Origin of the sequence: Nocardia vaccinii NBRC 15922 (genome assembly GCF_001613305.1) — a bacterium.
GTDB classification, from domain to species: domain Bacteria; phylum Actinomycetota; class Actinomycetes; order Mycobacteriales; family Mycobacteriaceae; genus Nocardia; species Nocardia vaccinii.
The window spans coordinates 287,919-345,589 of record NZ_BDCC01000005.1 but is presented as its reverse complement, the minus strand read 5'-3'; the positions used below and the strand labels follow the sequence as shown (position 1 = coordinate 345,589).

Annotated in this window: 49 protein-coding genes and 1 tRNA gene (2 of these 50 cut by a window edge); 31 read left to right on the top strand and 19 right to left on the bottom strand. The window is 67.4% G+C overall.

Translation table 11 applies throughout. The features are described 5' to 3' along the window. A protein-coding gene (locus tag NV1_RS02515; protein ID WP_084524989.1) for an LCP family protein crosses the window boundary here: on the top strand, positions 1-64 show its final stretch. The gene continues 1,223 nt to the left of window position 1, outside the view; 64 of the gene's 1,287 nt are visible here — the last part of the coding sequence; its start codon lies off the left edge, out of view; the stop codon is at positions 62-64. Between the two features lie 272 nt (positions 65-336). On the opposite strand, the gene NV1_RS02510 is transcribed toward NV1_RS02515, so the two are convergent. From NV1_RS02510 to NV1_RS02495, 4 genes are all read right to left on the bottom strand, one after another. Further along, entirely contained in the window at positions 337-1,254 is a 918-nt protein-coding gene (locus NV1_RS02510; protein WP_067884945.1) for a DUF5926 family protein, read from the bottom strand. 103 nt (positions 1,255-1,357) lie between these two features. Beyond that, on the bottom strand, positions 1,358-2,155 hold the full coding sequence (locus NV1_RS02505) for a glycerophosphodiester phosphodiesterase (protein ID WP_067884943.1): 798 nt from the start codon (positions 2,153-2,155) through the stop codon (positions 1,358-1,360). After that, positions 2,152-3,282, bottom strand: coding sequence for a DUF4328 domain-containing protein (locus tag NV1_RS02500; RefSeq protein WP_084524988.1), 1,131 nt, complete (start codon positions 3,280-3,282; stop codon positions 2,152-2,154). Before NV1_RS02500 ends, NV1_RS02505 begins: the two co-directional genes overlap by 4 nt. A gap of 16 nt (positions 3,283-3,298) precedes the next feature. Then, positions 3,299-3,655 carry a rhodanese-like domain-containing protein gene (locus NV1_RS02495; protein ID WP_157116430.1) on the bottom strand — a complete coding sequence of 119 codons (357 nt, stop codon included), beginning with the start codon at positions 3,653-3,655 and terminating at the stop codon, positions 3,299-3,301. A gap of 379 nt (positions 3,656-4,034) precedes the next feature. On the opposite strand from NV1_RS02495, the gene NV1_RS02490 reads away from it, so the two are divergent. From NV1_RS02490 to NV1_RS02475, 4 genes are all read left to right on the top strand, one after another. Next, positions 4,035-4,646, top strand: coding sequence for a hypothetical protein (locus tag NV1_RS02490; RefSeq protein ID WP_067884939.1), 612 nt, complete (start codon positions 4,035-4,037; stop codon positions 4,644-4,646). A 154-nt stretch (positions 4,647-4,800) separates the two neighbouring features. Beyond that, a complete protein-coding gene (locus NV1_RS02485; protein WP_067884937.1) occupies positions 4,801-5,424 on the top strand; it encodes a superoxide dismutase in 624 nt (207 codons plus the stop codon). 211 nt (positions 5,425-5,635) lie between these two features. After that, on the top strand, positions 5,636-6,163 hold the full coding sequence (locus NV1_RS02480) for a peptidase (protein WP_067884935.1): 528 nt from the start codon (positions 5,636-5,638) through the stop codon (positions 6,161-6,163). 531 nt (positions 6,164-6,694) lie between these two features. After that, positions 6,695-7,465 (top strand): TMEM165/GDT1 family protein, encoded by a 771-nt coding sequence (locus tag NV1_RS02475; protein ID WP_067884933.1) that lies wholly within the window; start codon positions 6,695-6,697, stop codon positions 7,463-7,465. Positions 7,466-7,535: 70 nt separating this feature from the next. Here NV1_RS02475 and NV1_RS02470 read toward each other — a convergent pair whose 3' ends face one another. Continuing rightward, positions 7,536-8,189: a TetR/AcrR family transcriptional regulator gene (locus NV1_RS02470; protein ID WP_067885120.1), complete on the bottom strand. Its 654-nt coding sequence runs from the start codon at positions 8,187-8,189 to the stop codon at positions 7,536-7,538. 257 nt (positions 8,190-8,446) lie between these two features. Between NV1_RS02470 and NV1_RS02465 the strand changes: the two genes are divergently transcribed. Then, on the top strand, positions 8,447-9,214 hold the full coding sequence (locus NV1_RS02465; RefSeq protein WP_067884931.1) for an SDR family NAD(P)-dependent oxidoreductase: 768 nt from the start codon (positions 8,447-8,449) through the stop codon (positions 9,212-9,214). A 106-nt stretch (positions 9,215-9,320) separates the two neighbouring features. Here the strand turns inward: NV1_RS02465 and NV1_RS02460 are convergent, their stop codons facing one another. From NV1_RS02460 to NV1_RS02450, 3 genes are all read right to left on the bottom strand, one after another. Continuing rightward, positions 9,321-9,521 (bottom strand): cold-shock protein, encoded by a 201-nt coding sequence (locus tag NV1_RS02460; protein WP_067884929.1) that lies wholly within the window; start codon positions 9,519-9,521, stop codon positions 9,321-9,323. Between the two features lie 276 nt (positions 9,522-9,797). Then, on the bottom strand, positions 9,798-11,771 hold the full coding sequence (htpG, locus tag NV1_RS02455) for a molecular chaperone HtpG (RefSeq protein ID WP_067884927.1): 1,974 nt from the start codon (positions 11,769-11,771) through the stop codon (positions 9,798-9,800). Beyond that, positions 11,768-13,444 carry a TM0106 family RecB-like putative nuclease gene (locus tag NV1_RS02450; RefSeq protein WP_157116428.1) on the bottom strand — a complete coding sequence of 559 codons (1,677 nt, stop codon included), beginning with the start codon at positions 13,442-13,444 and terminating at the stop codon, positions 11,768-11,770. Before NV1_RS02450 ends, htpG begins: the two co-directional genes overlap by 4 nt. 608 nt (positions 13,445-14,052) lie before the next feature. On the opposite strand from NV1_RS02450, the gene NV1_RS02445 reads away from it, so the two are divergent. From NV1_RS02445 to rraA, 6 genes are all read left to right on the top strand, one after another. After that, complete coding sequence (locus tag NV1_RS02445; RefSeq protein WP_067884923.1) at positions 14,053-14,694, top strand: DUF6474 family protein; 642 nt, start codon at positions 14,053-14,055, stop codon at positions 14,692-14,694. Between the two features lie 86 nt (positions 14,695-14,780). Further along, on the top strand, positions 14,781-15,317 hold the full coding sequence (locus tag NV1_RS02440; protein ID WP_067884921.1) for a hypothetical protein: 537 nt from the start codon (positions 14,781-14,783) through the stop codon (positions 15,315-15,317). A 53-nt stretch (positions 15,318-15,370) separates the two neighbouring features. Then, a complete protein-coding gene (locus tag NV1_RS02435) occupies positions 15,371-16,024 on the top strand; it encodes a YcnI family copper-binding membrane protein (protein ID WP_067884919.1) in 654 nt (217 codons plus the stop codon). Next, on the top strand, positions 16,021-16,632 hold the full coding sequence (locus NV1_RS02430; protein WP_067884917.1) for a copper resistance CopC family protein: 612 nt from the start codon (positions 16,021-16,023) through the stop codon (positions 16,630-16,632). The genes NV1_RS02435 and NV1_RS02430 overlap by 4 nt, the downstream gene beginning before the upstream one ends. Continuing rightward, the gene (locus tag NV1_RS02425; protein WP_084524986.1) at positions 16,629-17,570 is read left to right on the top strand and encodes a CopD family protein; all 942 of its coding nucleotides are present in this window, start codon (positions 16,629-16,631) and stop codon (positions 17,568-17,570) included. The genes NV1_RS02430 and NV1_RS02425 overlap by 4 nt, the downstream gene beginning before the upstream one ends. A 297-nt stretch (positions 17,571-17,867) precedes the next feature. Next, a complete protein-coding gene (gene rraA / locus NV1_RS02420) occupies positions 17,868-18,353 on the top strand; it encodes a ribonuclease E activity regulator RraA (RefSeq protein WP_067884915.1) in 486 nt (161 codons plus the stop codon). A 15-nt stretch (positions 18,354-18,368) separates the two neighbouring features. Here the strand turns inward: rraA and NV1_RS02415 are convergent, their stop codons facing one another. Then, positions 18,369-18,593: an RNA-binding S4 domain-containing protein gene (locus NV1_RS02415; protein WP_067884913.1), complete on the bottom strand. Its 225-nt coding sequence runs from the start codon at positions 18,591-18,593 to the stop codon at positions 18,369-18,371. Between NV1_RS02415 and lysX the strand changes: the two genes are divergently transcribed. Together lysX and NV1_RS02405 are read left to right on the top strand one after the other, a co-directional pair. Then, on the top strand, positions 18,592-22,116 hold the full coding sequence (lysX, locus tag NV1_RS02410) for a bifunctional lysylphosphatidylglycerol synthetase/lysine--tRNA ligase LysX (RefSeq protein ID WP_245713517.1): 3,525 nt from the start codon (positions 18,592-18,594) through the stop codon (positions 22,114-22,116). The genes NV1_RS02415 and lysX overlap by 2 nt on opposite strands. Before the next feature lie 48 nt (positions 22,117-22,164). Next, on the top strand, positions 22,165-22,860 hold the full coding sequence (locus NV1_RS02405) for a histidine phosphatase family protein (RefSeq protein ID WP_444980806.1): 696 nt from the start codon (positions 22,165-22,167) through the stop codon (positions 22,858-22,860). A gap of 9 nt (positions 22,861-22,869) precedes the next feature. On the opposite strand, the gene NV1_RS02400 is transcribed toward NV1_RS02405, so the two are convergent. Continuing rightward, positions 22,870-23,523, bottom strand: coding sequence for a hypothetical protein (locus NV1_RS02400; protein ID WP_067884911.1), 654 nt, complete (start codon positions 23,521-23,523; stop codon positions 22,870-22,872). A 442-nt stretch (positions 23,524-23,965) separates the two neighbouring features. On the opposite strand from NV1_RS02400, the gene NV1_RS43145 reads away from it, so the two are divergent. Together NV1_RS43145 and NV1_RS02385 are read left to right on the top strand one after the other, a co-directional pair. After that, positions 23,966-24,262 (top strand): hypothetical protein, encoded by a 297-nt coding sequence (locus NV1_RS43145; protein WP_157116425.1) that lies wholly within the window; start codon positions 23,966-23,968, stop codon positions 24,260-24,262. Between the two features lie 278 nt (positions 24,263-24,540). Continuing rightward, entirely contained in the window at positions 24,541-24,807 is a 267-nt protein-coding gene (locus NV1_RS02385) for a hypothetical protein (protein ID WP_067884904.1), read from the top strand. A gap of 76 nt (positions 24,808-24,883) precedes the next feature. Here the strand turns inward: NV1_RS02385 and NV1_RS02380 are convergent, their stop codons facing one another. The 4 genes from NV1_RS02380 to aroQ form a co-directional block, all read right to left on the bottom strand. Continuing rightward, a complete protein-coding gene (locus NV1_RS02380; RefSeq protein WP_084524983.1) occupies positions 24,884-25,795 on the bottom strand; it encodes a cutinase family protein in 912 nt (303 codons plus the stop codon). Between the two features lie 315 nt (positions 25,796-26,110). Further along, entirely contained in the window at positions 26,111-27,595 is a 1,485-nt protein-coding gene (locus NV1_RS02375; RefSeq protein ID WP_067884902.1) for a glutamate synthase subunit beta, read from the bottom strand. A 191-nt stretch (positions 27,596-27,786) separates the two neighbouring features. Next, complete coding sequence (gltB, locus tag NV1_RS02370; protein WP_067884901.1) at positions 27,787-32,481, bottom strand: glutamate synthase large subunit; 4,695 nt, start codon at positions 32,479-32,481, stop codon at positions 27,787-27,789. 760 nt (positions 32,482-33,241) lie between these two features. After that, positions 33,242-33,859 carry a gamma subclass chorismate mutase AroQ gene (aroQ, locus tag NV1_RS02365; RefSeq protein ID WP_084524981.1) on the bottom strand — a complete coding sequence of 206 codons (618 nt, stop codon included), beginning with the start codon at positions 33,857-33,859 and terminating at the stop codon, positions 33,242-33,244. A 351-nt stretch (positions 33,860-34,210) separates the two neighbouring features. On the opposite strand from aroQ, the gene NV1_RS02360 reads away from it, so the two are divergent. The 3 genes from NV1_RS02360 (at position 34,211) to NV1_RS02350 (ending at position 38,057) form a co-directional block, all read left to right on the top strand. Beyond that, on the top strand, positions 34,211-35,935 hold the full coding sequence (locus NV1_RS02360; RefSeq protein WP_245713516.1) for a DUF4407 domain-containing protein: 1,725 nt from the start codon (positions 34,211-34,213) through the stop codon (positions 35,933-35,935). Positions 35,936-36,475: 540 nt separating this feature from the next. Further along, on the top strand, positions 36,476-37,246 hold the full coding sequence (locus tag NV1_RS02355; RefSeq protein ID WP_067885105.1) for an SDR family oxidoreductase: 771 nt from the start codon (positions 36,476-36,478) through the stop codon (positions 37,244-37,246). 52 nt (positions 37,247-37,298) lie between these two features. Continuing rightward, positions 37,299-38,057, top strand: coding sequence for an SDR family oxidoreductase (locus NV1_RS02350; RefSeq protein ID WP_307627845.1), 759 nt, complete (start codon positions 37,299-37,301; stop codon positions 38,055-38,057). 247 nt (positions 38,058-38,304) lie between these two features. Here the strand turns inward: NV1_RS02350 and NV1_RS02345 are convergent, their stop codons facing one another. Together NV1_RS02345 and NV1_RS02340 are read right to left on the bottom strand one after the other, a co-directional pair. Beyond that, complete coding sequence (locus NV1_RS02345; RefSeq protein ID WP_067885103.1) at positions 38,305-39,261, bottom strand: LysR family transcriptional regulator; 957 nt, start codon at positions 39,259-39,261, stop codon at positions 38,305-38,307. Between the two features lie 288 nt (positions 39,262-39,549). Then, positions 39,550-40,257, bottom strand: coding sequence for a winged helix-turn-helix transcriptional regulator (locus NV1_RS02340; RefSeq protein WP_067884896.1), 708 nt, complete (start codon positions 40,255-40,257; stop codon positions 39,550-39,552). Between the two features lie 127 nt (positions 40,258-40,384). On the opposite strand from NV1_RS02340, the gene NV1_RS41745 reads away from it, so the two are divergent. The 5 genes from NV1_RS41745 to NV1_RS02315 all read left to right on the top strand — a co-directional run bounded on the left by NV1_RS41745 (position 40,385) and on the right by NV1_RS02315 (position 46,198). Continuing rightward, positions 40,385-41,272: a nuclear transport factor 2 family protein gene (locus tag NV1_RS41745; RefSeq protein ID WP_169813271.1), complete on the top strand. Its 888-nt coding sequence runs from the start codon at positions 40,385-40,387 to the stop codon at positions 41,270-41,272. Between the two features lie 634 nt (positions 41,273-41,906). Then, positions 41,907-42,830: a hypothetical protein gene (locus NV1_RS02330; RefSeq protein WP_245713514.1), complete on the top strand. Its 924-nt coding sequence runs from the start codon at positions 41,907-41,909 to the stop codon at positions 42,828-42,830. Then, the gene (locus NV1_RS02325; protein ID WP_245713513.1) at positions 42,827-43,897 is read left to right on the top strand and encodes a DUF4129 domain-containing protein; all 1,071 of its coding nucleotides are present in this window, start codon (positions 42,827-42,829) and stop codon (positions 43,895-43,897) included. The genes NV1_RS02330 and NV1_RS02325 overlap by 4 nt, the downstream gene beginning before the upstream one ends. Further along, positions 43,894-44,877 (top strand): AAA family ATPase, encoded by a 984-nt coding sequence (locus NV1_RS02320; protein ID WP_067884895.1) that lies wholly within the window; start codon positions 43,894-43,896, stop codon positions 44,875-44,877. Before NV1_RS02325 ends, NV1_RS02320 begins: the two co-directional genes overlap by 4 nt. 4 nt (positions 44,878-44,881) lie before the next feature. Then, on the top strand, positions 44,882-46,198 hold the full coding sequence (locus tag NV1_RS02315) for a DUF58 domain-containing protein (protein WP_067884893.1): 1,317 nt from the start codon (positions 44,882-44,884) through the stop codon (positions 46,196-46,198). Between the two features lie 399 nt (positions 46,199-46,597). On the opposite strand, the gene NV1_RS02305 is transcribed toward NV1_RS02315, so the two are convergent. After that, positions 46,598-47,443: an RDD family protein gene (locus NV1_RS02305; RefSeq protein ID WP_067884889.1), complete on the bottom strand. Its 846-nt coding sequence runs from the start codon at positions 47,441-47,443 to the stop codon at positions 46,598-46,600. Between the two features lie 121 nt (positions 47,444-47,564). Between NV1_RS02305 and NV1_RS02300 the strand changes: the two genes are divergently transcribed. Next, on the top strand, positions 47,565-48,539 hold the full coding sequence (locus tag NV1_RS02300) for a stage II sporulation protein M (RefSeq protein WP_067884887.1): 975 nt from the start codon (positions 47,565-47,567) through the stop codon (positions 48,537-48,539). A gap of 610 nt (positions 48,540-49,149) precedes the next feature. On the opposite strand, the gene NV1_RS43135 is transcribed toward NV1_RS02300, so the two are convergent. Together NV1_RS43135 and NV1_RS02290 are read right to left on the bottom strand one after the other, a co-directional pair. Continuing rightward, entirely contained in the window at positions 49,150-49,332 is a 183-nt protein-coding gene (locus NV1_RS43135; RefSeq protein WP_157116423.1) for a hypothetical protein, read from the bottom strand. Between the two features lie 367 nt (positions 49,333-49,699). Beyond that, positions 49,700-49,785 (bottom strand) — tRNA-Leu (locus NV1_RS02290). A gap of 228 nt (positions 49,786-50,013) precedes the next feature. Between NV1_RS02290 and NV1_RS02285 the strand changes: the two genes are divergently transcribed. The 6 genes from NV1_RS02285 to NV1_RS02260 form a co-directional block, all read left to right on the top strand. Continuing rightward, complete coding sequence (locus NV1_RS02285; RefSeq protein ID WP_067884883.1) at positions 50,014-51,393, top strand: FHA domain-containing protein; 1,380 nt, start codon at positions 50,014-50,016, stop codon at positions 51,391-51,393. A 185-nt stretch (positions 51,394-51,578) separates the two neighbouring features. Next, complete coding sequence (locus tag NV1_RS02280; RefSeq protein WP_040817010.1) at positions 51,579-52,046, top strand: FHA domain-containing protein FhaB/FipA; 468 nt, start codon at positions 51,579-51,581, stop codon at positions 52,044-52,046. Continuing rightward, positions 52,043-53,509: a PP2C family protein-serine/threonine phosphatase gene (locus tag NV1_RS02275; protein ID WP_067884881.1), complete on the top strand. Its 1,467-nt coding sequence runs from the start codon at positions 52,043-52,045 to the stop codon at positions 53,507-53,509. Before NV1_RS02280 ends, NV1_RS02275 begins: the two co-directional genes overlap by 4 nt. Further along, positions 53,509-54,993 carry an FtsW/RodA/SpoVE family cell cycle protein gene (locus NV1_RS02270; RefSeq protein ID WP_067884879.1) on the top strand — a complete coding sequence of 495 codons (1,485 nt, stop codon included), beginning with the start codon at positions 53,509-53,511 and terminating at the stop codon, positions 54,991-54,993. The genes NV1_RS02275 and NV1_RS02270 overlap by 1 nt, the downstream gene beginning before the upstream one ends. Continuing rightward, on the top strand, positions 54,990-56,453 hold the full coding sequence (locus NV1_RS02265) for a peptidoglycan D,D-transpeptidase FtsI family protein (RefSeq protein WP_067884877.1): 1,464 nt from the start codon (positions 54,990-54,992) through the stop codon (positions 56,451-56,453). The genes NV1_RS02270 and NV1_RS02265 overlap by 4 nt, the downstream gene beginning before the upstream one ends. A 113-nt stretch (positions 56,454-56,566) precedes the next feature. After that, positions 56,567-57,671 carry the 5' portion of a protein kinase domain-containing protein gene (locus tag NV1_RS02260; protein ID WP_067884875.1) on the top strand. 452 nt of this gene lie beyond the right edge of the window, so only the first 1,105 of its 1,557 coding nucleotides appear in the window; its start codon is at positions 56,567-56,569; its stop codon lies off the right edge, out of view.

Sequence of the window (57,671 nt, the reverse complement as noted above, 5' to 3'; positions counted from 1 at the left end):
CGGCCAGTTCTTCGCCGACCTCGCCGCCGACAAGCCGATCCCGGACGATCTACTCACCAAATGAGTTGGCCCGGTAGACATCCGGCTGCCGACGAGCCGAGTCCGTGGTGGACGGACGCGGCTCACCTGCCCAGCCGGCCCCGTGGCCCGACCTCGCTCGTCCGAAGCAGTAGCCCGCCGGAGACGAACGGCCCCACCTGAGCAAGCCGATATCCCTTGCGGGCCAACATCATCGACGACCGTCCCAGCAAGCGCGACCCAACCTGACCCGGACGCACTCAGCCGAGTACCGAGACCCCACGCAAGTCGCAGCATTCGGCCGCCGAGTGCACCGGATCAGCGCAAAGTGATCTGACGCGAGCGCAACCCGTCACGGGAGCGTCGCTCGTCCGGGGTCAGGGGGGCGTCGGAGGCGAGGGCCTCGACGAGGCGGGCGCCGAATTCCGTTGCGGGCTTCACCCATTCGGTGGCATGCCGTTCGCGGTCCAGATCGAAGACCGGGACCAGCAGGCCGTGGGTGCGGAACGAACCGGCGAAGCGGGAACCCTCACCGAGGTGCAGGCCACCGGAGGCGTGCAGGCGCGCGAGCGCCAGCATCAGCGCGTCCTCGTCCTCCGGGCGGACCCAGCGCAGATGCGCCTTCTCCCCCGCGTCGACCCACCAGGCCGCACCGATGGCGTCGGCGTCCAAGTGCAGGCGATCCGAGGGCATGATCGCGTGATTCGCCTGTTCGATGGTGGCGGCCACCTGCGGATCGGGCTGCACACCCTCGGGCACCCACCAGTTGAAGTCCTGATGCACGGTCAGGTCCAGGGCCGCGTTCGGATCGATCACCTCGGTCAGCGGCGCGGCCGTCGCGTCGGCGTCGGCCGCGCTGTTCAGCGATTCGCCGGGCTCGGTGGTCTGCGTCCAGGCGATAGCGGTGGCCAGATCGGCGGCCGGATTCTCGGACTGGAACTGCACCTGCGCGGCTACGAAGCCGATCGGTTCGGCGGCGGCGCGCACCAGCGCGGCCACCGCGCCGGGCAGGACCGTGGCCAGGGTCACCGGACGTTTCGCGGCGAATCCGGGTGCGGTCGGCAACGTCGCGGTCGCCGACGGTACGAACTCCCGTAGCGCCACCAGATCGCATTCGGCGGCCAGACCCGCGAACGGACGCGTCACGCCGCGGTTGGCTTGCTCGGCTCGCCGCTCGGCGAGACGCTGGGCCCGGTTGCTGTCGGGCTTGGGACTGTTCCGCTTACTCTTACCCACGAACGCAGAACCTACAGCGCGATACGGCCTGATCGCGATTCACCGTGCCGTCGAGCGCCGGGAAGTTGCCTGCCGCCCACGCCGTGACCCAGCTATCGGCCTCTCACTGGCCCGGTTGCGAATCGGGCAGGGGGCCGAGCGCATCCAGCAACGCCTTCGTGCGGCCGGGATGGTTGGTGGCGACCCAGTTGACGCCGAGTTCGGCGCACAGCTTCACATCGTCCGAATCGTCGACCGTCCAGCAGTACGTCGCACGTCCGGCGGCGGCGGCCTTGTCGACCAGGTCGGGATGTTCGCGCAGGGTTTTCACCGACGGTCCGACCGCCGTCGCGCCGACCGTGGTCGCCGCACTGCCGCCGAGGTAGCGGGACGACTCACCGAGCAGCACCGTCGGCAGCAGCGGCGCGGCGCGGCGAATTCGCCAGACCGCCGTCGCGGCGAAGGACATCACGACCGCCCGCGAATGCGCCGCCGAGGCGGGCGTCGCGATACCGAACCGCTGCAGTTCGGCCAGGACCTTGTTCTCCACCAGCGCGCCATACCGCACCGGATGTTTGGTCTCGATGAACAGCTTGGTCGGCCGACTGCGCCAATCCAGCACCAGCGAGATCAACTCGCTCAGGGTCAGCACCGCGGAAGACGCACCGTCGGCGCCGAAGTCCAGGGCCCGCAACTCCTCCAGGCTCATCTCGCTGACCAGCCCGGACCCCGAGGAGGTGCGATCCACCGTGCGGTCGTGCACACAGACCAGATGGCCGTCGCGAGTCAGCCGCACATCACATTCGACGCCGTCTGCGCCTTCCTGCAGGGCCAGCTCATATGCGGCGAGAGTGTGTTCCGGACGTGCCGCCGAGGCGCCCCGATGCGCGACGACGAACGGCGCACGACTGTCCTGGTTCACTTCGCCATGACCTCCTCCTGCGGCTCGGATTCCGCAATCGACACGGCCTCCGCACGCACATCCTGCACGACCTCCGGATCCACCGCGCGCCGGGCCGCCGCCGCCCCGCTCGGACCATCCGCGGCCGAGGCGGAATCCGCGTCCGCCGATCCGGCCTCCGCAGTCGCCGGATGCACCGGTTCGATGACCGGAACGACCGGACCGCCGGTGGCCACCCAGCGCCGCGCCGACCGGCGACGACCGCGCAGATCCTGCCCCTCGCACGAGCGCACCACCCAGAGCGACAGGACCGTGACGGCCGTTGCCACCAGATCGGTGTAGACGGTGAAAATCACCCCGTTGGCCTGGGCCTGCAAGGTATCGGCGCTCCGAAAGCCCAACGCGACCACGGCCATCACGCCGTTGATCACCCAGACCGACCACCAGATCCGCACGGTCTGCAGCACGCGCGGATCGTCGTGCCGGCGGGCCAGCTCGATCAGGAATACACCGGGCCACAGCAGATTCACCACGGGGACCACACAGCCCAGCAGCAGCGCCCACATCCCGCGCGGATCGCGCTGCCCGTCGGCGGCGTAGGCCCGACGCCGGGCCTCGATCAGCCAGCCCACCAGCGCGACAGCGGTCACCAGCGCGAACACCAGGGCCAGCACGGCGAAGACCCGCACCGACCAGTCGGACAGGTAGACCACGATCGGTTCGATCAATCGCGTCCGGTTCCGCATGAGCAGCAGATATCGCGCGAATTCGGCGGCCGCGGCTAAGGCGAACAGCACCGCCGTGGTCGTCAGCAGCCGCACGACCCGATCACTCAGCCGAGCCAACCGTGACCGGGTGGCCGACGCCGGCTGGTACGGCCGGTCGTGCAGTCCCCAGCGCGGAATCTCGGTGTAGCGCGGTGTCGGAGCGGGTGCGAGATTCGTGGACGACGGGCGGGTATCGCGCGGTCGGCGACGTCCCGGGGGCCGGGCGACCCAGCGGTAGTTACGCCGCTGCGGCGGGGCGTCCACCGGAGCCGGGGACAGCAGGACACCGCGGCAGCGCGGGCACCAGTGCATGGGTCTGCCCTGTACCGCCCACCGCGCACCGCAGCGGGCACAGGGCTGTACCACCGTACTCACCGCCATGCCGGTCCCCCTCTCATCAGTAGATCGTCGCCTCGTGATCGCCCTCGGTGGTCAGCGGGCGACCGGCCTTCTGCCAGGCCACCATGCCGCCGGAGATATTCACCGCATCGAATCCGATATGCATCAGATACCGCACGACCTGCAGGGATCGCCCGCCTTGACGGCAGACGACGTAGATCTCCCGCTCGTAGTCCAACTCGTCGGCGCGCGCGGGGATAGCGGCCATGGGGATGTGCACGGCGCCGGGTGCGTGCCCGAGCTGCCACTCATCGTCCTCCCGGACGTCGAGCAGTAGGGCCGGCGTGGTCCCGGCATCATCGAATTCGGCAGGTACGGCATCCACCGGCACCGATGGAATTTCGGGGCTCGTCACGTGTTCGATCCTGCCACGGGACCCGGACCGGTGGAGAGTGTGGATAACTTGGGCCGAGTTATCCACATATCCACAGCCTCATCCACAGGTCGAGAGTGTCGTGCGGACCGATTCGATCCGAACCCCCTGACCAGTAAGAAGCGCATGTGGGCGACCGATCCGAAACTCCCCTCCTCATGCCGGAGCGGTCGCCCACCGCCTTCTACGGGATCCGCCGCGGCACGCAGAACCGGCGGGCGGGACCGCGGCCGGGAGATCCCGACAACTACTTGGACGGAGCGCACCGGCGTTCGGTTCCCTCGGTTTCGAAAAATCCCGGCAACACCTGTGACGAGCCGAAATCCCCGACATGTCCCCGGGTATCGGTAGCCTTGATCATATGGACGCGACCCGCGGGTTACTCGACGGATTGGATACGGCCGGACTCAACACAGCACTCGCCGAAGGCACCTGTCTGGGCCTCGTGCCCGACGCCGAGGCCGGGCGGGTTCGACTCGAACTCGAGGTGCTGACCCTCCCCACCGATGGGCCACCGCCCACGGATCACCGGGTGTACCTGACACTCACCGGCGTCAGCCGAATCGCCGCCTCGCTGCGCATGCAGCGCTGGGACGATGCCGAACCGCAGGTCTTCCCACTCACCTTGGAAACCCTCGGCGAGGCCATCGCCGGATTCGGCGGCGGCGCCCTGCACGGCTGGGATTTCGTCGATGCCGACGACAGCGGCTGGGCGCTGTGGCGCGAGCTGCTGAGCTTCGACAGCACCATCAGCGCCGAGCCGGGCAGCCATCTGCTGGAGTTCTCCCAGCAGGAGGGTATCGACCCGCGCGAGCTGGATGTGCGGATCTGGTTCGAGGGCGTCTCGATCGCCACCTCCGACGGCCGCGAGATTCCGCTCGCGGAGTTCATCGCCGGTGGTGCGCGCTGGTGGAAGGCGCACGACGCTTGCGATCCACGCACCATGCTGCCGGACGTCGCACCGCCGATGTAGCGCCGCAAGCGATTCCGATCGCCGGGAATCTTCCGTTCATCAGGAATTCCGGGGGCACGGCCGCCGGTTGCACAGAAGCGGGTGTACGAATGATGGTTGGGTGCGCTCGGCAAGTCCGGGTGCAGACGGCCTGACATACGACGGAAGGGACATCGTGGCTGAGTACACGCTGCCAGATCTGGATTACGACTACGGCGCTCTGGAGCCGCACATCTCCGGGCAGATCAACGAACTCCACCATTCCAAGCACCACGCCGCATATGTCGCCGGCGCCAACGCCGCACTCGAGAAGCTGGAGGCGGCCCGCGAGTCCGGTGACCACGGCGCGATCTTCCTGAACGAGAAGAACCTGGCCTTCCACCTGGGCGGTCACGTCAACCACACCATCTGGTGGAAGAACCTGTCCCCGAACGGCGGCGACAAGCCGGTCGGCGACTTGGCCGCGGCCATCGACGACCAGTTCGGCTCGTTCGACAAGTTCCGCGCGCAGTTCACCGCCGCGGCCAACGGCCTGCAGGGTTCGGGCTGGGCCGTGCTGGGCTACGACCAGCTGGGCCAGAAGCTGCTGACCTTCCAGCTGTACGACCAGCAGGCCAACGTGCCGCTGGGCATCATCCCGCTGCTGCAGGTCGACATGTGGGAGCACGCGTTCTACCTGCAGTACAAGAACGTGAAGGCCGACTACGTGAAGGCGTTCTGGAACGTGGTCAACTGGGCCGACGTGCAGGAGCGTTTCGCTCGGGCGACCGCCCAGGCCAAGGGTCTGGTCTTCGGCTGATCGGGCTGCCGGAACTCCGGCGCACACCTCACGTACGGGCCCGCGAACCATTCGGTTCGCGGGCCCGTTTCATGTTTCAGCGCTGTTACCTGCGCCTTAGCACTCTCTGGTACTTGTGTGCCAGACATTGTTCGGTCCATTCTCGGGTACTCACAACTTCAGGACGGCTCGCTATTCCGGCAGCCATCCCGGACAGATTCGGGAGGCCACGATGCACACGAACGATCAGGTTCGAGTCACGCCATTCCAGGCGCACGGATCACTGCGGGGATTTCTCATCGGGGGCCGCTGGCCGGATACCACCAAGGAGTGGGCGCAACTGCTGGTGCTGGCCGTACGGGTGGCGACGTTGCCGGGCATTCTCACCACCACTACCGTTTTCGGTGCTCGCGAGGATCTTCCCGACGATCCCGAACCCGGCACGGTCGGCTTGGTCCTGGCCGAGGGCCCGGTGCTGGGCGAGCAGGCGCTCGAGCCCGGTCGATTCGCCCGGCACGTGCCGCCCGCGCTGATGATGTTGCATCCCCCCTCGGAAACCAGCCCGTCCCTGCCCGAATGCAGTGGGGCGGCATCGGGTTGCGTACTGCTGCCCGGGGTGCCGCATCTGGGGCTGCAGCATCGCGCGGCCTGGGTGGAGGCCGAGTCGGACGGCACGGTGACCTCGATGGTCAGCCGGGTCGGCGTGGACCCGATCAGCGACCCCGATACCGCGGTTCTGGCCATGTTGATCGCGGCATGAGCGGTCAGGCGCGGAGGCGGCAGCGCGCGTAACCACGTAGCGCCCCGGGAATGCCGACGTCGGACACAGCATGAGCGGTCAGGCGCGGAGGCGGCAGCGCGCGTAACCACAGAGCGCCCCGGGAATGCCGACGTCGGACACAGCATGAGCGGTCAGGCGCGGAGGCGGCAGCGCGCGTGACCACAGGAGCGGTCAGGCCACCCTGGATACCGCGTGAGGGTAACCGAAAAATTCGGACAGGATCGCCAAACTTATTGCGCCCATTGCGATTTCGATTACAGGAGGTTGGCAGCCAGGGCAGATTAGGATAGGCTTGCTCACAGCGAAGGGGAGTAGCCCCCAATCGCGTGGTCGACATACTGATCCAACCGGGTCCGGCCACGTGAACCGGCGTCGCGGCGGTGCAGGGAATCCGCCCGCCCGGTGGGCGAGACCTTCGGCCGATAACCAACCAACCGAAATTTCGGGTGCGTTGCCGGCCGGAGACGTCCCGTCTGCGGCCGGCAGGCCGGAGACCTGGGAGCACAGAGAATGATCGCCACGATATTGCTGAGTTTCGGCATCTTGTTCCTCGCCGAACTGGGCGACAAATCGCAGCTCATGGCCCTGACTTTCGCGTTGCGCCATCAGTGGTGGGTCGTGCTCGCCGGAATCACCGCGGCCAGCATCGCGGTCAACCTGATCGCCGTGGGCGTCGGACATTTCCTGGGTGCGGCACTGCCGACCAATGCCATCGCCGTGATCACCGCGGTCGTTCTGCTCGCCGTCGGCCTGTGGACCCTGCGCGAAACAATTCAGGCCGACGCCGACGAGGCCGCCGAGTTCGCCGAGAAGGATTCCGGCGCACGCTCCCCGGTGCGGGTGTTCTTCATGGTCCTGTCCGCATTCCTGCTGGCCGAGCTGGGCGACCGCACCATGTTCGCCATCATCGCCCTGGCCTCGAACCACAACTGGGTCGCGGTGTGGATCGGCTCGGTCGTGGGCATGGTGGCCGCGGGCGGCGGTGCCATCGCGCTGGGCATTCTGCTCGGCAAGCACGTCCCCGAACGCGCCATCGCGATCGGCTCGGGCCTGCTGTTCCTCTATATCGCCGCGGCCACCCTGCTCTCGACCTTCGCCCCCGACCTGGGTCGGCTGACCGAATACGCGATCTCCCTGCTGGCCCCCGCGCTGGCGGGCGCGGTGCTGTGGATGCTGAGCTCCTCCGCCTCTCCGCGCCTTCAGCGCGCCGTCGAGTGCGTGGAGACCGACACTTCGGGCCGACGGTCGAATACGGAGGAGCCTTCTGGGCGTACTCGGTGAGATGCTCCCCCGCCTCTCCGCGACTTCAGCTACCCAGGTACTGCTGAAATCAGTTGTCCGGATTTGTCTTCTAGCGGGAGGTCTCCGGGGACCCGAACAGATCTCCGCTGCGGCGCAGAAGTTCGAGCAGCGGCCCGTGCAACGCCTGCAAACCGTCCAGATCATCGGCCGCGACTCGGGCGGTAACCATCGCGCTGACCGCTGCGACCAGGGTCTGGCAGGCGAAATACTGTTCCGCGGTGTGAGCGTCGAGAATGTCGGCGACCATGGCGGTGAACGATTCCTGTAGTTCGCCCCGTCGAGCGATGGCCGCGGGGCCGACGGCGTAGACCTCGATGAGGAACAGGCGTGCGTCGGCGGGATCGGCGGCCAGCCCGCTCAAATAGGCGCCGAGCATCGCCTCGATTCGCTGTTCGCGGGTGACCGGTACGTCCCGCAGCGTTCCGGTCGCCTCGACGATCCGTTCGAGCAGAAGTTGGGCGGCTCGCTCGTAGGCGGCCTCGAAACAGTCCTCCTTGGAACGGAACTGCTCGTAGAACGTCTCCCGCGATACGCCGGCCCGTTTGATGATCGTCGCGACAGACGTTCCCACATAACCGTTTTCGGTCATCGCATGTGCCATCGCGCTCAGAATCCGGTCGCGCTGGGAGGCGATCACCGTCTCCCTCGGCAGGCCGTGACGGCCCCGGGGCAGCTGTCGGCTGGTCACGGCCGGGTCTGACATCGATGCGACTCCGTTGCTCACGAGCGGTTTTCCTACAGTATCTTCTGCCTTCGCTTCGCTCCGGCGGGCCGCGGCCAAGGGGCGGCGTCATCCGGGGTGAGCGGAACCGGTCGACGATTGATGTTCGTGTTCTGGCACGCCGGGCAGCTCCGCACCGACGAAGCGGAGGCCGAAAGTAGACCGGTAGGTAGGGCGGTTACTGTGCCTATTGACGAAAGGCCAGCGAAGGGCCGTCACCAACGAGAGGACCAAACACCGTGGAGATTTCGGGCTCTGCCGCAATCATCACCGGCGCTGCGTCCGGCCTGGGTGCCGCGACCGCCAAGCGGTTCGCCGACCAGGGCGCGACCGTATTCGGATTCGATCTGCAGCAGTCGATCGAACGGGCAGGTGACAGCGTGCCCGCCGGTGTCATCCTGCTTCCCACCGATGTGACCAGCGGCGAGGATGTCACCGCCTCGGTCACGACGGTCGTCGAATCCGGCGTCCCGCTGCGCATCGTGGTCAACTGCGCCGGGGTCGGTTGGGCGGGCCGGATCCTGTCCAAGAACGGCCCGCACGACCTGGAGCTGTTCCGCACGGTGATCACGGTGAACCTGCTCGGTACGTTCAACGTGATGCGCGTGGCCGCCGACGCGATCTCCAAGACCGAGCCGGTCGACGAGTACGGCCAACGCGGTGTGGTGATCAACACCGCGTCGGTGGCGGCCTTCGAGGGCCAGATCGGCCAGATCGCCTACTCCGCGTCCAAGGGCGGCGTCGCGGGGATGACCGTCCCGGCCGCGCGTGACCTGGCACAATTCGGCATCCGGGTGAACACCATCGCCCCCGGCATCATCGACACTCCGATGCTGGCCGGTGTCACCGAGGAGTACCGCAAGGGCCTCGAGGCCGGTGTGCCCTTCCCCTCGCGGCTGGGTCGACCGGACGAGTACGCGCAGCTGGCGCAGTACATCACCGAGCACGACTACCTCAACGGCGAGACCTTCCGCATGGACGGCGCACTACGCATGGCGCCACGGTAATCATGCCGAAAACGTCAGGCCCGCACCGGAAATCCGGTGCGGGCCTGATGTCGTTCGACCGCGCGACACGCAGTCGGATCCCGGGCCGGACGTCCGGGATCGACGACTACTGGGCGCGGACGCCGGAAGCCTGCGGGCCCTTCTTGCCCTGGGTGATCTCGAAGGTGACGTTCTGTCCCTCCTCGAGCGCACGGTATCCGTTGCCCTCGATCTCCGAGTAGTGCACGAAAACGTCGGCGCCGCCGTCGTGGGAGATGAAGCCGTAGCCCTTCTCCGCGTTGAACCACTTCACGGTTCCCTGAACCATTATTTCTCCTGACGAGGTGTTGTCCGATCGCCGCGGACCGCGATGACCGGGTGGTCGCATCGAGACGGCGACTACTACTTGCCCGGCAAGGAGAAGCGACGCCCGCACAATGTTCCGCGCGAGCATGTTGAAACACGAGCACACAAAAACTGCGACCAATATGTACAACCCCCTGGTCGCGGGCCGAGTTCCCGAGATCACCAAGACAGTGATCTGGATCACATATTCGGCGCACGGGCCCCGCCGTCGAGACGGGAGCCCGTGCGTACGGAATATCTACAGTGTGCGAGTCAGCCGGTCGGTGAGGATTCCGGCGAAACGCGCCGGATCCTTCAATTCCCCGCCCTCGGCGAGAACCGCTGTGCCATAGAGCAATTCGGCGGTCTCGGCGAGTTCGGCGGAGTCGCCGGCATCAGCGGACTCCTTGTCCTTCACATAGGCCTCGCGCAGTCCGGTGACCAGCGGATGGGTCGGGTTCAGCTCCAGGATCCGCTTGGATTCCGGAAGCGCCTGCCCCGACGCGCGATACATCCGCTCGAGCTGCGGGGTGAAATCGAAGACGTCCCCGACCAGGCAGGCGGGCGAGGTGGTCAGCCGCGAGCTGAGCCGGACCTGCTTGACGCTGTCGTCCAAGGTCTTCCGCAACCAGTCGCAGACCTCACCGAAATCCTTGTCCTGCTGCTCGCGCAGCTGCTCGGAGGCCTTCTTCTCCTCCTCGGACTCCAGATCCACCTCACCCTTGGCGATGGACTGGAACGCCTTACCGTCGAATTCGGGGACCTGACCGACCCACATCTCGTCGACCGGATCGGTGAGCACCAGTACCTCGAGGCCCTTGGCCTTGAACGCCTCCATATGCGGCGAGGATTCGATCTGCCGACGCGATTCGCCGGTCATGTAGTAGATCTTGTCCTGGCCCTCGGCCATGCGCGAGACGTAGTCCGCGAGCGTGGTGGGCTTGTCCTCCGCATGCGTGGAGGCGAAAGACGAGACCTGCAACAGGGTTTCGCGATTGTCGAAGTCGGACAGCAAGCCCTCCTTGAGAACTCGCCCGAACTCGGCCCAGAACTTCTGATAGGCGGAAGTCTCGGCCGTGTCCTCCCCCGAGGCCTGCTGCAGATCCTTGACCGTCGAGAGCACCTTGCGCACCAGCCGTTTGCGGATCGCCTGGATCTGCCTGTCCTGCTGCAGGATCTCGCGGGAAACGTTGAGCGAGAGGTCCTGTGCGTCGACCACACCCTTGACGAAGCGCAGGTACTCCGGCATCAGCTCTTCGCAGTTGTCCATGATGAACACCCGACGCACGTACAGCTGCACGCCGCGCTGATGCTCGCGCATGAACAGATCGAAGGGCGCCTGCGACGGAATGAACAGCAGCGCTTGGTATTCGAACGTGCCCTCGGCCTTGAACGGGATGATCTCGAGCGGATCGTCCCAGGCGTGCGAGACGTGCTTGTAGAACTCCTTGTACTCCTCGTCGGAGACCTCACTGCGCGGGCGCGTCCACAGCGCCTTCTGCGAATTGAGGGTCTGATCCTCGAGGATCGTCTTCTCTTCCTTCTCCTCCCCGTCACCCTCGGTCACCGTTCGCTCAACCTGCATACGAATCGGCCAGGCGATGAAATCCGAATACTTCTTGACGATCTCCCGGAGCTTCCACTCCTGGGTGTAATCGAAGAGGTGATCGTCCTCGTCGGCGGGCATCAGATGCAGCGAAACCGCGGTGCCCTGCGGTGCGGAGTCGAGGGTCTCGATGGTGTAGGTCGACGAACCGGCCTCCGACTCCCAGCGGGTCGCCTCGGATTCACCGGCTTTGCGAGTGGTCAGAACGACCTTGTCGGCCACCATGAAGGTCGAATAGAAACCGATGCCGAACTGGCCGATCAGCTCCTCGGCCGCCTGGTCGGGCTTGGCCTCGAGCAGTTGTTTGCGCAGCTGGGCGGTACCGGACCTGGCCAGCGTGCCGATCAGATCCACCACTTCGGCGCGCGACATGCCGACGCCGTTGTCACGGACGGTCAGGATCCGGTTGTCCTTGTCGACCTCCAGCTCGATGTGCAGATCGGCGGTGTCGACCTCGAGATCCTTGTCCTGATAGGACAGCAGGCGCAGCTTGTCCAGGGCATCGGAGGCGTTGGAGATCAGTTCCCGCAGGAATGTGTCCTTGTTCGAGTAGACCGAGTGGATCATCAATTCCAGAAGCTGATGGGTCTCGGCCTGAAACTCGAGTTTCTCGACATGCTCAGTCACGTGCCGATAGTACGACGAGCTCGATCGGGCTCGCGAAAGTCCGCCATGCTCGGCACCTCGGCCTCGGCGCTGCGGCCGCCGGGCGCCGACGGGACCATCCATTCGCGCAGCGCCTGTGTCGCGCGCACGTCGTCCTCGTTGTATTCCAGCAGCCTGGTGCGCTGGGTGAGATCGATCGCGCCGTCGTCGTAACCGACCGCGAGCCGGTACCAGCTCATCGACGCCTCACCGCTGGCCTCGGCATCGCGCCAGGCGAATCCGGCGACCGGTGCGACCTTCTTCAAACCCTTGCCGTTCGGGCAGATGAACTGTTCGGAGACCACTTGGAACATATCCACCCATTCCGGGCCGTCCACGAATTCGCGCACCTGCTGTTCGGTGGGCACGCCCGGTATACCCGCGAACCGGCGCGCCGACTCGTACATCCATTTGTCCTCGGCGTTACGCGAATAGCAATAGGCGGCAAAGGTTTTCCCGGTCGCGGCGGCCTCGGCACGCCGGGCCATCAGCCAGGTCCAGAATTCGGCGAACGAGCGAGCCTCATCGGTCGTCGGAACCGGATCCCAAGTGACGAACGGCCGGTACACCCCGTCCAGCAGGGTGCCCCACAGGTAGGCGCCGTACTCCTGATAACTCTCCAGATCCACATCCACCTCGACGTCCGCGCGGCGCACCTGCAACCGCTCGACCCGCCGGACCAGCGGAGCGCCGGAGATCCAGGCGCGAGCGGTGACCACGGCCTCCGCGAACGGCTCGTACTGCCAGTCCTCGGGCTCCTCCCCGGTCCATCCGGCCAGATCCTCGACGGTCTCCACATCGTGCCGGCGCAGCAGTTCCGCGCGGGAGCCGGGCGCGACCAGGCTGACGTCGTGATGTTCGAGCAGCCAGCGCTCACAACTGCGATCATCGGGAGTACCCGAACGAGACCACCACGGGCACTGACGGCATTCGGGCACCTTGGACGGCACCGTGGGCAGTTCGCCGCGGATCACCGCGATCCGGTCGGCGTAGCGGTGGTCGTAATCGTCGAGCAGTCCGGCCAGATCGTGGATCAGAATGCGATCGAAGGCCAGGCCGATCGCCCCACCGACCAGGGCCGGACTGGCCAGGCCGTGCCGCTGCAACATGCGATACAGATGTGCGAGGCGCTGCTGGTCGCGCGGCTGCGGGCGAGTGCGCACATGCCGATCCGGCTGCGGATTCCATTGGTACAGATCGGAAGTCAGCGGATGATGGTCGGCCGGATCGGGCTGACGCGCATCGGTCACCTTGTGATTGACCACGATCACGGGGATGTACCCGCCGCGCATCTCGTCCCGCAGCAGAATCTCCGAACCCCCGCGCCGCCCGGTGTCGAACTCCTGGGGCATTACCGCACCCCAGATACGTTGCGCCCCTTGGCCGCATGCCTGAATCGTCGCCTCCGCGCGCACCGACGCGGGCTGCGCCGGATCGATCACCACCCACCGCTCGGGCTGCGCCGCGACCAACGTGTCGCGCACATGCTCCCGATGCGCGACGGCCGCATCACGCCGCTGCCGCACTCCCACATCCTCGGCGACCCCCGCCAGCACCTCCGGATGGGTGGCCGTCAGATGCAATCGATGCCGGCACCCGATCAGCGACCGCGCGTCCAGAAAGGCCGCCCGCCCACTCCGTTCCCCATCCGACACACCGGAATCGGACCCGCCACCTCGAACCGAAGCCGTTGGCCGCCGCGCCGGATCACCGTTGTCCTCGAGACCTTCTCGGTCACCACTGCCCGATTCCACACCTAGCAGTATGGTCCCCACCACCGACAGGCTCTATTTTCGGCCTCCGCTTCGCTCCGGCGGGCCGCGGCCCCCGAGGGGCCGATTCTTCCCTCCCTCCGCTCCCCCGCTTCGCTCCTCCGCTCCGGTCAGTCCAGAATCGACCCGGGCCGCGGCCTTCGGGGTTGACGTGGTCCACGGTGAAACGGGCCTGGGTGTCACTTGTTGGCGTTCCAGGGCGCGGGTGCGCCGCGTGCGGCGAGCGCACACCCACTCGCATGCTGTAGTGCTACGACGACCCGAGTCGGGTATACATTTCACGAGTACGTACCACGCAAAACTGGCCGGTAGGCCACCGCGAACCAACGGCGACACGGCACTGCGCAACCTCAACGGGTTTGCGGCCGGCTCACCGTTCCGGGGGCGCCGCGCATGCGACGAAGCAGCAAGCGGCGGCCCCGGAACGGCAAGCCTCGGGGGCCGCGAACCCCGCCGTAGCGAAGCGGAGGCCGAGAATTCAGGAGGCTGCAATGGGGTTGTTCACCAAGCGCAAGCGGCGCGCGGACCGCAAAGCCGAGGCGAAGGCCCTCAAGCACAAGGCCGGGCTGGAGGCCAAACTCTCCGCGCGCAACGAGCGCAAACGTGATCGGGAGGAGGCCCGCACTCAGCGCGCGGTGGCCAAACAGCAGATCTCGACACTCAAGGCCGAGGAGAAGGCCGCGCTGAAGACGGCCGAGAAGGCCGAGCGGGACCTTTTCAGCGCCGGACAGGTCAAGAAATATCTGGGCGTGGCCCGGGTGCTGATCCCGGTGCTCGCACCGCTGGCCTACCGGGCCGCGACCTTCCTGCGCGGGCAGATCGACGCCCGCCGCGCTCAGCGCCTCGGCATCGGGCTGGACGAACTCGGCGACTTCTCCGGACACGGCGCGCGCCTGCAGGCGCGAATCAGCGGTGCGGAGTCGGCGCTGTCGAAAATCGCCGACTCCTCCGCCAAGGACACCGAGACCCAGCGGTTCGTCACCGCCTCGCGGGACCGGCTGAACAGCCTGACCGCCGCGGTCCGCACCGCCGAGCAGATGCCCGCCCCCCGCCGCCGCGCGGTGCACACCTCCATCTCCAATGAGCTGTCCGGCGTCGAATCCGACGTGCTCGCACGCCTGGGCGTGCGCTGACCCGTACACCGAACGACCGACCGGCGATGCGTCGCACGCCAGCACCGGGGTCCGGAGGCCGACCGGCCGCCGGACCCTTTCGTGGTGTGCTCGTCGGCGCGACGGTCGCCGCCCTCGCCGTGGCCGCGCACGGACTGGCCGGGGGCGCCTGGCCCGGATCCGCGCCGCTGACCCTGCTGCTGTGCGCCGCCGCCGGAGTCGGCGCTATCGCGACCCTGCTGCCGGTTCCGGCCGGAACCCCCTCGCGCGCAGCCCTTCTGGCCGCCTTGGCCGCCGGACAGCTGGCCGCGCATCTGGCACTGTCCGTCCCGGCCGGGCCGGACCCGATGACCGCGGGCCGCGATTCCTGCGGTGTGGCAGGCACATTCCTGGCCACCGCGGGTCTGCCCAACGGTCCGATGGCCGCGGCGCACGCGCTCGCGACGCTGGTCTGCGCGATCCTCATCGCCGCCGCCGAGCGGCTGTACACGGTGGTCTCCCGGGCGGTCCGCACCCTGATCGGACCGGCGCAACCGCTGCCGCCCGCACCTCGCGCGCCCCGCTGGCTCGACGAGCCCTCCCACGTTCACCGCTTTCTGCATGCCGGAGCCCTGGGCTCGCGCGCCCCGCCGATGCCGGTCTGATCACCGCGGATCACTCCCCCATCACCCTTTCCACGCAGAAAGCACACACCCTCATGCCCATCGGAATTTCGCGCGCCCTGCTCACGACGGGCGCCGCGGCCGGACTGGCCCTACTCGGGACCGGCACCGCCGCCGCCCACGTCCACGTCACGTCGCCGGGCGCGACGCAGGGCGGCGACGCCGTCCTGACCTTCCGTGTCCCCGACGAATCCGAGACCGCGTCCACGACCAGCCTCGCGGTCACCCTGCCCGCGGTGGACGCGGCCCGCACCCAGCCGCTTCCGGGTTGGACCGCCAAACTGGACAAGAACGACAAGAATCAGTACACGACCGTCACCTGGACCGCCGACCCCGGCACCCCGGGGATCGCGCCGAATCAGTTCCAGCAGTTCACAGTGCTGGTCGCTCCGCTGCCCAAACAGGATCACGCCGAATTCCCGGCCGTGCAGACCTACAGCGACGGCAAGGTCGTCAGCTGGAATCAGCCGACCGGGCCGGACGGCAAGGAGCCGGACAATCCGGTTCCGACGCTGAGCCTGGCCGCGGCCGGATCCGACGACGAGCACCCGATGAGCGCCGCGACCGCGGCGGCCACCACATCCGAGTCCGATTCCACCGCCCGCTGGCTCGGCGGCATCGGACTCGCCCTGGGCGCGCTCGGCGCGGCCCTGGGTCTGGGCGCGCTGATCCGGGGTCGGCGCTCATGATCCGCCGAACGCTCGGCGCGGTCGTGATCGCGCTGCTGGCCGCCGGACCGGCCGTTCTGGGGGCCGGTCCTGCCGCGGCGCATTCGGTCCTCGTCTCGGTCGATCCGGCGGACGGCGCGCAGCTGTCCGCCGGACCGGCCCGGGCGACGTTCACGTTCAACGAGAATCTGCAGCCCAGTTTCCCGTCGGTGACCGTGGTCGGCCCGGACGGCAATCTGTGGTCCGAGGGGCAGCCCGTCGTGGACGGTCCGCGCGTCAGCATCGCGGTCCGCGAACTCGGTCCGGCGGGCAAGTACACGATGGCCTACCGGGTGACCTCCGCGGACGGCCATCCGGTCAGCGGGACCCGCAGCTTCACCCTCACCACGGCCGGTCACGGGACCCCCGGACCGAAGGCCAACGCGAGCAGTTCCGGCAGCGGTAGCGGGTCCGGCGGGGTTCCGGTCTGGGTGTTCATCGTCGGGGCGATCGTGCTGTTCGGCGGCGGACTGGCCTTCGCACTGCTCGGCGGGAAGCGCGCCGGGAGCAACGGGCCCGGAGGAGGCGGCTCGGGTAACCACGGCGGGCCCCGCGTACGGCGTCGGCGGAGACAGACGAGTAAGCGGTGAGCGGGAAGACGACCGGCGGCGGTTCACCCGCCCTGCGGTCGGCATTGTTGCTGGTCGTCCCGGCCGCTGTGCTGGGCACGGTCCTGGCCTGGGCGCTGGCCGCGCCGGACCCGCTGCAGTCCGAGGCGCCGGTCCGCGCTCTGGCGGACTGCGCCGGGGCCACCGTGGTCGGCCTGGCCGCGCTGCCACGGCTGCACCGCAGGATCGATCCGCCGTGGCGGCAACTGGCCGTGGTCGGCGGAATCTGGACCGTCCTGGAATTCGTGGTGCTGGCCTGTGCGGCCGCCCAGGTCGTCGGGGTACCGGTGAGCCGGTTGGGCACCGGGGAGTTCGGCACGTATCTGGCCCACGTCAGCAGCGGACAGGTCGGCATCGCGATCCTGGTCGGGACCGCCGTGGTGACCGGATACTGCGCCCTGGCCCACCGGCAGCCGGACCGGGCCGCCGTCGACCTGGTGCTGATGTTCGCGGCCGTGACCCTCGAGTTGCGGCCGATCACCGGGCATATGGCTCAGCAACCGCTGGGCGCGGTCTTCGCGGCCGTGCATGTGCTGGGCGCGGCGGCCTGGTTCGGGCTGCTGCTGGCCCTGGCCCTGGTACTGCGTTCGCGCGGGGAGTGGGCCCGGGTGCTGCCGCGATATTCGGCCTGGGCGCTGCCCGCGGTCGCCGCGGTCGGGACCAGCGGCATCATCGACGGACTGGTCAAAGTCGGCGGACTGACACCCCTGGTGGACACCGGTTACGGCCGGATCCTGCTGGCGAAGGCTGTCCTTCTCGGCGGACTGCTGGTCCTGGGCTGGTGGTGGCGCCGCAGCTGGGTGCCGGCGGCCGGGGACCATCGCCTGTCCGCGGACGGTTCGCTGCGTCGCGCGGTGATCGAGGTCGTGGCGATCGCGGTGGTGTTCGGACTGGCCGCCACCCTGTCCGTCACGGCCTGAGCGCCGGTCCGCCCGGTCCGGCAGAACGCCGGTCCGGGAACTCGGCCGCAGACACGGCGCACCCGGACACCACGAGTTCAGCACGCGACCTGAAGTCGGCTCCGGCATGCCGTGGCCGCAGGGCCCGGCTCATCCGGACACCCGGCCTGGCCCGGTCCGAGTCCGCGTTCGGCAAGGCCCGGCCGGGTGTGCGGATCCCGGCCACCGGGTCTGCGCACCGACCGCCCGCGCGCCCCGGACGAAGCTCGCAGAAAGGTCTCAGGGAACGCCGACAGGCACCATGGCAAGCTTGCAGCCGTGACCGAATCAGCCAATACCGTCGCCACCGCAGACCTCGCCGATGAGATCGGTCCCGAGATCCGCAGTTGTGACACACAGTTCACGCAGTTCGGCGGTCGCGAGGCGTTCGCGGGCCGCATCGTCACGATCCGCTGTTTCCAGGACAACCTCCTGGTCAAACAGACCCTGGGCGAACCGGGCGAGGGCCGGGTGCTGGTGGTCGACGGCGGTGCCGGCGTGCACACCGCACTGGTCGGGGACATCATCGCCGGGCGCGGGGTGAGCAACGGCTGGTCCGGCGTCGTGGTCAACGGCGCGGTCCGCGATTCCGCGATCCTGCGCACCCTGGACATCGGTCTCAAGGCCCTGGGCACCAACCCGCGCAAGAGCACCCAGACCGGTTCCGGCGAACGCGATGTGCCCGTCGAATTCGGCGGCGTCACCTTCGTTCCCGGCGAGATGCTCTACAGCGATCACGACGGAATCGTCGTGCGCGCCGAATGAGCCCGCTCCGCGGCGTCAGGCCCCGTTGCCGACCCGGGCCCGGTGTCCGGCGATGGTGACCACGTCACCGGCATGCAGCTGACGGCCTCGCCGCAGTTCGACCTCGTCATTGACGCGCACCAAACCGGCGGCGATCACGGTCTTGGCCTCCGAGCCGCTGTCGATCAGGTTGGCCAGCTTCAAGAATTGCCCGAGTCGAATGACCTCGTCATCGATCGGCACATCGACTGGATCCGACATGGGTAACATCTTCACCTTTCGCGCCCGCGGCGGTGCATCCACCCCCCGCGGCGACCTCGGCGCGCACACACTGGGTACGGACATGCACGCCGACGTTCCGCATTCGAGCGAGGTCAACATTCACACTGGTTCGGTGACATCGACATCCGGCGTAGCGCCTTCCGAGCGCCGGCGCTCCAAACCCGACCGTCGGCACACCGCCGAGCGCACCGCGCGATCTCCGGAGGTACCGCACCGCGCGCACGGACGGCTCAGTGAGGTTCCGCATCTGGCCGGACTCGTCCTGGGCACCTTCTCGGTGCTGTGCATGCTGTGGAGCATCTCTCCCGGTCTGCGGTTCATCACACAGGTGCCGCGGCATTACATCGACGACTACTACTTCGACGCCCCGGAGACCTCGCTGGTGTGGGCGTTGATGATCGGCCTGCTCGCGGGCGCGACCGCCAGCCGAAAACGCATCGCCTGGTGGCTGCTGGTGGCCTATATGGCCTCGTTCGCAGCCGCCAACGCCATCGAATTCGGTGACGAACGCAATATCAGTTCGCTGATCGCGCTGATCGTGCACGTCCTGGTGATCGGACTGCTGATCGCGGCCTGGCCGGAGTTCTACACCCAGGTCCGCCGCGCGGCGGTGTGGAAGGCGCTCGGAGTCCTGGCAGGCGGGCTGGCCACCGGATTCCTGCTCGGCTGGGGACTGGTGGAACTGCTACCGGGGACGCTGCCGCGTGGTCTGGAACGCCCGGCCTGGGCGGTGTCCAAGGTGACCGCGGCGATTCTGGTCAGCACCGACAGCTTCGACGGTCACCCCAGACATTTCGTGGATCTGCTGCTCGGTTTCTTCGGATTCCTCGCGGTGATGGCGGCGGCGATGGTGCTGTTCAGCTCCCAGCGCGCGTCCAACGCACTGACCGGACTGGACGAATCGGCGTTGCGCGGACTGCTCGAACGCTCGGACGTCGAGGATTCACTGGGATATTTCGCCACCCGCCGCGACAAGGCGGTCGTCTTCGCGCCCAGCGGTAAGGCCGCGGTCACCTATCGCGTGGAATTGGGCGTCTGCCTGGCCTCGGGCGATCCGATCGGACCGAAGGAAGCCTGGCCGCAGGCCATCGACGCATGGTTGCGCTTGGCCGATCAGTACGGCTGGGCTCCGGCGGTGATGGGTGCGAGCGAGTTGGGCGCGACCGCATATCGCCGGGCCGGACTGTCGGCGTTGCGGCTGGGCGACGAGGCGATTCTGGAGACCCGCACGTTCTCCCTGGCGGGCCCGGAGATGAAACAGGTGCGTCAGGCCGCCAACCGCCTGCGCAAACAGGGCATCACTGTGCGCATCCGGCGGCACAGCGAACTCACCCCCGAGGAATTCTCCCGGGTCATCGCGAACGCCGACGCCTGGCGCGACACCGAGACCGAACGCGGATTCTCCATGGCGCTGGGCCGCCTGGGTGATCCGCTGGACGGCGACTGCCTGCTGGTGGAGGCCATCTCTTCCGGCAATCCCGCATCCGGCGACGGCGAGCCCGAATCGGCCGAACGCGTCCTGGGCATGCTCTCGCTGGTCCCGTGGGGCCGCACCGGTGTCTCACTGGAGTTGATGCGGCGAGATCCCAAGGGTCCCAACGGCGTCATGGAGTTGATGATCTCCCAGCTGGCGCTGAGTTCGGAGCAGTACGGCATCACCCGGGTCTCGCTGAACTTCGCGGTGTTCCGCGCGGTCTTCGAGGAGGGCGGGCGAATCGGCGCGGGTCCGGTGCTGCGGCTGTGGCGCGGTGTGCTGATGTTCTTCTCGCGCTGGTGGCAGCTCGAGGCGCTGTACCGCTCCAATGTGAAGTATCAGCCGCAGTGGGTGCCTCGGTTCTCCCTGTTCGAGGAACGCCGCCAACTGGTCCGGGTGGCCATGGCCAGCGCCCTGGCCGAGGGTTTCCTGCCGCGCTTCGGTAAACAGCCGGATCCCATGCGGCACACCGGCATTCGCTCGGCCGTCCCGCCGGCCATGACCGGCCTGCACGCCGACGGGAGCCCGCCGGAGCTGCCCCCGGCGGAACTCGAGCAGCGCGGTCCCCGCCGCCCGGAACAGGTACGGGTGCGGATGGACAAGGTCGCCCGGCTCGAGGCCGCCGGGATCGATTCCTATCCGGTCGCCTATCCGCCCACCCATTCGGTCCTGGACGCGCGCCGCTCACCGAAGGGCACGACCGTGCGCGTGTGCGGGCGACTGCTGCGCATCCGCGATTACGGCGGGGTGATCTTCGCGGTGCTGCGGGACTGGTCCGGCGATATCCAGCTGGTGATCGACCGCGGCCGCGTCGGCGTGGACCGGGCGCACGAATTCGACGAATTCTTCGACCTGGGCGATCTGATCGAGGTCAGCGGACAGATCGGCGCGAGCCGCCGCGGCGAATTGTCGCTGCTGGCACAGGACTGGCGGATGATCGGCAAATGCCTGCATCCACTGCCGGACAAGTGGCGCGGCCTGTCCGATCCCGAGGCCCGGGTGCGGCAGCGCTACGTGGACATGGCGATCAACGTCGACACCCGCGAGATGCTGGCCAAACGCAGTGCCGTGGTGCGTTCGCTGCGGGACACGCTCAACGGCTGGGGTTTTCTCGAGGTGGAGACCCCGGTGCTGCAACAGGTGCACGGCGGCGCGAACGCCACCCCGTTCCAGACCCACATCAACGCCTACGACCTGGACCTGTATCTGCGGATCGCACCCGAGCTGTATCTGAAGCGGCTGTGCGTGGGCGGTATGGAGAAGGTGTTCGAACTGGGCCGGGTGTTCCGCAACGAGGGTGTGGACTACAGCCACAACCCGGAGTTCACGATCCTGGAAGCCTATGAGGCGCACAGCGATTACATGCGGATGATGCACGCCTGCCGTCAGCTCATCCAGGACGCCGCCCTGGCCGCGAACGGCAAGATGGTCGCCATGCGCCCGCAGCCGGACGGTTCGCTGGCCGAGGTCGACATCTCCGGGGACTGGCCGGTCAAGACCGTGCACGATGCGATCTCGCAGGCCCTGGGCGAGCGGATCACCGCCGACACCGATGTCGAACGGTTGCGCTCGCTGTGCGACAAGGCCGGAGTGCCGTACCAGTGCGGCTGGGACTCGGGCCAGATCGTGCTGGAGATGTACGAGCATCTGGTCGAGGACCGCACCGAGGAGCCGACCTTCTACATCGACTTCCCCACCTCGGTCTCCCCGCTGACCCGCGCCCACCGCAGCATCGAGGGCGTCGCCGAACGCTGGGATCTGGTGGCCTGGGGCGTCGAACTGGGCACCGCCTACAGCGAACTGACCAATCCGATCGAGCAGCGCAGGCGGCTCACCGATCAGTCCCTGCTGGCCGCGGGCGGCGATCCGGAGGCGATGGAACTGGACGAGGACTTCCTGCAGGCCCTCGAACACGCCATGCCCCCGACCGGTGGCCTGGGCGTCGGCGTGGACCGCGTGGTCATGTTGATCACCGGGCGCAGTATCCGCGAGACGTTGCCGTTCCCGCTGGTCAAACCACGTACCTGAGCTGCGTGCCGCCGTCGCGGGATGCCGGGATGACGGCGGTGCGCGCCCATGCGGCACAGTAATGACGTGCAGCTGGTACTCGTACGTCACGCCCAACCGGACCGTCTGGTCGCCGTCGACGGTCCCGCCGATCCGGATCTGACCGATATCGGTCTCGATCAGGCCGCGCGGGTGCCCGGCGCGCTGGCCCGGCTCGAGGGCGGCGGTCACCGCATCGCGCGCATCGTGTCGAGTCCGCAGCGCCGGGCCCGGTCGACGGCGGCGGCGAGTGCGGCGAAATTCGGTCTGCCGGTGGAGATTTTCGACGGGCTCGCCGAATACGACCGGGACCTGCCGGTCTACCTGCCGATCGAGGACGCTCGCAAGGCCGCCGAGGGCTCCGGTGGTTCAGGCGAATCCGATTCCGCGCAGGCGGAATTCGCCGCGGTGTATCGGCGGATCAAGGCGGGATATCTGCCCGAGCAGATCGATGGCGCCGCATTCTTCGCCCGGGTTTCCGCGGCGATCGATGCGATCGTCGCGGCGGCCGATCATGCCGATACCGTGGTGGCGTTCGCGCACGGCGGGGTGATCAATGTGCTGACGCAACGGATCCTGGGTCTGGAGCGTCCGCTGACCTTTCCGATCGACTATTGTTCGATCACGCGCATCCTCTACTCCCGCACCGGGAATCGCACGGTGGCCACGATCAACGAGAACGGCCACGTCTGGGATCTGCTGCCGCGGAATCTGCCCGGCCGCTGAATTCGCCCGCTACACCTCGTGCATGCGGGTCGGGAATTGTTCCACCGCCCATTCCAGGGGCTCCCCGAGATCCAGCCACAGCCGCATGCGACGCTCGGGTTCGTCCAGACCGGCCCAGATGATGGTGAACGTCCCCGCGAGCATCTCCCGGTCGCGTCCGGGGGCCCGCACCGACATGGCGAACGGAATACCCAGCGCGACCCGGGTGACGGCGACCTGATCGTTCTCGATCGGCTTCCCGGCGACCTGGTGGCCCGGTGCGTCCGCAACCCAGATCCAGTCCACCTCGGTCCCCTCGACCTGCGAGGTCAGCGTATTCGTCAGGTACGTGCGGACGGCGGCCTCCGGATCGTCGCCGAGCACCAGCAACGGAACCTCGTTGTCCACGTACAGATTGCGGAAGTCGTCCCGCGGCGGTGTGTGCGCGGTATTGCGGTGATATTCCCGGATGAGACGGCCCTGCTCGTCCACCGGGAACAAGCCGCGCACCGCCCCGGGCGGCACGAATCCGTTGGGGTCGTCGACCCAGGCCGGATCGATGTCGATCACCGACCCACCGGAATTCACGGCCGCGGCATCGATCAGCCCCTGCGGCGGCTGCCACTCGGGCGGCACTGATTGGACAACCCATTGAGACGTCGATGGTGACGCGGAGTCGGTCATGGGTCCGGGAATCCCCTAACGGTGGACAGCTCGACTGCCGAGCGTAGTGCAGCGCCCGGATGAGCGCAAAGCAGCCGAGAGACGAAAACCTTTGGCACACAATCGAGCTCGAATCGAATTCAGGGCACGAACGAGATCGTGGTGCACGATGCGCCGCGCACGCCGTACATGATCACTCGCCGACATGCGGCCGCGCGCCCCATCGACTATTCTGCGATCGCGCCAATTCCCCACGCGCACATCGAACGTCACATTTGCGCCATTGTCTCCTGGCGCGCTCGGTGTGCGGATTATGCCCGTACCATGGCGGCCGAACAGTCGGTGTGAAATTCTCAGCCGATTATGAGGTTTATCGGATGCTCGTCTCAATGATCGATCGTTCGATGGGACACCGTGAACCGCACGTGATGTGCGGTCATGTTCTTTAGAGAAAGGCAGTTCGTTGCTCTCCACGAGGAAGTCGACACGTTCCCGGCGACTGGTGGCCCGCGTCGCCGTCGCAGGCGCCCTGGCCGCGGTTCCGCTCGCGGCGATGGCCGGCCCGGCCCTGGCCGACACCACATCCCCTTCGGCCATCCAGGTCGATCGGCACCACGACTGGGACCACGACGGGAATCACGGGCCCTGGGATAACGACTGGGACCACCACGACCGGGATCACCGGCTTCCCGGCTTCCCGGGTTGGAACCACGGCTGGAACCAAGGCCCGTGGGCGCCGCCCTCCGGCTCGGCCGGCTGACACTCCCTCGGTGACCGCCGACGACACGGCCACCGGGTGAACGAGGGCCACTCCCGCGCGGGGGTGGCCCTCGTCGCCTGCCCGGATGCGAGTTCACCAGGGGCATGGAACAATTCGATTCGCTCCCCGGTGCGGCGCGTTTCCGGCAGATGAACCGCAATCGCCCGCAATCCCAGCCGATTGCCAGCTGGGACATACCACGCACCCAGTGACGGACGTTTCGATGGACTGCATGGCCACCGCGAAGGTGGCCGGAAATCTACCGAAAGGCAGTCTTCGTGAAGACAACCCGCACCCGTCGCATCGTGAGCCGTGTTGCCCTCGCCGGCGCCCTGGCCGTGGTTCCCGTGGCGGCCGTGGCCGTCCCCGCCTTCGCCGCCACACCGAGCGCGAGCGCCGTCGACTGGCACAACCAGGGCCCGGACCATCGTGGTCCCGGTGACGACGACCACCGCCATGACGGTCCCCGGCCGCAGGGACCGCAGTTCCCCCAGTTCCCGCAGGGTCCGCAGCAGTTCCTCCCGTCGACCGGCTCCGCGGGCTGATCGTCCCCGGACACGGCGAGGGCCACTTCCGCTACGGGAAGTGGCCCTCGTCGAAGAATCGAACTCGCCGGTGCCGCTAGGCCATTCCGGCGATCCAGCCGTGCATCCAGGACACTGCGGTCTGACCGCCGCCGACGGAATAGCTGCCGTACGAGGTGTGCGCACCGGATCCGTAGAACTTCTCCAACTGCTGGACGCGCTTCTTGTTCGCGCCCTCGCTCAGTTGGGTCCCCAACGTTCCGATACCGCCGGCGGACATCAGATCGCCCACGATGGAACCGGCCTCGAGCTGGTAGCGCCACATGCTCGCCGGGTTCGGATCCGAGGTCTCGGCCAGGAAACCCGCGAAACGAGTGACGAAGTCGTCTGCTTTGGTGGAGCAGTACAGATCCTGCGGATCGCAGATGGTGCGCACCCGGTCGCTGACGAAACCGAAACCACCCGGGCGGGGACCACTCGCACCGGCGCCGCCGGCACGCGGGCCGACCTGGACATCGGTGGGCGAGCGACGCGGGTCGGAGATCAAGCCGACGCCCGCGATGCGGCTCGGCGGCACGACCCCGATGCCGGTGCCGATCTCGGCGGCCACGTCACCGGCCGCGTCCGCGCCCTGGCTGTAACCGATGATCGCGATCTTGGTCGCCGCACATCGCGCGGCCATCGCCTTGATCATGCCGCGAGCGTTGTTGACCGCCTGGGCTTTCGACTTACCGTAGACGTCACCCTCCCACGGGAAGGCGGTGGCGGCGTAGCTGACGTAGTCGACCCGCGTGCCGCTGGGCATATTGCGGGTGACACCAGCGAGCATGCCGGGGCCGCGCATGTGCTCGGCCTTGTCCGGACCGGTCTCCCAGGTACCGGGAATCGCCACGACGTATAGGTTCGGGCACGCGGGAGCCGCTGTCGCGGAACCACTTCCGAAGATCACACCCGACAATCCCGACAACGCAACCGCGGCCGCAGCCGCAGCAACCCTTTTCAACCGCATACCGCTCCAGTTTCAGCCTGCCCAGGACTGGGCATCCCAAGTTTTTCCAGACAATGGTGTGGTAGCCGGATTGCAGTTTGGTTAACCGTGGGCGAACAAACTACCGAACTCTCGCGAGTCCGATATCAGAACGTTTGCCCGTCGACACCGCACCGTGGTCAAGAATAGATGGACGGGCGCGCCAGTGCCATTCGACGTCCCATACACGTCCGGCTTCAGTTCCGGATCGGCCGGAAATTCGGGCGAAAGACGAAAAGCGCCCGCGAACAACAATGTTCGCGGGCGCTCTGCTCTCGAGCTGTACGTCCGGACCGATCAGCGCTGCGCGACGGTGGTCGGCACGATCGGCGTGGGCAACGCCGATTCACCCTCGAGGAAGGTGTCCACCGCGGCGGCGGCCGAACGTCCTTCGGCGATGGCCCACACGATCAACGACTGACCCCGGCCCATATCGCCCGCGACGAACACACCGGGGACCGTGGTCTGGAAACTCTTGTCCCGCTTGACGTTCCCGCGCTGGTCGTAGCCGACACCCAGATCCTCGAGCAGACCGGGCTTCTGCGGACCGGTGAAACCCATTGCCAGCAGCACCAGATCGGCCTCGAGCGTGAAATCGGTGCCCTCGATCTTCTCGAAACGCCCGTTCACCATCTGCACCTCGTGCGCCTGCAGGCCTGCGACGACCTGCTGCCCCTGCTCGTTTTCACGTCCCACGAACCGCTCGGTGTTGACCGAGTAGACCCGCTCGCCGCCCTCTTCGTGCGCCGAGGAGACCCGGTACATCAGCGGGTAGGTCGGCCACGGAGTGGACGAGGCGCGCTCCTCCGGCGGACGCGGCATGATCTCGAACTGATGCACGCTCACCGCACCCTGACGGTGCGAGGTGCCCAGGCAGTCCGCGCCGGTGTCGCCGCCGCCGATGATGACGACCTTCTTGTCCTTGGCGTGGATCGGCGGCAGACCGTCCTCGTCGGTGATCGGATCGCCGAGCTGCACCCGGTTGGACAGCGGCAGGAATTCCATCGCCTGATGGATCCCGTCCAGATCCCGGCCGGGCACCGGCAGATCGCGCGCGATGGTGGAACCACCGGCCAGCACCACCGCGTGGAACTGCTCGCGCAGCTGTTCGGCGGTGATGTCCACGCCCACGTTCACGCCCGGTCGGAAGATGGTGCCCTCGGCCTCCATCTGCGCCAGACGACGATCGATGAAACGCTTCTCCATCTTGAATTCCGGAATGCCGTAACGCATCAGACCGCCGATCCGGTCGTCGCGCTCGAACACCGTCACGGTGTGACCGGCCCGGGTCAGCTGCTGGGCTGCGGCCAGTCCGGCCGGACCCGAACCCACCACGGCGACCTTCTTACCGGTCAACCGGGTCGGATAGACCGGGGTCACCCAACCCTCGTCGAAAGCGTTCTCGATGAGCTCGACCTCGACCTGCTTGATGGTCACCGCATCCTGGTTGATGCCCAGCACACAGGACGCTTCGCACGGCGCCGGGCACAGCCGCCCGGTGAACTCCGGGAAGTTGTTGGTCGCGTGCAGGCGGTCGATACCCTCGCGCCACTGGCCCTTGTAGACCAGATCGTTCCACTCGGGAATCAGGTTCCCGAGCGGACAACCGTTGTGGCAGAACGGAATTCCGCAATCCATACAACGGCTGGCCTGGGTCCGCAGAGTTTCGTGCGAGAAACCCTCCTCGTAGACCTCTTTCCAGTCCATCAGCCGCAACGGCACCGGCCGCCGCTCGGGAAGCTCACGTTTGGTGTGCTTCAGGAAGCCTTGTGCGTCACCCATTCTCGACTCCACACGTCAGCGCCGGCCCGGCGCACCTATCAATTCCGGTGCGTCGCACCACAGTTCCAGCCACGCGCGGCGTCGAGCAGTCACAGCGCGGCGTCGACATCATTTCGGACCCAGCCGCCTTACCCACGCGCGGCCTTGAATAGTCACAGCGCGGCGTCGACATCAACTCGGACCCAGCCGCCTTACCCACGCGCGGCCTCCATAATGGCGGCGTCGACATCGCGTCCGTCCTTCTCAGCCTCGGAGATAGCGAGCAGGACCTTCTTGTAGTCGCGCGGCATAACCTTGACGAAGTGCGTCACCTGCTGCGACCAATCACCCAGAATGGCCTCGGCCACGGCCGAACCGGTCTGGTCGCGGTGCCGGACGACGACATCGTGCAGCCAGGTGAAATCGTCACCGGACAGCGGCTCGACGGCGTCGGCCTGCTCGGGCGAGATGTTCTTCTCGAAGGTTCCGTTCGGGTTGTACAGGTAGGCGACGCCGCCGGACATACCCGCGCCGAAGTTGCGCCCCGTCTCACCGAGGATGACGACCTTACCGCCGGTCATGTACTCGCAGCCGTGATCGCCGACACCCTCCACGACCGCGGTCGCACCGGAGTTGCGCACCGCGAACCGCTCGCCGGCCACACCGCGGATGAACGCCTCACCGCTGGTCGCGCCGAACAGGATGACGTTGCCCGCGATGATGTTCTGCTCCGCGACGAATTCGTCCGGGGCGTTCAGCGGCGGGCGCACGATCAGGTGGCCACCCGAAAGTCCCTTGCCCACATAGTCGTTCGCGTCACCGAACACTCGCAGAGTGATACCCGCCGGGACGAACGCGCCGAAGCTGTTGCCCGCCGAACCGGTGAACGTGATGTCGATGGTGTCGTCGGGCAGGCCCGCGCCGCCGTACAGCTTGGTCACCTCGTGGCCGAGCATGGTGCCGACGGTCCGGTTGACGTTCGTGATCCGGGTCTCGAACTTGACCGGCTTGCCGCGCTCGAGCGCATCGGCCGATTCGGCGATGAGCTGGTTGTCCAGCGCCCGGTCCAGACCGTGGTCCTGACCCTTGGTGTTGCGCCGGTCCTGGTACATGAACGCGGTCTCGACGTCGTCGAGGATCGGCGACAGATCGAGCTTGGCGGCCTTCCAGTGCTCCTTGGCCTTGGTGGTGTCGAGCAGATCGACCCGGCCGATGGCCTCGTCGAGGCTGCGGAAGCCCAGCGAGGCCAGGTATTCGCGCACCTCCTCGGCGATGAAGAGCATGAAGTTCTCGACGAATTCCGGCTTGCCGGTGAACCGCTCGCGCAACACGGGATTCTGCGTCGCGACACCGACGGGGCAGGTGTCCAAGTGGCAGACGCGCATCATGATGCAGCCCGAGACGACCAGGGGTGCGGTGGCGAAACCGAATTCCTCGGCGCCGAGCAGCGCGGCGATCATGACGTCGCGGCCGGTCTTCATCTGACCGTCCACCTGCACCACGATGCGGTCGCGCAGGCCGTTGAGCAGCAGGGTCTGCTGAGTCTCGGCCAGGCCGAGCTCCCAGGGGCCGCCCGCATGCTTGAGCGAGGTCAGCGGCGACGCACCGGTACCGCCGTCGTGGCCGGAGATCAGCACCACATCGGCATGCGCCTTGGAGACTCCAGCCGCAACCGTCCCCACTCCCGGCTCGGCGACAAGTTTCACGTGAATCCGAGCCTGCGGGTTCGCGTTCTTCAGGTCGTGGATCAGCTGCGCCAGATCCTCGATCGAGTAGATGTCGTGATGCGGCGGCGGCGAGATCAGCCCGACGCCCGGCGTCGAGTGCCGCACCTCGGCGACCCACGGGTAGACCTTGTGCGCGGGCAGCTGACCGCCCTCGCCCGGCTTGGCGCCCTGGGCCATCTTGATCTGGATATCGGTGCAGTTGCTCAAGTAGTGCGCGGTGACGCCGAAACGTCCCGAGGCCACCTGCTTGATCGCACTGCGCCGCCAGTCGCCGTTCTCCTCCGGCTCGAAGCGAGCGGGCGATTCGCCGCCCTCACCCGAATTGGAGCGTCCGCCCAGGCGGTTCATCGCGATGGCGAGCGTCTCGTGCGCCTCGGCGGAAATGGAGCCGTAGCTCATCGCGCCGGTGGAGAACCGCTTGACGATCTCGGAAGCCGGCTCGACCAGATCGATCGGAATCGGATTGCGCTCGTCGCCACGGAATTTGAACAGACCGCGCAGCGAGGCCAGCCGCTCGGACTGATCGTCGACCAGCTTGGTGTATTCCTTGAAGATCTTGTACTGACCGGTCCGGGTCGCGTGCTGCAGCTTGAACACCGTGTCCGGGTTGAACAGGTGGTATTCACCCTCGCGCCGCCACTGGTACTCACCGCTCACCTCGAGCTCGCGGTGTGCGCGCTCGTTGTGGTTCTCCAGGAAGGCGATCCGGTGCCGCGCGGCGACCTCGTCGGCGATCTCGTCCAGGCCGATACCGTCCAGCGGAGACTTCAGGCCGGTGAAGTACCTGTCGCACATCTCCTGCGAGAGCCCGACCACCTGGAACAGCTGCGCGCCCCGGTAGGAGGCGATGGTGGAAATGCCCATCTTGGACATCACCTTCAACACACCCTTACCGGCGGCCTTGTTGTAGTTGCGCACCGCCGTGTGGTAGGCGTCGCGGACCACGCCATCGGCGGCGGAGCCGCTGATTCCAGCACTGCTGCCCGGCATTTTCAACATGCCACGCTCGAGCATGTCCTCGATCGACTCGAACACCATGTACGGGTTGATCGCGGCCGCTCCGAAGCCGACCAGCAGGGCCATGTGGTGCACCTCGCGGGCGTCCCCGGCCTCCACGACCAGCCCGACCTTGGTGCGGGTGCGTTCGCGCACCAGGTGGTGGTGTACCGAGGCGGTGAGCAGCAGCGACGGAATCGGCGCGAGCTTCTCGTTGGACTCGCGGTCGGACAGCACGATGATCCGCGCACCGCCCGCGATGGCCGCCGAGACCTGCTCGTTGATCGCCTGCAGCGATTTGCGCAGCCCCTTGCCGCCCTTGCGCACCGGGTACAGACCGTGCACGACCACCGACCGCAGCTCCGGGCGCGAGCCGTCGTCGTTGATGTGCACGAGCTTGGCCAGCTCGTCGTTGTCCAGGATCGGCTGGGTCAGCGTGATCTGCCGGCAGGACTCCGGGCCGGGATGCAGCAGATCGAACTCGGGTCCGATCATGCTGCGCAGGCTGGTCACGACCTCCTCGCGGATCGCGTCCAGCGGCGGGTTGGTGACCTGCGCGAACAGCTGCGAGAAGTAGTCGAACAACAGCCGCGGCCGCGCCGACAGGACCGCGATCGGCGTATCGGTGCCCATCGAGCCGAGCGCCTCGCCGCCGGTGGTCGCCATCGGCGAGATCAGGATGTTGAGATCCTCGGTGCTGTACCCGAAGATCTGCTGCCGGATCTTGACCCGGTCGTGCACCATGTGCTCATGCGGGCGCTCGGGCAGGTCCGACAGCTTGACCGGGCCTGCTCTACCCGCATCACCGTCCAGCCACTCCTGGTACGGGTGCTCGGTGGCCAGCTGGGTCTTGATCTCGTCGTCGCCGATGATCCGGCCCTGCGAGGTGTCCACCAGGAACATCCGGCCCGGCTGCAGGCGAGCCTTCTTGACCACCTTGGACGGCTCGATATCGAGCACGCCGACCTCCGAGGCCATCACGACCAGGCCGTCGTCGGTCACCCAGATCCGCGAGGGACGCAGGCCGTTGCGGTCCAGCACCGCGCCGACCACGGTGCCGTCGGTGAAGCACACCGAGGCCGGGCCGTCCCACGCCTCCATCAGGAAGGAGTGGTAGCGGTAGAACGCGCGGCGCGCGGGGTCCATCGCCTCCTGCCGTTCCCATGCCTCGGGAATCATCATCAGCACCGCGTGCGGCAGGCTGCGCCCGCCCAGATGCAACAGTTCGAGCACCTCGTCGAAGCGCGCGGTATCCGACGCACCGGGGGTGCAGACCGGGAAGATCTTCTCCAGCCGGTTGCGGCCCTGCTCGTCGACGCCGAAGACCTCGGACTTGATCAGCGCCTCGCGGGCGCGCATCCAGTTCTCGTTACCGGTGACGGTGTTGATCTCACCGTTGTGCGCGACGCGCCGGTACGGGTGCGCCAGCGGCCAGGACGGGAAGGTGTTGGTGGAGAAGCGCGAGTGCACGATGCCCAGCGCCGACTCCACCCGATCGTCCTGCAGGTCCAGGTAGAACGCCCGCAACTGCGGGGTGGTGAACATGCCCTTGTAGACGAAGGTCTGCGCGGACAGGCTCGGGAAGTAGACGGTCTCGCGCCCGACCGGGCCCTCGCCCGCACCGGACTGGCCGAGCTCGTGCTCGATCCGCTTGCGCACGACGTAGGCGCGACGGTCCAGGTCCAGACCCGAGAGTTGCTCGACCGAATCCTTGGGCGAGGCGATGAACAGCTGCCGGAACGTCGGCATCGCGTCGCGGGCCAGCGCGCCGAGCGAGGTCTCGTCGATCGGCACCTCACGCCAGCCCAGAACCGCGAGGCCCTCCTCGCGGACGATGCGTTCCACGCCGTAGCAGGCGCGGGCGGCCTCGCGGCGGGCCTGCGGCAGGAAGGCGATACCGGTGGCGTAGGAGCCTTCCGGCGGAAGCTCGAAGGAGGCTCCGCTCTCCGCCAGCACGGCCCGGAAGAACTTGTCCGGGAGCTGGATCAGAATGCCCGCGCCGTCACCACTGTTGGGTTCGGCGCCGGCGGCGCCGCGGTGCTCCAGATTCAGCAACGCCGTAATAGCCTTGTCGACGATGTCGCGGCTGCGGCGGCCGTGCATGTCGACGACGAACGCGACACCGCAGGCATCGTGTTCGTTCGCCGGGTCATAGAGACCGGTGGGTCCCGGATTGCGATGCAATCGATCGGACCCCGGTGACCTGTGGCCAGGTAGTTGCGTCATGCCTCTGCCTTCAAAATCAGGCCTTCGAAGAAATATGGCCTTCGTCGAACGCCTCCGTCTAGACTGCGCCCCGGAGGGTTCGTCAGACCAGCGACGCTGATGGTCGTCTCGTGCAGTCAACTCTCCAGTTGTCCACCCGCTCCGGTTCGTAGTCGGGTGCTCGGCGGTTGCGGAGCCCTTCCGTGTTCCACCCGCCGTGCCCGCGTCGCCCGTTCGGTCCGGCTGTGCGAGCCCGAGGGTCTCCGCGACCCTCGGCACTCGAGGCGAATCGGGCGAGTCAGCCGGGCATTTCGTACCCGGCGTAAGAGCAAACGATAAGTCAGGACCTGCGCCCAACCAACTCAGGTTCCCTAAGAACAGCGTCTACCTGGGCTTCTCCATCGGTCCTCCACTAACTACGCGCTCACCAGTGTAAAGCAGAGATCGGTGATCGCTCAGTCGCGTATGCCACTGTTGCCCGTTGCGTCCGGTTCGCGCCCGCGCATCCTGCACGTAGGCTGCTAGATGCCCTCTAACCTGCATCGATAGAGAATTCCCAAGCCCGCGTCCGGACAAACCGACTGTTGTGCGGCTAACTTTCCGGACACACGGCGGAGACCCCACGGACACGAAGACTACGAGCCATTGCAATGTTCAGACCGTACGGTCTCATTAGCAATCTCACATTTTGGCACACCCTCAGCAAACTGGTTGTGTTGGGTATGTCACAGCGCATGGGTCATCCGCATACCGCGGCGGCCGCGCGTACCAACGCCATCTGGTGCAGTGCGTCGGACCGGCCACTGGTGAATACGCCGAACACCCCGGTCGACAACCGTTCCGCGCAGGTCGGCCCGCGCAGTTCGGCCCGCCGTTGGGCGAGCTGCCGCAGGATCTCCCCGTTCACCCGATCGATGGTCGGCCGGACCGCGGTCAGATCCGGCGAGGTCCGCGGCGCCGAACCCGGATCCAGCCGCCAGCGCGCGAGCAGTCCGCGCTGCACCATCTTGTTGGCCTCGATCTGCCCGGCGAAGACCTGCCGAACCCAGCTCTCCGGCAGTCCGAGCGCGGCTCCCGCCCGGCTCATCGAGTCGTAGACCACCTGTTCGCGAACCGGATCGTCGATCACCGGATGCTGGCCGTGCGCACCCACCCATTTGGCCGCGATCACAGCATCGGCGGTGTTCAGACGCTCGAGCAACAGCGCGATCAGCGGATCTGAGCTCACCGGGGCGGCATCGGCGGGGGCCTGCGCGCGGGCGGCCGAAACCGCCGGGTCGATCGTCATGGGCACCACCTCAACCGACATCACCCCGATCGCGACCGCGGCCGCCACCATCAACACGGACGTACGCACTGGAGACACTCCTGACGGGCTGTTGTGCGGAGATGCGAACGCGTGCCACCCGTCTCGCCGCTGCGAAGACGAGCGCCACCTCACCACGGTAACGAGCGAATATCGGATTTCCGACCCGAATTTTCGTTTCCGCGCCGACGATTCACGTCCGGCCCGCGCATCGCTGTGAGGCTGACCACAACCTGCGGACGGGACTCGGCGCGAGCGGTGTCGGCCTGTCACGCTGGAGCCGATTCGTGCGGTCGAATCCGCCCACCCCGACCGTCTCGCCGCCGTTCACCTGCGGCGATCACGAATGTCGACGACGTCGCCGGATGCGAAACCGCCTGGGATGCAGAGGATGTGAAATCCATGACCACCCCCCACATCTCGGACCCGATGGATCACGGCCCGACCAACCCGGTCCGGTCGGGCAAGGACGCGTCCTCCGGAGTTCGGACCGCCGACCTGCTGGCGTGGCTGGGTGGCGCGGGCGCCAGGATGCCCGAGCACCATGAACGGTCGGGGTACGCCGTGACCGGCGCCCTGGTGCTGCTGTTCGCGGTGATATCGGGCACGGTCGTCGCACTGGCGGCGGCGGCCGATTGGGCGGGGATCGTCGTGATCATCGTGGCGGTGCTCGCGGTGCTGCTGATCGGAACCATTTCGCGCGTGTTGGCGACCGCACCGCTGCCCGGACGCGACGGTTCGCGAATTCGCTTCGGCGGCGAGCTGATCGGGCGCGTCGCGGTGGCCGCCCTGGCGGGCGTGGTCGTCGCCGAACTCGCGAGCACCGTCCTGCTCGGCGGAACGATCGATCACCGCCTGGACGAGAACGCCGGGCGCGACGCGGAATCCGCGACCTCGGTCGTCACCGCTCGTAATGCCCTGGATCAGGCGAAATCCGACCGCGACGCACTGACCCGCACGATCACCGGCGCGCAATCCGATATCCAGCGGGCGCTGATCGTCGCCCGCTGCGAGTACAACCCGACCCCGGAATGTCCGCAGAACGAGATCACCGGGGTTCCCGGCCAGGGTCCGGAGACCCGCACCGACAACAGCATGCTCGACGACGCCCGCGCCCGTCTGGCCACCGCGCAGTCCCAGGTGCAGCCCACCCAGGATCGCGTCACCCAGCGGCAGCAGGCACTGGATCAGGCTCGCGCGGCCGCCCTGCGGACCGGCGATCGCGGACTCGGCGCCCGCTGGATCGCGTTGAACGGCTATACCTTCGGACATGCGGGCGCATTCCTGCTGCGCCTGGCGACACTCGTGATCGCCCTGGCCCTGGCCCTACTGCCGCTGCTGTCACGCTGGTGGCGCGGGGAGACAGCCTTGGACCGCCGCCTTTCGGCACGGGCCGTTGCCGATCGCGCCGAGCAGGACGCCGAGGCCGCCATCGCCGTCAAACGCGCCGAGGTCCGCACCGAGACCGAAAAGCTGCGCGCCGAACAGGAATTGGCGAGCGCACGCCTGGCCGTCCACGCCGACACCGTCATCGATCGCGAAAACCAGCGTCGCCGCGTCATCGCCTCGATCGGTGCGATGGAAATCGGCGTCACCGCGCCACAGCGCCGCGCGGTCGCCGAATTCGAAGCACTGGCGGAACTTCCGGCCGGCCCGACGCCGAACTCCCAGGAGGACACCATGTCTCAACCCTCGAACCTCCCCGCCCCGCTACCCCGGGACGCGGTCGCCCCCGCTCCGAAATCCGGCGGCCTGGAACTCCCCATCGTCGGCACCGTCCCCTTCACCGACACCGCCGCCCGGTGGATCCGTCCGCTGGTGCCCTCTTTCGTCACCGACGCCATAGATACCGCCACCCACCCGCTGCGCACCGTCCGCCAGGTCTTCGAGGAGACCGAGGAGATAACCTTCACCCTCCGCCGCACCCGCAAGGTCACCGTCGACTCGTCCGATTCGAATCCCCAGCTCCCCGCCACGGTCGTCGACGCCGCCGCCCGGACCCCCTCTCCCCAATCCACCACATACGACCTGAGCCCTACCGACCACCTCACCCCCATGGCCGGGGCCCCGGCCCCCGCCGAGCTCGATTCCCGCGATTCTCGCCGGCTCCCTCCGGGCTCCCGCTGAACCGGCAAACCTCTACTACCGCAACGTTTCTCGGCGAGCATACCGAAACCCGCCGAGTCGGCTCGCAGTTGACCGGAATCGACGCGACGGCTGGAATCCTGACGAAACCCGGACTACCACAACGTCTTCCGGCAGCTTGCTACGAATACCTCGTGCCCACAGCGGTCATCGGGCCCCGGTAAGCCAGTCCGCGTATTCGTCAACGGTAGCGGGCGCATCCGCGCCCGTGCCGCCGTCCCACCCCCGCGATGCAGGCTCGACCCGCTTGCACAGTAGATCACGGCAATAGCCGTCACGCCCCGGCCGAGGTCGGCGGATCCCCCGCGACGCGGGAAGCTCGCCGTAGCCGGATCGCGGTGTCGGCGGCATAGGCAGCTCCTCTGGCTCCTACTGATATTTGGTCTTTGCTTCGGGTTCTTCGCAGGACTTACCGTGAAACAGTTCGACGAGATGCCCGTTGAGAAATGCGAATATTCACAATGGGCGCGAATTCATCTCTTTCGTCGGACGGACGACTGTGCGATCGAGAGGATCCGTGGCATGACCACAATCGGGAATGGTTCGGCAACAAAGGAACTCGCTGGAAAACGAGCTCTGGTGACGGGGGGTTCTCGTGGAATAGGCGCGGCCGTGGTGCAGCAATTGCTGAATGCGGGAGCCGAGGTGCTCACAACGGCTCGGTCGGCGACGAGCACACTTCCGGAACAAGCGAATTTCGTAGCCGCCGATGTCCGGACACGGGCGGGAGCCGACACGCTCGCCGCGGCCGCGCGAGAAATACTCGGCGGAGTGGACATCGTGGTTCACAACGCCGGTGGTGCGCGGCCGCATTCGAGTAGTTCGAGCATTCCCGACGAGGAGTGGCAGGACGCGCTGGCACTGAACCTGCTGTCGGCCGTGCGGCTGGACGCGCTGCTCACACCGGAAATGCGGGATCGGAAATCGGGCGGAATCGTGCACATCTCCTCGGCGGCGGTCCCCACTGCGGTGGCGCCGTTCCTGCACTATACGGCTGCGAAGGCGGCCCTGGAGAATTACAGCAGAGGACTGGCGGCGGAGTTGGCCCCCTTCGGAATTCGCGTCAATACCGTATCGCCCGGCCGGACCGCGACTCCCGGCGGCGAGCAGACGCGGGAGGAATGGGCGCGAATAGCGACCGCACCGGGTCAGGACGATATACCCGCCGTACCGCTGGGTCGCGACGGCCACCCCGACGATATCGCCGAGGCGGTTCTGTTCCTCCTGTCCGACCGCGCAAGCTGGTTGACCGGGAGCAGTCTCGTCGTGGACGGCGGCGAATTCCCCCGATAACGAACCGAGGCATCACCGAATTCCGGCAGCATCACCGAATTCCGAAAGAAGAATGCGGGTAATCGATATGGGCAGATACAGCGATAGCAATGTAGTGATCACCGGAGGCGGCAGCGGGATAGGTTTCGCGATGGCGAAACTTCTGGTGGACGACGACGCTCGCGTAATGATCACCGGACGCTCCCCGACCACACTCGACACCGCGCGCGAACAGCTCGGCGAGAATGTGATGACGGTCCGAGGCGACGTCGCCACGTTATCCGATCTGGACGCTCTGGCCGACCGGGTGAAGCACGAATTCGGCGCAGTGCAAGCACTTTTCGTCAATGCCGGCATCGCCCGCAGCGCACCCCTGGCGGACACCACCGAGCAGGAATACGACGAACTGTTCGCGATCAACGTCAAGGGCGCGTTCTTCACCGTGCAGAAGCTCGCCCCGCTGCTGAGCACGGGTGCGGGCATCGTCCTGACCACCTCGAATGCGAATGTCATGGGCCTGCCGGCGACCAGCGCCTATTCGGCGGGGAAGGCCGCGGTGCGTTCGATGGCCCGGACCCTCGCTGCCGAGCTACTCCCGCGCGGCATCCGCGTCAACGCGATCAGCCCCGGTCCCGTCGACACAGGAATTCTGGAGAACGGTATGAGCGCAGAAGCCGCCGCGCGATTCAAGGCGCAGGTGGTAGCGAGCAACCCCATGCAACGTTTCGGTACTCCTGCTGAAATCGCCAGGGCTGCAGCGTTTCTCGCCTTCGATGCCACGTACACCACGGGCGCGGAACTTGTCGTGGACGGAGGCGCCACCCAACTCTGAACCGTTTTCGGGTCGTTGCGCAATCGCTCGTGCGCCTCGATGAACGGCGTGTCCTCCCACCCGGACAGATAGCTGTATTCACACGGGATATCGTCCCGCGCACGACCTTCCAGCCGAATTCGATACAGGAACGAGGCGAGCGGACGACCGGTCGCGCGCGGGTCGGCCCCCGGGCGTACCGGCACGGTGAAGCCGGCCGCGGCCGTCGCCTCGAGGAACAGCCGCGCACGAATACGAAAGCCGTTGCTCATCCGATACGGACGGGGCTGTGCTGGTTCGCGCGTCCGGCCGTGGCACCGGAAGTCGGGTCGGGTGCACTTTCGGGAACGGTTCTGCACCAATCCTCTCGCAGCAGAAGTTCCAGCAATGCCTGCTCCGCCGGACCCGGATCACGTCGAACCGCGGCGACGACGGGCTGGGATACGACCGGCGAAACCGGCCGCGCGAGATGGCAGTAGCCATGCGGCACAGCCGAAGCCGGGACCAGCGTCACACCCATGCCATGTGCGGCCCAGCGCACCGCCGTCGCCGCCTGGGACACCCGGGCGACCGTCACCGGGGCAAGATCGTTGTCCCGCAATGCGTCTCGCAACACACCGTCCAGCGCGCTGGCACGGTCGAACCGCACCCACGGCTCACCCGCCAACTCCCGCAATTCGACCCGGTCGGCCGCGAGCAGCCGATGCCCCTCGCCCAGCACCACGACGAATTCCTCGTCCCCGAGGTGATGGGCCTGCGCCGCGCCCTCCTCGCACGGCGCGGCAACCAGCACCAGATCCAGTACGCCCCGTCGACCGAGCCGCTCCAACTCGGCCGGATTCGGCTCCTCGAAAACGGTCACCTCCAACCGCGGAAACCGGCCGCGCAACGCCCTCAACGCCCGCGGCAACTGCTGCGTGCCCAATCCCATCTGCACCGCGACCAGCAACTCTCCCTCGAGCTCGTCGGCGGCCGCGCGCGCCGTCGCCCGCGCCCGCCGCGACGCACTCACCGCCACCTGCGCCTCCCGCAGGAACGCGCGTCCGACCACGGTCGGCACCAGCCCCGTCGGTGTCCGCGCGAACAAACGCACACCGAGCTCCCGCTCCAATCCCCGAATCTGCTGGGACATGGACGGTTGCGCGACATGCAACAATTCCGCCGCTGCCGTCACCGACCCCGCCTCCGCGACGGCCAGGGCGTATTCGTATTGACGAAGCGTCATCGGCTCGGCACCTTCCCACGCTGAATCGTGATCCATCGCTGTAATCAGGTAATTGCGTAACACCAATTCATACGCAGCGTGTGCGCGCCGCATTCCTGGCGAAGACGCGGGATCGCCCGGACGGCGATGGAACCCACCGGATCCTGTGCGGCGCGCCACGCAACTCCCGGCCCGGCCGGCCGGGGGTGACAACGACCTGTTCGGGCGGACCACATCGTCGACGACGACCTTTCGATCAGCGGCGGCGCCTCGGCGGCAAAAACAGTTGGGCGCTCGAGGCCGTGCGCATCAGGCTGTACCGCTGCGCTCGGCCCCTCCGGCCGAGCCGACCAACAATTTCACCTGCGTATCGAGCAATGTCAGGAGCGTCTGCAGTGCCTCGGAGTCTCCCTCGGGCTGGATGCGGCCGTGCCCGACCGCATCCCTCACGGTGAGGCGCCCACCCGCGATCGCGCCCACGGTGGCGGCGTCCGTTCGCAGCACAGCGGTGGGCGGGATTTCGCTTGCACCGGTGAGGATCTCGGCACGGCCGTCACCGATGCGCATGCGGGCAACGCTGTCATCGATCCGGAATTCGTACTCGGCCGCGAGATTCCGCAGCGCTGCGGGGTCGAGACCGTCGGCTACGAATACCAGCGCCCATTCGGCGCGAAACTCTTCGGCAGCGGCGCCTTCCTCACTCAGGAAGTATCGTGCGCCCCACAACGCCAGCGGCGCCAGGGCACGGCCGAGTTCCCTTCCGGCAGTGGTGAGTTCGTAGGCCACGGCGTTCACCGGGAGATCCAGCAGACGTCGGCTCACCAGCCCGTCGGACTGGAGTTGCCTGACCCTGGCGGCCAGCAGACTCGTCCCGATTCCGCCCAGCGCCGCCTCCAGATCGGAGTACCGCTTCGGGCCCGACATCAACTCGCGCACGATCAGCGGCGTCCACCGTTCCCCGACCACGTCGAGTGCGTGCGCCAGGCCGCAGTACTGGTCGTAGGAACGTCGCGTCATGGCCCGAGACTACCAGCGAGAACACCAGATTCTGCACTATGCATCATAAATTTGTAGCTTACTTCATTTTCTTATGTTAGTGTTCGAATCACGATCCCTCGACACCGCACATGGCGAAGGAGCCCTGATGACCAGCACCGATGCCGTACCGAAGGCCGATCTCCCACCCGACGCGCCGTACCGCGAGAAAGCGGAGTTCGTCGCGTTCTTCACCGCGGGAATAGCCAAGGGCAACCGCGAGGAGTTCATCGAACACTTCATGCCGAGAGTCCTTCCCGACGCATCGCAACGGCAGCCGCTTTCCCGCCGCGGACGCGGTCAGGCCGGATTCCGTCGTCTGTTCACCGCCGTTTTCGCGGCCGTCCCGGACCTGCGCGGGACGGTGCACCGCTGGGCTCCCACCGACGACGGGGTGCTGATCGAGTTCACCCTCGCGGGCACTCTCGGCCACCGCAACGTCAGCATCGATATCGTCGACCGCTTCGTCCTGCACGAGGGCCGGATCGCCGCTGTGGACACCTATTTCGATCCGACGCCGCTCGCCCTGCCCCTGCTCACCCATCCCCTTCGCGCACTGCGACTGTTACCCCGCTTCATCTCGTCCGGAGCCGAACGCGCAGCAACTCCGCGCGGCCACGAAGGTCGCAGCGTTACCGCCGGCACGAACGCACTCGACCTGCTCGCCGCCGGTCGAATCGTCCTGGGCGGGGCCGCTCTGGCTTTCCCCTGGCGGTTCGCCACGCTCGTCGGCGTCACCCCCACCCCGGAACTCACCTATCTGACAAGGATTTTCGGTGCCCGCGCGATTGCGCTCGGACTGGGATATCTGACCGCGTCTCCAGCAGAACGCCGCCGTTGGCGACCACTGCTCCTCGCAGTGGACACCAGCGACACCATCACCGGCGCGATCCACCTTCTCCGCCACAACGTCCCCCGGCGAGCCGCCCTGAGCATGACCGCCCTCACCGGTACCTACGCAATCGTCGACGCCATCGAGACCACCACACGCCGATGACCGACCGGTTTTCCGCCGGTTCGGGGTGAGCACGCGTCGACCGCGGACAGCGACTCGGCCTGCGTGCGGTTGCGCGGCCCCTCCCAGCCGTGGGTCTGCGATCAGTACCGCCTCACCCGGAATGTCGCGAATTTCCGCGGCCTGAACAGCGCGGTGCGATCGTTTCGTTTGATCGGCATTCTTTTTGCGGTTGACTGATCAAGTGATCGATGTCGACGTGGTTCACGTGTTCTGTGGCCCCGGCGGGCAGTTCGGTAACGAGCTGGGCGTGATCCGGGACGGGTCGGCGGGTTTCGCGGCACGCCAGGCGATGACTGCCGGAGCCGGTTCTCGCGCAGATCGTCCGCCTCGTCGGCGCTGGTGTACCCCCGCGCCATCCTGGGCCTGTCATCGACCGACCCCGATCGCTGTCGCTGGGTCGTTACCCGCCTGATGAACCCGTCGCAGACAGGGGACGCCGATCACCATGCTTCTCGGTGATCGACGGCGAGCAGAGCAATAGCGGGCCGGCTGTGCGGGTACGGCGAACCAGTAACGGGTGCGGTTGTGGCTTGGAAGAGGTGCGGATTCGGGTAGAGGGTGCGGGTACGGCGGAAGGGTTTTCAGCAGGCGAAAGGCGGATAGACTCGGGCGCGTGTTTCCCGCAGCTACCGCCGATCACGCCGGCCCGTCCACGAGCCGGGCCGGGTCGAGTGCGGTCTCGGCGGCGCCGGTTTCAGGGCTCGACGGGCCCGAATCGATTCCGGTGCGGCCGCTGTCCTTGCGGGAATCGGTGGATCTGCCGTTCGCGGTGATTCAGGCGGATATCCGCAAGCTGATCATCTTCGTCGTCGCCGGGTTGGTGCTGGCCGAGGACCTGGTCGTCGCGACAACGTCCGGATTCTCCATCCTCACCGACGGGTCCGATACCGGAACCGCCTGGTCGGCAATCCTTTCCACGGCCGTCACCGCCTGGCTGCTGCGGTTGTTCCTGCGCGGGGTCACCGTGCCGGTCGGCGTGGCACGAATTCAGGGCGGTTCGCTGACCTGGCGCGCGGCACTGCGGCGATTCGGCGGCAGGTTCGGCCCGCTGATCCTCGATCGGTTGCTGTACACGGTGATCGGCGTGCTGATTCCGGCCGTGGGCGTGGTCCTGGCGTTCGTCGGGCTGTTCGGAGCCGTACCGCTGGTGGGCTGGCTGCGGGCCCGGCGGATGTGTGTGGTCCCGGCGCTGTTCGCCGAGTCCGCATCGTATCGTGGTGCCGTGGGGAGGGCGAAAATCCTTGCCGCCGGGGCGGAATGGCGGTTGACCGGACTCTGGCTGTCGTTGCGCGCACTGCTGCTGGTGGTGGCCGTACCGCTGCTCGGACTCCCGCTGTTCGTCTCGAATTTCTCCGGCACCCACCGCTGGGCGGTGATCGTGCTGTCCACCGCGAGTGTCCTGCTGATCGCGGCCTTCGCCGAGGTGGTCGATTCGACGACGAGCGTGGTCACCTACATCGACCGCCGCTGCCGCCGCGAGGCGTGGGACGTGCGGATTCCCGCTCCGGCACACCATAATACGGAGACGGCTCGGTGAGCAGCGGCGATCTGCCTCCGGTTCCGCCATCCGAAACCGTTTCCGCACGACCGGAGCCGGACGCTCCTCCCCCGCCGCCGCGTCTCGGCCCCGCCGGCGCACATCGCGGCGCCGCCGAATACGCCGCCCTGCGCAGTGATTTCAGCACCGCGTTGCGTGAGCGGTTCCGCGCGGTGGTTCGCGGTCTGGAACAGGGCGGCGTACTCGAGATCCAGCGTTCCCGCACCGCGCAGGAGACCGCCGCGAATGCCGCGGCCAACGCCCGCGCGACCGAACTTCCCGATGCGGCACGCGATTTCGACGAGGTCGTCTACGGTGGCCGACCCGCCACCGAGGCCGAATACCGCCGCCTGGAACAGGCCGATCGTTATTCGCTCGCACCACCGCCCCAGGACGAGCCGGTCGAGACGGTCACCCGCGAGCGTCACCCGAGGCAATGGCGCATCCCGCCCCTGCCCGAGCTGCTGCGCAACCCCAAATTCTGGGCGGCGGTGGTCGGCGTCCTGGTGCTGGCGCTGATCGTCTATGCCCTGCTGCACCTGTCCGGCGCGCCGAAGGCTCCTCCGACTCCCCGACCGCCGCAACATAATCCGTTTCCGGATGAACCGCCGCCGCCACCGCCGGCGCCGAGTCCGAACGACGCGGGCGACGATTCGATCTTCGACCGGCTGCCGCACTGGCTCGCCTACGGCGGCCTGCAATGGCTGATCTGCGCCGCCATCGTGGTGTGGTGGCGGGCCCGTCGACGCGGCGCACTGGTCGGCGAACCACGTCCGGTCCAGGTCGCGGCGAATGAACTGCTCGCCGGTCAGGCCGCGCTGTACCGCAGATCCTCCGATCGCGATCACACCGCGACCAAACTGCGCGCGGCCACCATGCGCCGGATCCGCCCGATCCTGGGCCTGACCGCCGACGCACCACCGGACCGGGTGATCGCGGCCGTCGGCACCCGCACCCGTACGGACCCGAACCTGCTGGGCGCGGTTCTGTTCGGCCCGGTGGCCGACGACGCGACCCTGGAAATGATTGCCGCACAACTGGACCGAATCGAGTCGGAGATCGCATGACACAGGCCGAGACCACACACGCTCCGACCGCGCAGGACGCCCTGCGGGCGTTCGGCGCGTTGCGCACCGAGATCGGCAAGGCCGTGGTCGGCAACGACCAGGCCGTCATGTTCCTGGTGCTGGCCCTGCTGTGTCGCGGACACGTCCTGCTGGAAGGTGTTCCGGGAGTGGCCAAGACGCTGCTGGTCCGAGCGTTGGCGATGGGCCTGGAACTCGAGCACTCGCGGGTTCAGTTCACCCCGGACCTGATGCCCGGCGATGTCACCGGATCACAGATCTACGATCCGCATTCGGCCGAATTCACCTTCCGCCGCGGGCCGGTCTTCACCAATCTGCTGCTGGCCGACGAGATCAACCGAACCCCACCGAAAACCCAATCGGCCCTGCTGGAATCGATGGAGGAGCGGCAAGTCTCCGTCGCGGGCACGCCACAGTCGCTGCCCGATCCGTTCGTGGTCATCGCCACTCAGAACCCGATCGAGCAGGAGGGCACCTATCCGCTGCCGGAGGCGCAGCTGGACCGGTTCTTGTTCAAGGTCGACATCCAACTGCCCGAACGTGCGGACGAATTCCGCATTCTGCAACGTCACGCCGCCGGATTCGATCCACGCGATCTGACCGCGGCGGGATTGCGGCCGGTGGCCGGGCCGGCGCACATCACCGCGGCGCGCGCCGCGGTGACGCAGGTGACGGTGAGTCCCGAGGTGCTCGCGTACATCGTCGACCTGTGCCGCGCGACCCGCACCTCCCCCGCGGTGCAGCACGGCGCCTCTACCCGCGGCGCGACCGCGCTGCTGGCCGCCTCGCGCGCCCTGGCCTGGCTGAACGGACGCGGTTTCGTCACCCCCGACGATGTGAAGCTCGTCGCGATAGTGGCACTGCGTCATCGGCTGCAACTGCGGCCGGAGGCGGAGTTGGACGGAGTGACGGCCGAGGCCGTGATGTCCTCGCTGCTGCTGTCGGTCCCGGTTCCGGTGTAGCGCAATGGTTGTCACCGGCCGGTTGGCCACGATCGCGGCGGTCGCCGCAGTGATCGTCATGGTCGCCCTGCCCTCGTGGATGGGCGTCGTCGTGATGACCGCGCTGCTGGCCGTGCTGATCGCGATCGACGCGAGTGCGTCGGCCCGGGGCGCGGACCTGGAGTTCGCGCGTGCGGATCTGACGACCGTGCGGGTGGGCCGTGCGGCCGCGGTGGAACTCACGGTGACCAACCGCGGCCGCCGCACGGCGCGCGGCATGCTCTGGGACGACTGGCCCGACAGCGTCCGTGCCGACCGGCGTACCCATCGGCTGAAGCTCGGCCCGAACACGCGCACCAGGCTCGTCACCGCCCTGACCCCGTCCTGCCGGGGTGACCGCGTGGCCGGACCGGTCACGGTGCGCCTGCTCGGCCCGCTGGGCCTGGCCGGGCGGCAGATCCGCAAGCAGGTCCCCGCGCGCGTGCGCGCCCTGCCGCCGTTCCGCAGCGAACGCATCCTGGCCTCGAAGGTCCGGCAGTTGCAGCAGCTCGAGGGCCGCAATGTGGTGAACATCCGCGGCCAGGGCGCCGAATTCGATTCCTTCCGTGAGTATGTCGCCGGTGACGACGTGCGCGCGATCGACTGGCGCGCCACCGCCCGCGCGAGTGACGTCCTGGTGCGCACCTGGCGTCCGGAACGTAATCGGCATGTTCTGCTGCTACTCGATACCGGCCGATACAGCGCCGGTTTGGTCGGCGGCGGCACCTCCGGCAGCGCCGAGGCCACCCGCCTGGAAACCAGTATCGAGGCCGCACTCCTGCTGGGCGGACTGGCCGCCGCGGCCGGAGACACCGTGGCCCTGCTCGCTTATGACCGCCAGGTCCGGGCCGAGGTGCGTACCGGCAGCGGTCAGGGCCTGCAACCCAAACTGATGCACGCCCTGGCGGGTATCGTGCCCGCCCTGGTCGACAGCGATACCAAGGCCATGGTCCGCGCGGCGGTCCAGCGCACCCGCCGCCGCAGCCTGGTCGTCTGGTTCACCGGTCTCGACGGCGCGATGGTCGAGGAGAACCTCCTGCCGGTCCTGCCCGTCCTGGCCCAACGTCACCGGGTTCTGCTCGTCTCGGTCACCGACCCCGATATCGCCACGGCCGCCACCCTCCGCGCCACCACTCCCGAGATCTACACCGCGGCCGCCGCCGAAAACCTCCTCGCCGAACGCGCCTTGGTCCAGGAATCCTTGCGCCGCAAGGGAATAGATGTGGTGGCCACCTCGCCCGCCCGTCTCCCCGAGGCCCTGGCCGACGAATACCTCGAGCTGAAGAAGTCCGGAGCCATGTAGTCCGCCGGATCCGGCGAACCAGCCGTCAGAACAGCCCGCGGCGTCTGTCTCCCCTGCATCGACGGCCTACCGAATGGGTGACGAGTGGGTGCTCGAGCCGCCATCGAGGCTGCTACCGCACTCCGTTGTGCCAGTGCGCCCGACACGGCAAGTGCGGTAGGAGTCCGAATCGACGAGGCGGTCCGGGCGGTCGGTGCGGGCCAGTCGGACGAGATCGGAGAACAGCCGCTCGCCGACTCGGGCGCGCGCCCCCGATGGCCGCCACCCCATCTCCCGCACCGCGACCTCCTCCTCCACAAAGCCCGGCCGATACCTCCCCGATTATCGCGGTAGGAGAAGGCGTGGCGCGATTCATTCATCCGTCCGGGCGCGACTGCCGGATGGGCGTCCCTCGTCGATTCAGGCGGTAGGGCGCCAAGCGGTATCGACCGGTCCCGGGGCCGGCGGAGTGAGCGCGGGCGCGCCGACGAGAAGTGGGGTAGCCGTGTGGGGTTGGGGGCGGGTGAGGGTTCGGCGTTGGCGTTCGGAGATCAGGGCGCCGAGGATTTGCAGGGGTGGGTAGGCGCTGGGCGGGGCGATGCGCAGCTGGGCGCAGGCCGCGTTGACCAGCGTGACACCGAGGGTGTGTTGTACCTCGACGGTGAGGGTCGGGTAGCGGGTGAGGTATTGGCGGATGGGCAGGGCCAGGTTCTCGGTGAGGCCGGACAGGTCCAGGTGCTGCGCCCAGTCCTGCAGCCAGGGCGGGGCGACGGCCAAGGCGGGCATGGGAATTCGGGCGCGATCGTGTACCACGACGGTCCCGGCGAGCACATCGCCGACGCGGCGGGCGCGAGGTGAGCACAGCGAGGTGAGCACCGCGATGACGCCGAAACCGCCCAGGCTCCAGAAGTCGACGATGACCCAGGTCAGGCCGCGAGTGAGCGCGTGGCGGAAATCGATCGGCCCGCCGTCCCCGCGCACCACACGCAGACCGAGCGCGATCTTGCCGACGGTGCGGCCGCGCAGCAGGGTCTCGCAGGTGACCGGATATCCGACCAGGACCGTGACGAAAACGACCAGCGCCACGGTCTGCAACCAGGCGATATCGGGCTCGAACTCGGTGATCACCACACCGATGAGCAGGACCAGCATCGCGCCGAGCGAGGCCTGCAACAGCAGGTCGATCAGCATCGCCGCGGCCCGCGTGGGGATTCGCGCGATGGGCAGGTCGAGGGCGACGGCCTCGCCGGTGGTGAATACGGCCATGATCTCAACAGCCTAATGGTGTGGCCCGCCCCGGTCGCCCCGGTCGGGAACGGATTGTCGGCGCGACAGGCTAGCCTCATATCCGATCAGCGGCCGGAATCGGCGGTACGGGAGGCATCCGATGGACGTGGACGCGTATGCGTATACCAACCGGCCTGCCTGGGATCGGCTGGATCAGCTGACCCGGCAGCGTCGCCTGTCCGGCGCCGAGGCCGACGAGTTGATGGCGCTGTACCGCCGTACCTCCCAGCAGTTGTCCCGATTGCAGTCGCATTCCCCGGATCCGGAATTGATCGGCGGACTCAGCGCCTTGCTGACCAGAGCTCGCGGTCGGGTGCTCGGCACGCGGGTCGAGGCATGGCGCGCGGTCGGACGATTCTTCACGCACACCTTCCCGGCGGCGCTGTATCGCGTCTGGCCGTGGTGGCTCGGCGTGGCCGCGGTCTTCCTGGCGATCACCGCCGGACTGAGCGTCTGGGTGTCCGGATCCGGTTCGGCCCGAAAGATTCTGGGCGTTTCCGGCGATACCCGCGATCTGACCGGACCGGGCGGCAGATTCGAGACCTACTACTCCGAGCACCCGCACGAGGCGTTCGCCGCGCAGGTGTGGACGCACAACGCCTGGGTTTCCGCTGTCGCCCTCTTCACCGGGCTGCTGATCCTCCCGGCGGTGTACGCGCTGTTCATGAACGCGCTCAATCTGGGCATCTCGGCGGGTCTGATGGCCGGCGCGGGCCGCCTGGACGCATTTTTCGGATTCATCCTCCCGCACGGAATGCTGGAGCTGACAGCGGTTTTCGTGGCCGGCGGCACGGGCCTGAAACTGGGCTGGACGCTGATCGACCCGGGCCGGTTCGCTCGCGCACAGGCGCTCGCCCGGCAGGGCAGAGCCTCGGCGACAGTGGCATTGGGCCTGGTGGGCGTGCTCGCGGTAGCTGGAACGATCGAGGGCTTCATCACCCCGAGTGGATGGCCCGCCCCGGCGCGGATCGGCATCGGCGTGGTGGCCGAACTGGCCTTCCTGACCTATGTGTTCGGCGCCGGGCGGCATGCGGCGCGGGAGTCGGCAGTTACCAGCGGGCGCACAGCCGGTTAACAGGAACGGATTCCGCGGGTCCGGAAGGACGATCCAGGCGGGAAATTTGAGAGCCACTGGCCGCAGCGAGTCCAGCTCAGCTGCGGCCAGCGTTACCGTCAACTCTACACAATCGTTATCCCGACGCAACCTCCGTTCTGCGGTTCCGGCGTATGTGTCACAGCTCGAAAACCGCACGTCGAGCGCGATGTCCGACACCTCCCGCAAACGCGCAGCGTCGCCATCAATGCAGTTGACGGTACCTGCGGTTCCGGTATTCGCCCGAACTCTCCCATTACTCCGAATCACCGAGATCGATAACCTTGACCACCCTCGAGGTAGGGTTTGCCGATTCCGTTCACCGACTGCCCACTCGACTTGAAAACGTGCATTTACCTGCACATTTGTCACATCAATAGAAAATGAAGAAAAGGTAGCCAGACAGTAAACAAACTTGAAGTTTGTTATCTCCGGCGCGTTCCGGAAAGCCGTCCAGCAATTACAGTCAATCGACGCATATGCACCCGATTATTCGACCCCGGACACTGATCCACGATCGTTTCAGATCGGCCCGCTATCAGACCGAACAGCCTGTCCAACGCCTCGGTGGCGGCGGGGAGTGCGGCGAAGATCACACCCTGATCTCGGCAGATGCGGGAGATAACAGCAGCCGAGTGCGTTGACCGATACGCGCGATCGCGCTCGGGGTGCCTTGCCGCACCCGGCGATCCCGGGTGGTCAGCGGCGCGGTCTGCAACGGATCCTCCGCGATCGTGCCCGGCAGCGGGCTGTGCCCCGATCGCAGCGTTCTCACTGCCCGGCCCGCCATGTGTGAGAACCGGCTGCGAGCACACCAACTGCCCTGTGCCGGAAACGAATACCAGCAGATGCGCCGCGCCGGCGGCATTGTCGACGATGGCTGTGTAATCCGCGCCGGCCCACGGGTCGAAGTACACCGGCGTCGACCCGGTACCCCACCGCGCCACCACCTGTCGCCGATGACAAACGCACCCCGCGAAAGTGTGTGAAATTACCGACAAGCCGATCCGGTCGGTCAATCGACGGCCGGCCGGCCGGATCGGCGCCGCCGGAACGACCGCGACACCCGCCGGAATCGACAGTGTTGTCGGGGTATGAAAAACGAGGTAGGGCCGGAGTTGAACTCCGGCCCTACCTCGTTCTGGTGGGCGAAGGGGGACTTGAACCCCCACGTCCCGAAGGACACTGGCACCTGAAGCCAGCGCGTCTGCCATTCCGCCACTCGCCCGAGCGACTCGAAGACAGTAGCACGGGCGCGGGGACGAGAAGAAATCGCCTGTTCACGGGCCTACACGGCGGTGTGGCGGGTTTGGGAACCCTGGGGAACCGCCGGGAGTTACAGGTGTGGACGATCGTGGATATCATGCAATGACCGTGTCCCTACGTCGACACGCGCTATCGGCGTGTCGCCAATCCTGAACGACGATCTGACGCATGTGCACCGGAGGAGGCAGAGATGGGGTTCGTGACCCGCTTCGAACGCCGCCTGCAAGGCGCGGTCGGGGACGCGTTCGCACGCGTCTTCGGCGGTAGCGTGGTCCCGCAGGAGGTGGAGGCGGCGCTGCAGCGCGAGGCCGCCGATCAGGTCACCGAACTGGAGGGTGGCCATCTGCTGGCTCCCAACAGCTATACCATCACCATCAATGCGGCGGACCTGCAGCAACTCGATGCCGATCATGAACTCACCACCCGGGCATTCGCCAAACACCTGCAGGATTACATCCGCGATCAGGGGTGGCAGACCTACGGTGATGTACACGTCGAATTCGAACCATCCCCTACGCTGCACACCGGGCAGTTCAGGACTCGCGGTCGGGTCGATCCCGATGCGGACCGCCGAAACCCGGCGGCCCGCGGACCTTCACCCGGCCGACCTGGACAACCCCGACAAAGACCCGCAAACCCGCAACCAGGAGCTGGCCCCATGACGCAGAACTCAGGCTACGACCCGAGTCGTGAGCCCGCGGAGTCCGATCCACGCAACCGCGGGTACGCGCCGCCGCCGGCGGGCCGCCCCGCGCAGGGCTACGACGACTACGGCCGCGGTGGCTATCAGGCGCCGCAGGGTGGTGGCTACCAAGCGCCGGGCGGTGGCGAATACGCCGCGCCCGACGCGCAGCAGGGTTACGGCGACTATCAGAGCGGCCAGGACTACCAGCAGGGTTACGGGCAGCAGCAGGGCTACGACCAGCACGGCGGGTACGACCAGGGCTACGACCAGCACGGCGGGTACGACCAGGGCGGGTACGGCCAGCAGGGTTACGCGGACCAGGGCCACCAGGGCTACAGCGACCAGGCCTACGGGCAACAGCAGGGTTACGCGGACCAGGGTGGCTACGGACAACAGCAGGCATACGGCCAGACTCCGGGCGGATACGACCAGGCTTACGGCCAGCAGCCGGGTTACGAACAGGGCTACCAACAGGGCTACGGCCAGCAGCAGGGCGGGTACGAACAGGGCGGCTACGGCCAGCAGCCCGGTTACGACCAGGGCTACGGCCAGCAGCCCGGCTACGCCGCGCCCGGCCAGGCGCCCGCGGGCGGTTCGGGGTACTCGGCCACGCTGCAGCTCGACGACGGCAGCGGCCGGACCTATCAGCTGCGTGAGGGAAGCAACATCATCGGCCGCGGCCAGGACGCGCACTTCCGGCTTCCCGATACCGGGGTGTCCCGGCGCCACATCGAGGTCCGGTGGGACGGTCAGGTCGCGATGCTCTCGGACCTCGGTTCCACCAACGGAACGCTGGTCAACGGCTCGCCGGTACAGGATTGGCAACTCGCCGACGGAGATATCATCCGCGCCGGACATTCCGAGATCCTGATCCGAATCGTCTGATCCCGTAAGCTCGCCGATGCAGGTCACGATGCGGCGCGAAAAACTCACCCTTATCGTGATCGCAACCGGTCATCGGCCCTATGATGCTGCCAACCCTCGGTCGGCAGCAGGTCCGTGCTGACCAGCAAGCCGGTTGGGGGTCGGACCGTCGAACCCACATCGGCCGGAATAGGAGGTGGAGCACCGTGCAGGGACTCATCCTGCAATTGACCCGTGCGGGGTTCCTACTGCTGTTGTGGCTGTTCGTATGGGCGGTGCTTCGAACCCTGCGCAGCGACATCTACGCGGCATCCGGCATCCGGATCCAGCCCCGGGCCGCACGCGGTTCCGCGGTGCTGCCATCCTTCAGCCGTGGCCAGAAGGGCGCCAAGTATCTAGTGGTGACTCAAGGTTCACTCGCCGGCACACGCATCACCCTGGGCGCCCAACCGGTGCTCATCGGGCGTGCCGACGATTCCACGCTGGTACTCACCGATGACTATGCCTCGACCAGGCATGCGCGACTCTCGCCGCGAGGCGAGGACTGGTACGTCGAAGATCTTGGTTCCACCAACGGGACCTATCTCGACCGCGCGAAGGTCACCACCCCGGTGCGGGTTCCGCTCGGGTCCCCCGTCCGTGTCGGTAAGACAGTGATCGAGCTGCGATCGTGACACTTGTTCTCCGTTACGCGGCGCGCAGCGACCGCGGACTCGTCCGAGGCAACAACGAGGATTCCGTCTACGCCGGTGCGCGCCTGCTGGCGCTGGCCGACGGAATGGGCGGCCATGCCGCCGGTGAAGTCGCCTCCCAACTGATGATCGCCGCACTCGCGCATCTCGACGATGACGAGCCCGGCGACGATCTGCTCGGCAAGCTGGATCGCGCGGTGCACGCGGGTAATGCCGCCATCGCCGACCAGGTCGAGGAAGAGCCCGAACTGGACGGCATGGGCACCACGCTCACGGCGATCCTGTTCGCGGGCAAGAAACTCGGCCTGGCGCATATCGGCGATTCGCGTGCGTACCTGTTCCGCGAGAACGAACTGGCCCAGATCACTCGCGACGACACGTTCGTCCAGTCGCTGGTGGACGAGGGGCGGATCACGCCCGAACAGGCACACACCCATCCGCAGCGGTCACTGATCATGCGGGCGCTCACCGGCAATGAGATCGATCCCACACTGATCATGCGGGAGGCGCGGGCGGGCGATCGCTATCTGCTCTGCTCGGATGGCCTCTCCGACGTGGTCAGCGATGAGACGATCGGAAATACGTTGCGGGAGGGCAACACCGACGAGGCGGCCGATCGCCTCATCGAACTCGCCCTGCGCAGCGGCGGCCCGGACAACGTCACCGTCGTCGTCGCTGACGTCATCGATCTGGACTACGGCCAGAGCCATCCGATCGTGGCCGGCGCCGCCTCCGGCGAGGACGAGGACACCCCGCCGCCCAACACCGCCGCCGGTCGCGCCGCTGCGATGCGCCCACCGCGGGCGGCCCCGCGGCGCGCCACGGTGGCCCAGGAGCCGCCCGAGCCCCGAAAAAGTCACAAACTGCGCTGGATCCTGCTGTCGCTCGCGCTGATCGCGGCCGTCGCGGTCGGACTCGTGGTGGGCTACAAGATGATTCGCAACAACTACTACGTCGGCGCCGACAACGGCAACGTCGTGATCGTGCGCGGATTGCCCGGATCGGTGCTCGGCTACTCGATCCACGACGTGAACCAGATCGCGTGCGTGCAGCGCGACGGGGAGCTCGGCCTGGCCGCTCCGGGCGAGAGCTTTCCCTCCGGCTGCAGGCAGTTGCAGGTCGCCGACCTCGAACAGACCGGCCGCGACAAGGTGAACAACGGCCTGCCCCCGGGCGCGTTCGATGATGCTCGCCGCCAGCTCGCCAAGCTCGCTCAGCAGGATCTGCTGCCGGCGTGCGCGACCCCGGCCTCGACGCCGCAGCCCACGCAGACTCCCGCACCCGCCGCTCCGAACGCTTCCACGCCGACGCCCGCCACGCCCGCCCCCGCCAGCGGCGACGGACGTCCCGGCGCGCCCGCACCGACCACCACCGTGCCCGCCACGCCGACGACCGCGTCGCAGGCCCCGCAGACTCCGGGGGAGAACTGCAGGAAGGCGGACTGATGTCCGCTCCGGCACCGCTGTCGGCGGGGGCCTTCCCGAGTCCTCCGGGCGGGTTCGCCCCTGCGCCACCGCCCTCGACTCGTCGTAACGTCGAACTTCTGCTGCTGGGGACGGCGGTGGTCGTGACCACTGTCGCACTGGTTCTGGTGGAGGCCGCTCAGGATCAGGGCGTCTCCTGGGAATGCGCCGAACTGGCCCTCGCCTATCTGGCGCTGTTCGCGGTCGCCCATCTGGCCGTGCGGCGTTTCGCACCGTTCGCCGATCCGCTGCTGCTGCCGATCGCGGCGCTGCTCAACGGCCTCGGCCTGGTGCTGATCCACCGCCTGGATCTGGCCGCGGCACAGACCGCGCGCACCAACTCGCTCCCGGTCCCCTCTCCCGATGTCGACCGCCAGGTGCTGTGGACCGCGGCGGGAATTCTGATCCTGGCCACCGTGCTGGTGGTGCTGCGCGACTATCGCGCGCTGGCCCGCTACAACTACTCGCTCGGGGCGTTCGGCCTGGTGCTGCTCCTGCTGCCCGCGGTACTGCCGGAACGGTTCACCACGACCAACCACGCGAGAATCTGGCTGCGGTTGCCCGGATTCACCGTCCAGCCGGGCGAATTCGCGAAGGTCCTGCTGGTCGTGTTCGCCGCGGCGCTGCTGGTGTCCAAACGCGACTGGTTCACCGCCGCCGGACGGCGCGCGTTCGGCATCGAACTGCCGCGGCTGCGCGATCTGGGCCCGCTCGTGCTGGTCTGGGTCGTCAGCGTCGCGGTGCTGGTGTTCGAACGGGATCTCGGCGTTTCGCTGCTGATCTTCGGCACCGTGCTGGCACTGCTGTACGTCGCGACCGAACGGGTGGGTTGGCTGGTCGTCGGCGGGGTACTTCTGATCGTCGGATTGGTCTTCGCCTACAACACATTCGTACCGATGCGAGCGCAGTTGCACACCTGGCTGCACCCTTTCTCGGATTACAACAACACCGGTTACCAAATCGCGCAGTCGCTGTTCGGACTGGCCACCGGCGGGCTCGCCGGTACCGGCCTGGGTAACGGACGTCCCGATCAGGTGCCCTTCGCCGAGACCGATTTCATCATCGCCACGGTCGGCGAGGAGCTCGGACTGATCGGGCTGGCCGCGGTACTGGTGCTGTTCACCATGTTGGTGGTGCGCGGTCTGCGCACGGCGCTGGCGGTGCGGGACAGTTTCGGCAAGCTGCTGGCCGCCGGACTCGCCTGCACGATTGCCGCACAGGTGTTCGTAGTTGTGGGCGGCGTCACCAAATTGATTCCGCGCAGCGGCCTGACCACGCCTTTTCTGTCGTACGGCGGATCCGCGCTGCTGGCCGAGTACGCGTTGCTGGCATTGTTGATAAGGATCTCCGACGCGGCTCGCGCACCGGCGCCGAGCCGGAGGAAGGAACCCGCGGCGATCGGCAATCCACCCACCGCGATATTGCGTACCGACTCGAGCCACCAGGCGAAGGGGGAACCGGCATGAACACACCACTGCGCCGCGTCGCCATGGCTGTCATGCTGATGACCGTCGCTCTGCTGCTCAACGCCACCTACGTCCAGGTGATCAAGGCCGACAGCCTGCGCAGCGATCCACGCAATTCCCGTGTGCTGCTGGACGAATACTCACGCCAGCGCGGGCAGATCTCGGCGTCGGGCACGGTGCTGGCCAGTTCGGTCTCCACCGACGACCGGTACAAGTACCTGCGCACCTACCCGACCGATCCGATGGCATACGCGCCGGTGACAGGCTTCTACTCGATGCAGTACGGCCGCACCGAACTCGAACTCGCCGAGGATTCGGTGCTCAACGGATCGGACAGCAAGCTGTTCGGCCGCCGCCTGATCGACCTCATCTCCGGCCGTGATCCCCGCGGCGGCAACGTCGTCACCACCATCAACCCGGTGATGCAGAAAGTTGCCTACGATCAGCTGACCAAGAACGGGTACACCGGTTCGGTGGTCGCCATCGAACCCAGTACGGGCCGCATCCTGGCCATGGTGTCCACGCCGAGCTACGACCCGAACCAGCTGTCCACGCACGACGGCGCGAGCAGCACGAAGGCATGGGAGCAGCTCAGCTCCGATCAGAAGCAGCCGCTGCTGAACCGCGCCATCTCGCAGACCTACCCGCCGGGTTCCTCCTTCAAGGTGATCACCTCGGCCGCGGCCCTGGCCTCGGGCATTCAGACCACCGACCAGTTCAGCGCCGACCCGCGAATCACGTTGCCCGACACCAATACGACGCTGGAGAATTTCGACGGCGAACACTGCGGCAACGGCGCCACCGCGACGATGGAGGAGGCCTTCGCCCTGTCCTGCAACACCGCGTACGCGCAGATCGGCATGAAGGTGGGCGCGGCCAAACTCAAGGACACCGCGGCGGCGTTCGGTATCGGCACCCACTCGGGTATCCCGATGCCGGTGGCCGACAGCACCGTCGGCACGATCCCGGACGAGGCATCCCTCGCGCAGAGCAGCATCGGTCAGCGCGACGTGGCCATCACCCCGCTGGACGACGCGGTCGTCGCGGCCACCGTCGCCAACGGCGGCGTGCGGATGGAACCGCATCTGGTGGATCAGACCCAGGGCCCGGACCTGTCCGAGCTGTCCAAGACCAAACCGGTGTCGGTCGGGCAGGCGATCAGCCCCCAGGTGGCCTCGACGCTGACCAGTATGATGATCGACTCGGAGAAGAACACGTACCAGGGCAACACCACTCCGTTCCAGATCGCCTCCAAAACCGGCACTGCCGAGCACGGCGCCAATCCCGGCACGACACCGGCGCACTGCTGGTACATCGGATTCGCACCCGCGCAGAACCCGAAGATCGCCATCGCGGTCGTCGTGGAGAACGGCGGCAACATGGGCCTGAAGGGCACCGGAGGTTTCGTGGCTTCCCCCGTCGGACGAGCCGTGCTCGAGGCCGGTCTGCAGGGGAGCTGAACGACGATGACCAAGTACACCTGCCGGAGTGGCCGGGGCCTGGAGGAGGCCGCCCGCATCATCGTGTGCGACCACCGCTGCGGCCCTGTCGAAGAAGGCCTACGGGGGCTCCCATGCTGACCAACGGTGCGATGATTGCGGACCGCTACAGATTGCAACGCCTGATCGCCACCGGCGGTATGGGCCAGGTGTGGGAGGCGCTGGACACCCGGCTCGACCGCCGGGTGGCGGTCAAGGTGCTCAAAGCCGAATTCTCCGCCGACCCGACGTTCCGGCACCGATTCCGGACCGAGGCTAAGACCACCGCACAGCTCAACCATCCGGGTATCGCTGGAATCTACGACTATGGCGAAACCCTGGACCCGCAGGGCGGCGAAACCGCCTATCTGGTCATGGAACTCGTCCAGGGCGAACCGCTCAACGCGGTGCTCAACCGGCTCGGCCGGCTGTCGGTGGTGCAGGGCCTGGACATGCTCGAGCAGACCAGCCGCGCACTCGAGGTGGCGCATGCCGCGGGCGTCGTGCACCGCGACGTGAAACCCGGCAACATCCTGGTCACGCCGACCGGTCAGGTGAAGATCACCGACTTCGGCATCGCCAAGGCGGTGGACGCGTCACCGGTGACCAAGACCGGCATGGTGATGGGCACGGCCCAGTACATCGCGCCCGAGCAGGCCACCGGCGAGGACGCCACCTCGTCCAGTGACGTGTATTCCCTGGGCGTGGTGGGGTACGAGGCGCTGGCCGGGCATCGCCCGTTCAGCGGTGACGGCGCGCTGACCGTGGCGATGAAACACGTCCGCGACACCCCGCCGCCGATGCCCTCGGATCTGCCGCCGAATGTGCGCGAGCTGATCGAGATCACCATGGCCAAGGATCCGGCACTGCGCTACAGCAGCGGCGGGGAGTTCGCCGACGCCGTGGCCGCGGTACGGTCCGGGCGACGTCCCCCGATGCCGCGCGCCATGGGTTCGACGCCGCAGGGCGGCGCGGCGCGGGTACTGCCGCCGCCGACGGGCGCGACCACGGTCCTGCCGCGCGACTACGAGGATCGCTACTCGAATTCCCAACGGCCGCAAGCACGTCCGGCGGGCGCGACGACCGCGATGCCCGGTCACCCGGACGACGGCCTGCCGTACGAGGACGAGCCCGGCATGAGCCGCACCACCAAATGGCTGCTCGGCCTGGGCATCGGCGCGCTGCTGCTGGGCGGTGCGG

Coding starts and splice junctions, on each gene's coding strand:
- NV1_RS02500 (WP_084524988.1), bottom strand. CDS start 3,282: ATGGCGGTGAGTACGGTGGTACAGCCCTGTGCCCGCTGCGGTGCGCGG.
- NV1_RS02490 (WP_067884939.1), top strand. CDS start 4,035: ATGGACGCGACCCGCGGGTTACTCGACGGATTGGATACGGCCGGACTC.
- NV1_RS02480 (WP_067884935.1), top strand. CDS start 5,636: ATGCACACGAACGATCAGGTTCGAGTCACGCCATTCCAGGCGCACGGA.
- NV1_RS02475 (WP_067884933.1), top strand. CDS start 6,695: ATGATCGCCACGATATTGCTGAGTTTCGGCATCTTGTTCCTCGCCGAA.
- NV1_RS02470 (WP_067885120.1), bottom strand. CDS start 8,189: ATGTCAGACCCGGCCGTGACCAGCCGACAGCTGCCCCGGGGCCGTCAC.
- NV1_RS02460 (WP_067884929.1), bottom strand. CDS start 9,521: ATGGTTCAGGGAACCGTGAAGTGGTTCAACGCGGAGAAGGGCTACGGC.
- NV1_RS02445 (WP_067884923.1), top strand. CDS start 14,053: ATGGGGTTGTTCACCAAGCGCAAGCGGCGCGCGGACCGCAAAGCCGAG.
- NV1_RS02435 (WP_067884919.1), top strand. CDS start 15,371: ATGCCCATCGGAATTTCGCGCGCCCTGCTCACGACGGGCGCCGCGGCC.
- NV1_RS02430 (WP_067884917.1), top strand. CDS start 16,021: ATGATCCGCCGAACGCTCGGCGCGGTCGTGATCGCGCTGCTGGCCGCC.
- lysX (WP_245713517.1), top strand. CDS start 18,592: ATGGGTAACATCTTCACCTTTCGCGCCCGCGGCGGTGCATCCACCCCC.
- NV1_RS02415 (WP_067884913.1), bottom strand. CDS start 18,593: ATGTCGGATCCAGTCGATGTGCCGATCGATGACGAGGTCATTCGACTC.
- NV1_RS02405 (WP_444980806.1), top strand. CDS start 22,165: ATGCGGCACAGTAATGACGTGCAGCTGGTACTCGTACGTCACGCCCAA.
- NV1_RS02400 (WP_067884911.1), bottom strand. CDS start 23,523: ATGACCGACTCCGCGTCACCATCGACGTCTCAATGGGTTGTCCAATCA.
- NV1_RS02380 (WP_084524983.1), bottom strand. CDS start 25,795: ATGCGGTTGAAAAGGGTTGCTGCGGCTGCGGCCGCGGTTGCGTTGTCG.
- NV1_RS02375 (WP_067884902.1), bottom strand. CDS start 27,595: ATGGGTGACGCACAAGGCTTCCTGAAGCACACCAAACGTGAGCTTCCC.
- NV1_RS02360 (WP_245713516.1), top strand. CDS start 34,211: ATGACCACCCCCCACATCTCGGACCCGATGGATCACGGCCCGACCAAC.
- NV1_RS02355 (WP_067885105.1), top strand. CDS start 36,476: ATGACCACAATCGGGAATGGTTCGGCAACAAAGGAACTCGCTGGAAAA.
- NV1_RS02350 (WP_307627845.1), top strand. CDS start 37,299: ATGCGGGTAATCGATATGGGCAGATACAGCGATAGCAATGTAGTGATC.
- NV1_RS02345 (WP_067885103.1), bottom strand. CDS start 39,261: ATGACGCTTCGTCAATACGAATACGCCCTGGCCGTCGCGGAGGCGGGG.
- NV1_RS02340 (WP_067884896.1), bottom strand. CDS start 40,257: ATGACGCGACGTTCCTACGACCAGTACTGCGGCCTGGCGCACGCACTC.
- NV1_RS41745 (WP_169813271.1), top strand. CDS start 40,385: ATGACCAGCACCGATGCCGTACCGAAGGCCGATCTCCCACCCGACGCG.
- NV1_RS02320 (WP_067884895.1), top strand. CDS start 43,894: ATGACACAGGCCGAGACCACACACGCTCCGACCGCGCAGGACGCCCTG.
- NV1_RS02315 (WP_067884893.1), top strand. CDS start 44,882: ATGGTTGTCACCGGCCGGTTGGCCACGATCGCGGCGGTCGCCGCAGTG.
- NV1_RS02305 (WP_067884889.1), bottom strand. CDS start 47,443: ATGGCCGTATTCACCACCGGCGAGGCCGTCGCCCTCGACCTGCCCATC.
- NV1_RS02300 (WP_067884887.1), top strand. CDS start 47,565: ATGGACGTGGACGCGTATGCGTATACCAACCGGCCTGCCTGGGATCGG.
- NV1_RS02285 (WP_067884883.1), top strand. CDS start 50,014: ATGGGGTTCGTGACCCGCTTCGAACGCCGCCTGCAAGGCGCGGTCGGG.
- NV1_RS02270 (WP_067884879.1), top strand. CDS start 53,509: ATGTCCGCTCCGGCACCGCTGTCGGCGGGGGCCTTCCCGAGTCCTCCG.
- NV1_RS02265 (WP_067884877.1), top strand. CDS start 54,990: ATGAACACACCACTGCGCCGCGTCGCCATGGCTGTCATGCTGATGACC.